56 protein-coding genes and 1 riboswitch (1 of these 57 only partly in view) are annotated in these 55077 nt (G+C 70.0%); of the genes, 26 read left to right on the top strand and 30 right to left on the bottom strand.

What is annotated here, in order from left to right; genetic code table 11:
- The 9 genes from ABZ848_RS39125 to ABZ848_RS39085 form a co-directional block, all read right to left on the bottom strand.
- Positions 1-524: the 5' portion of a putative Ig domain-containing protein gene (locus ABZ848_RS39125; protein WP_360839757.1), read on the bottom strand. 1525 nt of this gene lie to the left of the window's left edge; the window shows 524 of its 2049 coding nt (coding positions 1-524); its start codon is at positions 522-524; the stop codon falls past the left edge of the window.
- A 279-nt stretch (positions 525-803) separates the two neighbouring features.
- Positions 804-1814: a ribonucleotide-diphosphate reductase subunit beta gene (locus ABZ848_RS39120; RefSeq protein ID WP_360839756.1), complete on the bottom strand. Its 1011-nt coding sequence runs from the start codon at positions 1812-1814 to the stop codon at positions 804-806.
- Positions 1814-4165 (bottom strand): ribonucleoside-diphosphate reductase subunit alpha, encoded by a 2352-nt coding sequence (locus tag ABZ848_RS39115; RefSeq protein ID WP_360839754.1) that lies wholly within the window; start codon positions 4163-4165, stop codon positions 1814-1816. Before ABZ848_RS39115 ends, ABZ848_RS39120 begins: the two co-directional genes overlap by 1 nt.
- 146 nt (positions 4166-4311) lie before the next feature.
- A riboswitch (cobalamin riboswitch) is annotated at positions 4312-4395 on the bottom strand.
- Between the two features lie 78 nt (positions 4396-4473).
- Positions 4474-4977: a GNAT family N-acetyltransferase gene (locus tag ABZ848_RS39110; RefSeq protein ID WP_360839752.1), complete on the bottom strand. Its 504-nt coding sequence runs from the start codon at positions 4975-4977 to the stop codon at positions 4474-4476.
- A gap of 107 nt (positions 4978-5084) precedes the next feature.
- Positions 5085-6713: a monocarboxylate uptake permease MctP gene (mctP, locus tag ABZ848_RS39105; RefSeq protein ID WP_360839750.1), complete on the bottom strand. Its 1629-nt coding sequence runs from the start codon at positions 6711-6713 to the stop codon at positions 5085-5087.
- Positions 6710-6973 carry a DUF3311 domain-containing protein gene (locus ABZ848_RS39100; protein WP_360839749.1) on the bottom strand — a complete coding sequence of 88 codons (264 nt, stop codon included), beginning with the start codon at positions 6971-6973 and terminating at the stop codon, positions 6710-6712. The genes mctP and ABZ848_RS39100 overlap by 4 nt, the downstream gene beginning before the upstream one ends.
- A 116-nt stretch (positions 6974-7089) precedes the next feature.
- Positions 7090-7290: a YbdD/YjiX family protein gene (locus ABZ848_RS39095; RefSeq protein ID WP_360839747.1), complete on the bottom strand. Its 201-nt coding sequence runs from the start codon at positions 7288-7290 to the stop codon at positions 7090-7092.
- The gene (locus tag ABZ848_RS39090) at positions 7262-9400 is read right to left on the bottom strand and encodes a carbon starvation CstA family protein (protein ID WP_360839745.1); all 2139 of its coding nucleotides are present in this window, start codon (positions 9398-9400) and stop codon (positions 7262-7264) included. The genes ABZ848_RS39095 and ABZ848_RS39090 overlap by 29 nt, the downstream gene beginning before the upstream one ends.
- A 74-nt stretch (positions 9401-9474) precedes the next feature.
- Positions 9475-10239 carry a GntR family transcriptional regulator gene (locus ABZ848_RS39085; RefSeq protein WP_360839744.1) on the bottom strand — a complete coding sequence of 255 codons (765 nt, stop codon included), beginning with the start codon at positions 10237-10239 and terminating at the stop codon, positions 9475-9477.
- Positions 10240-10545: 306 nt separating this feature from the next.
- Here ABZ848_RS39085 and ABZ848_RS39080 point away from each other — a divergent pair, with 306 nt between their 5' ends.
- The 4 genes from ABZ848_RS39080 to ABZ848_RS39065 all read left to right on the top strand — a co-directional run bounded on the left by ABZ848_RS39080 (position 10546) and on the right by ABZ848_RS39065 (position 15385).
- Entirely contained in the window at positions 10546-11826 is a 1281-nt protein-coding gene (locus ABZ848_RS39080) for an extracellular solute-binding protein (RefSeq protein ID WP_360839743.1), read from the top strand.
- Between the two features lie 87 nt (positions 11827-11913).
- A complete protein-coding gene (locus ABZ848_RS39075) occupies positions 11914-12903 on the top strand; it encodes a sugar ABC transporter permease (RefSeq protein WP_360839741.1) in 990 nt (329 codons plus the stop codon).
- Positions 12900-13763: a carbohydrate ABC transporter permease gene (locus tag ABZ848_RS39070; protein ID WP_360839740.1), complete on the top strand. Its 864-nt coding sequence runs from the start codon at positions 12900-12902 to the stop codon at positions 13761-13763. Before ABZ848_RS39075 ends, ABZ848_RS39070 begins: the two co-directional genes overlap by 4 nt.
- An 8-nt stretch (positions 13764-13771) precedes the next feature.
- Positions 13772-15385, top strand: a complete 1614-nt coding sequence (locus tag ABZ848_RS39065; protein ID WP_360839738.1) for a glycoside hydrolase family 3 protein — start codon at positions 13772-13774, stop codon at positions 15383-15385.
- A gap of 98 nt (positions 15386-15483) precedes the next feature.
- Here ABZ848_RS39065 and nagB read toward each other — a convergent pair whose 3' ends face one another.
- Positions 15484-16269, bottom strand: coding sequence for a glucosamine-6-phosphate deaminase (nagB, locus tag ABZ848_RS39060; RefSeq protein ID WP_360839736.1), 786 nt, complete (start codon positions 16267-16269; stop codon positions 15484-15486).
- Between the two features lie 247 nt (positions 16270-16516).
- Here nagB and ABZ848_RS39055 point away from each other — a divergent pair, with 247 nt between their 5' ends.
- A complete protein-coding gene (locus ABZ848_RS39055; protein WP_360839734.1) occupies positions 16517-17587 on the top strand; it encodes an SIS domain-containing protein in 1071 nt (356 codons plus the stop codon).
- 238 nt (positions 17588-17825) lie between these two features.
- Here the strand turns inward: ABZ848_RS39055 and ABZ848_RS39050 are convergent, their stop codons facing one another.
- Positions 17826-18578 (bottom strand): SDR family oxidoreductase, encoded by a 753-nt coding sequence (locus tag ABZ848_RS39050; protein WP_360839732.1) that lies wholly within the window; start codon positions 18576-18578, stop codon positions 17826-17828.
- Between the two features lie 95 nt (positions 18579-18673).
- On the opposite strand from ABZ848_RS39050, the gene ABZ848_RS39045 reads away from it, so the two are divergent.
- Both ABZ848_RS39045 and ABZ848_RS39040 read left to right on the top strand, forming a co-directional pair.
- Entirely contained in the window at positions 18674-19294 is a 621-nt protein-coding gene (locus ABZ848_RS39045) for a TetR/AcrR family transcriptional regulator (RefSeq protein WP_360839730.1), read from the top strand.
- Positions 19295-19705: 411 nt separating this feature from the next.
- Positions 19706-21172 (top strand): PAS domain-containing sensor histidine kinase, encoded by a 1467-nt coding sequence (locus ABZ848_RS39040; protein ID WP_360839854.1) that lies wholly within the window; start codon positions 19706-19708, stop codon positions 21170-21172.
- 228 nt (positions 21173-21400) lie between these two features.
- Here ABZ848_RS39040 and ABZ848_RS39035 read toward each other — a convergent pair whose 3' ends face one another.
- Together ABZ848_RS39035 and ABZ848_RS39030 are read right to left on the bottom strand one after the other, a co-directional pair.
- Positions 21401-21658, bottom strand: a complete 258-nt coding sequence (locus ABZ848_RS39035; RefSeq protein WP_006142322.1) for a WhiB family transcriptional regulator — start codon at positions 21656-21658, stop codon at positions 21401-21403.
- A gap of 319 nt (positions 21659-21977) precedes the next feature.
- Complete coding sequence (locus ABZ848_RS39030) at positions 21978-22946, bottom strand: diacylglycerol kinase family protein (protein WP_242766221.1); 969 nt, start codon at positions 22944-22946, stop codon at positions 21978-21980.
- 171 nt (positions 22947-23117) lie between these two features.
- On the opposite strand from ABZ848_RS39030, the gene ABZ848_RS39025 reads away from it, so the two are divergent.
- On the top strand, positions 23118-23567 hold the full coding sequence (locus ABZ848_RS39025; RefSeq protein WP_360839728.1) for a hypothetical protein: 450 nt from the start codon (positions 23118-23120) through the stop codon (positions 23565-23567).
- A gap of 37 nt (positions 23568-23604) precedes the next feature.
- Here ABZ848_RS39025 and ABZ848_RS39020 read toward each other — a convergent pair whose 3' ends face one another.
- From ABZ848_RS39020 to ABZ848_RS39010, 3 genes are all read right to left on the bottom strand, one after another.
- On the bottom strand, positions 23605-24714 hold the full coding sequence (locus tag ABZ848_RS39020) for an RNA polymerase sigma factor SigF (RefSeq protein ID WP_360839726.1): 1110 nt from the start codon (positions 24712-24714) through the stop codon (positions 23605-23607).
- Positions 24711-25124: an anti-sigma regulatory factor gene (locus tag ABZ848_RS39015; protein ID WP_004925829.1), complete on the bottom strand. Its 414-nt coding sequence runs from the start codon at positions 25122-25124 to the stop codon at positions 24711-24713. Before ABZ848_RS39015 ends, ABZ848_RS39020 begins: the two co-directional genes overlap by 4 nt.
- A gap of 269 nt (positions 25125-25393) precedes the next feature.
- Positions 25394-25654, bottom strand: coding sequence for a UBP-type zinc finger domain-containing protein (locus tag ABZ848_RS39010; protein ID WP_360839723.1), 261 nt, complete (start codon positions 25652-25654; stop codon positions 25394-25396).
- Positions 25655-25741: 87 nt separating this feature from the next.
- On the opposite strand from ABZ848_RS39010, the gene ABZ848_RS39005 reads away from it, so the two are divergent.
- Positions 25742-27337 carry a Na+/H+ antiporter gene (locus ABZ848_RS39005; protein ID WP_360839721.1) on the top strand — a complete coding sequence of 532 codons (1596 nt, stop codon included), beginning with the start codon at positions 25742-25744 and terminating at the stop codon, positions 27335-27337.
- A gap of 3 nt (positions 27338-27340) precedes the next feature.
- On the opposite strand, the gene ABZ848_RS39000 is transcribed toward ABZ848_RS39005, so the two are convergent.
- Together ABZ848_RS39000 and ABZ848_RS38995 are read right to left on the bottom strand one after the other, a co-directional pair.
- Complete coding sequence (locus ABZ848_RS39000; protein ID WP_360839719.1) at positions 27341-28234, bottom strand: pyridoxal-phosphate dependent enzyme; 894 nt, start codon at positions 28232-28234, stop codon at positions 27341-27343.
- A gap of 22 nt (positions 28235-28256) precedes the next feature.
- Positions 28257-28847: an N-acetylmuramoyl-L-alanine amidase gene (locus ABZ848_RS38995; RefSeq protein ID WP_360839717.1), complete on the bottom strand. Its 591-nt coding sequence runs from the start codon at positions 28845-28847 to the stop codon at positions 28257-28259.
- A 306-nt stretch (positions 28848-29153) separates the two neighbouring features.
- Between ABZ848_RS38995 and ABZ848_RS38990 the strand changes: the two genes are divergently transcribed.
- The 7 genes from ABZ848_RS38990 to ABZ848_RS38960 all read left to right on the top strand — a co-directional run bounded on the left by ABZ848_RS38990 (position 29154) and on the right by ABZ848_RS38960 (position 34905).
- On the top strand, positions 29154-30560 hold the full coding sequence (locus ABZ848_RS38990; RefSeq protein WP_360839716.1) for a family 2B encapsulin nanocompartment shell protein: 1407 nt from the start codon (positions 29154-29156) through the stop codon (positions 30558-30560).
- Positions 30561-30673: 113 nt separating this feature from the next.
- Positions 30674-31750 carry a family 2 encapsulin nanocompartment cargo protein polyprenyl transferase gene (locus tag ABZ848_RS38985; RefSeq protein ID WP_360839714.1) on the top strand — a complete coding sequence of 359 codons (1077 nt, stop codon included), beginning with the start codon at positions 30674-30676 and terminating at the stop codon, positions 31748-31750.
- Positions 31751-31962: 212 nt separating this feature from the next.
- Positions 31963-32553 carry a GNAT family N-acetyltransferase gene (locus tag ABZ848_RS38980; RefSeq protein ID WP_360839712.1) on the top strand — a complete coding sequence of 197 codons (591 nt, stop codon included), beginning with the start codon at positions 31963-31965 and terminating at the stop codon, positions 32551-32553.
- A 119-nt stretch (positions 32554-32672) separates the two neighbouring features.
- On the top strand, positions 32673-32855 hold the full coding sequence (locus ABZ848_RS38975) for a hypothetical protein (protein ID WP_360839711.1): 183 nt from the start codon (positions 32673-32675) through the stop codon (positions 32853-32855).
- A gap of 85 nt (positions 32856-32940) precedes the next feature.
- Positions 32941-33354, top strand: coding sequence for a YciI family protein (locus ABZ848_RS38970; RefSeq protein ID WP_360839709.1), 414 nt, complete (start codon positions 32941-32943; stop codon positions 33352-33354).
- Between the two features lie 6 nt (positions 33355-33360).
- Positions 33361-34569 carry a sigma-70 family RNA polymerase sigma factor gene (locus ABZ848_RS38965; protein WP_360839708.1) on the top strand — a complete coding sequence of 403 codons (1209 nt, stop codon included), beginning with the start codon at positions 33361-33363 and terminating at the stop codon, positions 34567-34569.
- 9 nt (positions 34570-34578) lie between these two features.
- Entirely contained in the window at positions 34579-34905 is a 327-nt protein-coding gene (locus tag ABZ848_RS38960; RefSeq protein WP_360839707.1) for a DUF952 domain-containing protein, read from the top strand.
- On the opposite strand, the gene ABZ848_RS38955 is transcribed toward ABZ848_RS38960, so the two are convergent.
- Genes ABZ848_RS38955 through ABZ848_RS38945 form a run of 3 tightly spaced genes read right to left on the bottom strand, consistent with a single transcriptional unit; the run spans position 34902 to position 36489 of the window.
- Positions 34902-35651 (bottom strand): VOC family protein, encoded by a 750-nt coding sequence (locus tag ABZ848_RS38955; RefSeq protein WP_360839705.1) that lies wholly within the window; start codon positions 35649-35651, stop codon positions 34902-34904. The genes ABZ848_RS38960 and ABZ848_RS38955 overlap by 4 nt on opposite strands.
- Entirely contained in the window at positions 35648-36061 is a 414-nt protein-coding gene (locus ABZ848_RS38950; protein WP_360839704.1) for a VOC family protein, read from the bottom strand. Before ABZ848_RS38950 ends, ABZ848_RS38955 begins: the two co-directional genes overlap by 4 nt.
- Positions 36062-36087: 26 nt before the next feature.
- A complete protein-coding gene (locus ABZ848_RS38945) occupies positions 36088-36489 on the bottom strand; it encodes a helix-turn-helix transcriptional regulator (protein WP_360839702.1) in 402 nt (133 codons plus the stop codon).
- Between the two features lie 102 nt (positions 36490-36591).
- On the opposite strand from ABZ848_RS38945, the gene ABZ848_RS38940 reads away from it, so the two are divergent.
- Genes ABZ848_RS38940 through ppk2 form a run of 3 tightly spaced genes read left to right on the top strand, consistent with a single transcriptional unit; the run spans position 36592 to position 38919 of the window.
- Complete coding sequence (locus tag ABZ848_RS38940; RefSeq protein WP_360839701.1) at positions 36592-37746, top strand: inorganic phosphate transporter; 1155 nt, start codon at positions 36592-36594, stop codon at positions 37744-37746.
- A 16-nt stretch (positions 37747-37762) separates the two neighbouring features.
- Positions 37763-37996: a hypothetical protein gene (locus ABZ848_RS38935; protein ID WP_360839699.1), complete on the top strand. Its 234-nt coding sequence runs from the start codon at positions 37763-37765 to the stop codon at positions 37994-37996.
- 20 nt (positions 37997-38016) lie between these two features.
- Positions 38017-38919 (top strand): polyphosphate kinase 2, encoded by a 903-nt coding sequence (ppk2, locus tag ABZ848_RS38930; RefSeq protein WP_360839697.1) that lies wholly within the window; start codon positions 38017-38019, stop codon positions 38917-38919.
- A 103-nt stretch (positions 38920-39022) separates the two neighbouring features.
- Here ppk2 and sodN read toward each other — a convergent pair whose 3' ends face one another.
- Positions 39023-39418 carry a superoxide dismutase, Ni gene (gene sodN, locus ABZ848_RS38925; protein ID WP_023546844.1) on the bottom strand — a complete coding sequence of 132 codons (396 nt, stop codon included), beginning with the start codon at positions 39416-39418 and terminating at the stop codon, positions 39023-39025.
- A gap of 145 nt (positions 39419-39563) precedes the next feature.
- Here sodN and sodX point away from each other — a divergent pair, with 145 nt between their 5' ends.
- Positions 39564-39998, top strand: a complete 435-nt coding sequence (sodX, locus tag ABZ848_RS38920; RefSeq protein WP_360839852.1) for a nickel-type superoxide dismutase maturation protease — start codon at positions 39564-39566, stop codon at positions 39996-39998.
- Here the strand turns inward: sodX and ABZ848_RS38915 are convergent.
- Positions 39902-40531 (bottom strand): CGNR zinc finger domain-containing protein, encoded by a 630-nt coding sequence (locus tag ABZ848_RS38915; protein WP_360839695.1) that lies wholly within the window; start codon positions 40529-40531, stop codon positions 39902-39904. The genes sodX and ABZ848_RS38915 overlap by 97 nt on opposite strands.
- 100 nt (positions 40532-40631) lie before the next feature.
- Between ABZ848_RS38915 and ABZ848_RS38910 the strand changes: the two genes are divergently transcribed.
- Positions 40632-41399, top strand: a complete 768-nt coding sequence (locus ABZ848_RS38910) for a class I SAM-dependent methyltransferase (RefSeq protein ID WP_360839693.1) — start codon at positions 40632-40634, stop codon at positions 41397-41399.
- A 63-nt stretch (positions 41400-41462) separates the two neighbouring features.
- On the opposite strand, the gene ABZ848_RS38905 is transcribed toward ABZ848_RS38910, so the two are convergent.
- The 3 genes from ABZ848_RS38905 to ABZ848_RS38895 are packed head-to-tail and all read right to left on the bottom strand — an operon-like array spanning position 41463 to position 44175.
- The gene (locus ABZ848_RS38905) at positions 41463-42236 is read right to left on the bottom strand and encodes an amino acid ABC transporter ATP-binding protein (RefSeq protein ID WP_360839691.1); all 774 of its coding nucleotides are present in this window, start codon (positions 42234-42236) and stop codon (positions 41463-41465) included.
- The gene (locus ABZ848_RS38900) at positions 42233-43171 is read right to left on the bottom strand and encodes an amino acid ABC transporter permease (RefSeq protein WP_360839689.1); all 939 of its coding nucleotides are present in this window, start codon (positions 43169-43171) and stop codon (positions 42233-42235) included. The genes ABZ848_RS38905 and ABZ848_RS38900 overlap by 4 nt, the downstream gene beginning before the upstream one ends.
- Before the next feature lie 44 nt (positions 43172-43215).
- Positions 43216-44175: an ABC transporter substrate-binding protein gene (locus ABZ848_RS38895; RefSeq protein WP_360839687.1), complete on the bottom strand. Its 960-nt coding sequence runs from the start codon at positions 44173-44175 to the stop codon at positions 43216-43218.
- 483 nt (positions 44176-44658) lie between these two features.
- Between ABZ848_RS38895 and ABZ848_RS38890 the strand changes: the two genes are divergently transcribed.
- The 4 genes from ABZ848_RS38890 to ABZ848_RS38875 all read left to right on the top strand — a co-directional run bounded on the left by ABZ848_RS38890 (position 44659) and on the right by ABZ848_RS38875 (position 47952).
- A complete protein-coding gene (locus ABZ848_RS38890) occupies positions 44659-45879 on the top strand; it encodes an NADP-dependent malic enzyme (RefSeq protein WP_360839685.1) in 1221 nt (406 codons plus the stop codon).
- Between the two features lie 227 nt (positions 45880-46106).
- Complete coding sequence (locus tag ABZ848_RS38885; protein ID WP_360839683.1) at positions 46107-47072, top strand: zinc-binding dehydrogenase; 966 nt, start codon at positions 46107-46109, stop codon at positions 47070-47072.
- A 104-nt stretch (positions 47073-47176) separates the two neighbouring features.
- A complete protein-coding gene (locus ABZ848_RS38880) occupies positions 47177-47386 on the top strand; it encodes an HTH domain-containing protein (protein ID WP_016437953.1) in 210 nt (69 codons plus the stop codon).
- Entirely contained in the window at positions 47386-47952 is a 567-nt protein-coding gene (locus tag ABZ848_RS38875) for a Clp protease N-terminal domain-containing protein (RefSeq protein WP_360839681.1), read from the top strand. Before ABZ848_RS38880 ends, ABZ848_RS38875 begins: the two co-directional genes overlap by 1 nt.
- An 89-nt stretch (positions 47953-48041) precedes the next feature.
- On the opposite strand, the gene ABZ848_RS38870 is transcribed toward ABZ848_RS38875, so the two are convergent.
- Positions 48042-49142 (bottom strand): helix-turn-helix transcriptional regulator, encoded by a 1101-nt coding sequence (locus ABZ848_RS38870; RefSeq protein ID WP_360839679.1) that lies wholly within the window; start codon positions 49140-49142, stop codon positions 48042-48044.
- A 1-nt stretch (position 49143) separates the two neighbouring features.
- Complete coding sequence (locus ABZ848_RS38865; protein WP_360839850.1) at positions 49144-50211, bottom strand: DUF4097 family beta strand repeat-containing protein; 1068 nt, start codon at positions 50209-50211, stop codon at positions 49144-49146.
- Positions 50212-50375: 164 nt separating this feature from the next.
- On the opposite strand from ABZ848_RS38865, the gene ABZ848_RS38860 reads away from it, so the two are divergent.
- Positions 50376-51236 carry a hypothetical protein gene (locus ABZ848_RS38860; protein WP_360839677.1) on the top strand — a complete coding sequence of 287 codons (861 nt, stop codon included), beginning with the start codon at positions 50376-50378 and terminating at the stop codon, positions 51234-51236.
- Positions 51237-51324: 88 nt separating this feature from the next.
- On the opposite strand, the gene ABZ848_RS38855 is transcribed toward ABZ848_RS38860, so the two are convergent.
- Both ABZ848_RS38855 and ABZ848_RS38850 read right to left on the bottom strand, forming a co-directional pair.
- Entirely contained in the window at positions 51325-51507 is a 183-nt protein-coding gene (locus ABZ848_RS38855) for a DUF6104 family protein (RefSeq protein WP_164434833.1), read from the bottom strand.
- 85 nt (positions 51508-51592) lie between these two features.
- Entirely contained in the window at positions 51593-55012 is a 3420-nt protein-coding gene (locus ABZ848_RS38850; RefSeq protein WP_360839675.1) for a multifunctional oxoglutarate decarboxylase/oxoglutarate dehydrogenase thiamine pyrophosphate-binding subunit/dihydrolipoyllysine-residue succinyltransferase subunit, read from the bottom strand.
- Positions 55013-55077 lie beyond the last annotated feature (65 nt).

Raw genomic sequence — 55077 nt, 5'->3', positions numbered from 1 at the left:
GAGGTCGTGGAACCGGTCTGACTGACCTGCTTGAAGCAGCCGTTGGCCTTGGTGCAGGAGGACAGGCCGTACTGCGAGCGGTAAGTCGCCAGGTCCGACTCGGCGTTGGGGTCGTTGTAGGCGTCGACGACGGCAACCGTCAGGCCGGAACCGCCTGTTGAGGGCAGGTTGTAGGCGCTGTGCAGGTTGGCCGGGCTGAGGCCGGAGGGCGCGGCGGCGGCGACCGCGGAGGCCAGCCGCTGCTTGATGTCGGTACGGCGCTGCGCGAAGCAGGCCGCCTGGCCGGGGGCGGCCGTGGCGCACAGGTGCTTGGTCGGCACCTTCTGCCCGGCCTTGCCGGTGGAGTGGAAGGCCTGCCGGTCGGGGGAGGTGAGGGCCTTGGCGTTCTGGGTGACGCGGGTGGTGTGGGTCGCCGCCGGTGCCGCGTGCGCGGGCGCCGCGACGAGTCCGGCGAGGCCCAGGGCGAGGGCGGGTATGGCGGTGGTCAGGAGTCTTCGCAGACTCCGTCCGGTCTTCTCACGCATGGCGGTACTGCCTCCGTCGTTGGAGTGGGGTTCTCGACGCAGGTGGCAGGCCTGTGACGCGCGTAGCGGCGGCGGTGCGCAATGCCGTCATGGGCATGACACATCTGAGTGTCCTGTGCATGTGTTGTGGACATGGTGGGACGGCCAGAACGTAGCCGGGGCCGAGGATCCGGAGCCAGATGCCCCGGAAGAACTTTGCCGCTCCATAGCAGGTCCATGGGCGGCCCATGGAAGCTCCATGGGCCGCCCCAGGGTCTGGCGGGTTCAGGGACCCGGCGGCTAGAAGTCCTCGTCGAGGTCGACCGTGCCCTCCACGGCGACCTGGTACGCGGACGGGCGGCGCTCGAAGAAGTTGGTCAGCTCCTGGACGCCCTGCAACTCCATGAAGGAGAAGGGGTTCTCCGAGCCGTACACCGGGGCGAAGCCGAGGCGGGTGAGGCGCTGGTCGGCGACGCACTCCAGGTACTGGCGCATCGACTCGGTGTTCATGCCCGGCAGCCCGTCGCCGCACAGGTCGCGCCCGAACTGCAGCTCGGCCTCGACGGCTTCGCGCAGCATGTCCGTGACCTGCTGCTGGAGCTGGTCGTCGAAGAGCTCCGGCTCCTCCTTGCGGACGGTGTCGACCACGTCGAACGCGAAGGACATGTGCATGGTCTCGTCGCGGAACACCCAGTTGGTGCCGGTCGCGAGACCGTGCAGCAGACCCCGGCTGCGGAACCAGTAGACGTAGGCGAAGGCGCCGTAGAAGAAGAGCCCCTCGATGCACGCGGCGAAGCAGATGAGGTTGAGGAGGAACCGGCGGCGGTCGGCCTTGGACTCCAGGCGGTCCAGCTTCTCCACCGAGTCCATCCACTTGAAGCAGAACTGCGCCTTCTCGCGGATGGAGGGGATGTTCTCCACCGCCGCGAAGGCGGCGGCGCGGTCCTCCGGGTCGGGGAGATAGGTGTCCAGGAGGGTCAGATAGAACTGGACGTGCACCGCCTCCTCGAAGAGCTGCCTGCTCAGGTACAGGCGAGCCTCGGGGGAGTTGATGTGCTTGTACAGCGTCAGCACCAGGTTGTTCGCGACGATCGAGTCGCCCGTCGCGAAGAAGGCCACCAGGCGGCCGATCAGGTGCTGTTCGGCGGGCGTGAGCTTCGCGAGGTCGGCCACGTCCGAGTGGAGGTCGACCTCCTCCACGGTCCAGGTGTTCTTGATGGCGTCCCGGTAGCGCTCGTAGAAGTCGGGGTAGCGCATGGGGCGCAGCGTCAGCTCGAAGCCGGGGTCGAGCAGGTTCTGGTTGCTGGGCATTACTGGCAGGCCTCGCAGGACTCGGGGTTTTCCAGGGAGCAGGCGACGGCGTCCACGGTCTGTACCGGGACGGTCGCCTGGGCGGCGCGGGCGATGCGGGTCGCCGGGCGCGAGCGCAGGTAGTACGTGGTCTTCAGGCCCCGCTTCCAGGCGTACGCGTACATCGACGAGAGCTTGCCGATGGTCGGTGTCTCCAGGAACAGGTTCAGGGACTGGGACTGGTCGAGGTAGGGCGTGCGGGCCGCGGCCATGTCGATCAGGCCGCGCTGCGGGATCTCCCACGCCGTGCGGTACAGCGCCTTCACCTCGGCCGGGATCCAGGCGAAGTCCTGCACCGAGCCGTTGGCGTCGCGCAGCGCCTCACGGGTGCGGGCGTCCCAGACGCCGAGCTCCTTGAGGTCGTTCACCAGGTACGAGTTGACCTGGAGGAACTCGCCGGAGAGGGTCTCGCGCTTGAAGAGGTTGGAGACCTGCGGCTCGATGCACTCGTAGACGCCGGCGATCGAGGCGATGGTGGCGGTGGGAGCGATCGCGAGGAGCAGGCTGTTGCGCATGCCGACCGCCGCGATCCGCTCGCGCAGGGCCGCCCAGCGCTCCGGCCAGTTCGGCTCGACGCCGTAGTGGTCGGGGTGCAGGACTCCGCGGGCGGTACGGGTCTTGTCCCAGGCCGGCAGCGGGCCGTTGCGCTCGGCCAGGTCGGCGGAGGCCTCGTACGCGGCGAGCATGATCCGCTCGGCGATCCGCGTGGAGAGGGCCTTGGCCTCGGGGGAGTCGAAGGGCAGCCGCAGTTTGAAGAAGACGTCCTGGAGGCCCATCGCGCCGAGGCCGACGGGACGCCACTTGGCGTTGGACCGGCCCGCCTGCTCGGTCGGGTAGAAGTTGATGTCGACCACGCGGTCGAGGAAGGTGACGGCCGTACGGACCGTCCCGTCCAGGCGCTCCCAGTCGATGTCCCCGGTCGTCGTGTCGACAAAGGCACCCAGGTTCACCGAACCGAGGTTGCAGACCGCCGTTTCCCCGTCGTCGGTGACCTCCAGGATCTCCGTGCAGAGGTTGGAGGAGTGGACGACATGGCCCGGCTCGGCCGTCTGGTTCGCCGTGCGGTTGGCGGCGTCCTTGAAGGTCATCCAGCCGTTGCCGGTCTGGGCGAGGGTGCGCATCATGCGGCCGTACAGGTCACGGGCGGGGATGGTCCTGCGCGCGAGCCCCTGCTCTTCGGCCTTCCTGTACGCGGCGTCGAACTCCTCGCCCCACAGGTCCACCAGCTCGGGCACGTCCGCGGGGGAGAACAGCGACCACTGGGCGTCCGCGTTCACCCGGCGCATGAACTCGTCCGGGATCCAGTGCGCGAGGTTCAGGTTGTGCGTACGGCGGGCGTCCTCGCCGGTGTTGTCGCGCAGCTCCAGGAACTCCTCGATGTCGGAGTGCCAGGTCTCCAGGTAGACGGCGGCGGCACCCTTGCGCCGGCCGCCCTGGTTCACGGCGGCGACGCTCGCGTCCAGCGTCTTCAGGAACGGGACGATGCCGTTGGAGTGCCCGTTGGTGCCGCGGATCAGCGAACCCCGGCTGCGGACACGGGAGTAGGCGATGCCGATGCCGCCGGCGTGCTTGGAGAGCCGGGCGACCTGGTGGTAGCGGTCGTAGATGGAGTCCAGCTCGTCGACCGGGGAGTCGAGGAGGTAGCAGGACGACATCTGGGGGTGCCGGGTGCCGGAGTTGAAGAGGGTGGGGGAGGAGGGGAGGTAGTCGAGGCGGCTCATCAGGCCGTAGAGCGCGGCGACTTCGTCGAGGGCCCTGACCGTGTCGTCCTCGGCGAGCCCGGAGGCCACCCGGAGCATGAAGTGCTGGGGTGTCTCGATGACCTTGCGGGTGATCGGGTGCCGGAGCAGGTAGCGGCTGTGCAGGGTACGCAGGCCGAAGTAGCCGAAGCGGTCGTCGCCCTGAGGGTCGATCAGCGCGTCGAGGCGGTCGGCGTGGACCCGCACGAACTCCGCCGTGCGGTCCGCGATGAGGCCCTCGCGATGGCCGACGGCCACCGAGCAGGTGAAGCTGGTGACGCCCTGGGACGCGGCCTCGGCGGCGACGGAGATGGTGAGGAGCCTGGCCGCCAGCCTGCTGTACGCCGGGTCCTCGGAGATGAGCCCGGCCGCGGCCTCCGTGGCCAGCTCACGCAGCTCCGACTCGTCGGCCCGCGCCGAGCGGCCGCGGAGAGCGGCGGCGGCGACCCGGCCGGGGTCGGCGTCGGGGAGGTCGGCGGTCAGCTCGGTCAGGGTCCGCAGCAACGCGGTTCCGGGACCGTCCACTTCCACAGGGGTGATCGCTGAGGCCGGGTCGGCTGGCGCGATGGTCACGTGGGGCTCTCCCTCGCTGGGCACGGGGGCCTTGCGGAGGGCAGGGGGCAGCTCACGAGCGCGCACGGCGTCGCGTCCACCGGCCCATTCCACGAGGCCCGGACGTCATGGCACCCGGGCCACGGCGGCCGGGCGCACTGTCGGCAGGTCCTCGGACTGACTCCTGTACACGCCCAAGGCATGCACAAGTACACCGTTGCGGGACAGTTCCGGATTCGCACCGGATTCCCCTGCGGCGACAGCGAGCATGAGCATACATCTTGTGCCGGGGGAGAACGGCAACCCCATATGTTGTGTCGCGTGTCGTCTCAGAGCGTCAACTCGTAGGTGAGGAGAGTGAACTCGTCCCCGGGGATCGGGTTCCAGTCGCGGCCGGGTACGCGGCGGAAGCCGAGGCGTTCGTAGATGCGGTGGGCGGCGTGCATCGTGTGCTGGGTCGACAGGACGACTCCGGTGCACCCGGCGGCTCGCGCGCGGTCGACGCAGGCACGGACGAGGGCCTCGCCGGCGCCTCGGCCGCGGGCGGCGTGGGCGACGGCGAGCATGCGGATCTCCGCCTCTCCGGGGCGGGCGAGGTCGGCCATGGGGCCGGGGGCGGGGACGAAGGTGACGCCGCCGAGCAGTTCCGTGTGGGACACGGCGACCAGGACTTCGGCGTGGGCGGCGCGCTTCGCCACGTCGTTGAGCTCGCGGAGGTACCAGTCGTCCTCGTCTCCGAAGGCGAGGAGGCCGTCCTGGAGGTAGGCCTGGGCGGTGATCTCGCCGAGCGGTTCGTATTCGGTGGGATTCGCTGTCCGGATGAGGATGTCCATGTGGGCGAGTGTGCACGAAAGCGGGCCGCCGATGGTCTTGCTTTTCGGCGGCCCGCTGCGGGTTCGTCGTGGCTGGTCGCGCAGTTCCCCGCGCCCCTTTGGGGCGCCTAGTGTGAGGCCCCTGCCGTGGCCGGCGGGAGCTCCACCTCCACGCCCGGGTCGCCCGCGTCCGCCGTGTAGTCCCGCGGGTTGGTCTCGTCGATGCCCTCCGGGGCCTTCAGCGCCTTCAGGGCGAAGGTCAGAACCACCGTCACCAGCACGTTCAGGACGAACGACGTCAGGCCGATGTAGCCGATCTCGCCGATGCCGGGGATCTCCGCGTTGGAGCCGCCGAAGTGCTTCTGGTCGGGGTTGGTCGGCGAGGCCACGTCGTACGCGGCGATCGTGCCGTAGATCATGCCCGTCGCCCAGCCCGCCAGCAGCGCCCAGCGGTGGAACCAGCGCGTGAACAGGCCGCCGACCAGCGCCGGGAAGGTCTGCAGGATCCAGATGCCGCCCAGGAGCTGGAAGTTGATGGCCACGGTCTTGTCCATGGTCAGGACGAAGACCAGCGCGCCGACCTTCACCAGCAGCGAGACCAGCTTGGAGACCTTGGTCTCCTGCTCCGGTGTCGCGTCCGGCTTGATGAAGTCCTTGTAGATGTTGCGGGTGAAGAGGTTCGCGGCCGCGATCGACATGATGGCCGCCGGCACCAGCGCACCGATGCCGATCGCCGCGAAGGCGACGCCCGCGAACCAGCTCGGGAACATGTCCTCGAAGAGCTGGGGGATGGCCAGTTGGGGGTTGGTGACGTCGACCCCGCTCTTGATCGCCATGAAGCCCAGCAGCGCGAGCAGGCCCAGCATCAGCGAGTACAGCGGCAGGATCGTGGTGTTGCGGCGGATCACCTCACGGCTCTTGGAGGAGAGCGTCGCGGTGATCGAGTGCGGGTACATGAACAGCGCGAGCGCGGAGCCCAACGCCAGCGTGGCGTACGTCCATTGGGCCGCCGGGGGTGAGACGAGGGCGCCCGCACCGGCCTTCGTGAACTTGTCGTTCGCCGAGGCGAAGATGTCGTCGAAGCCGCCCAGCTTGATCGGGATGTAGATGATCGCCACCGCGATGACGATGTAGATCAGCGCGTCCTTGACGAACGCGATCAGCGCGGGCGCCCGCAGGCCCGACGAGTAGGTGTACGCGGCCAGCACGCCGAAGGCGATCAGCAGCGGCAGGTCCTTCACGAACCAGTTGGAGTCCGTACCGCCGCCGATGCCCATGACGTCCAGCACGGCCTGGATGCCGACCAGTTGGAGCGCGATGTACGGCATCGTCGCCAGGATGCCGGTGACCGCCACCGCCAGCGACAGCCCCTTCGAGCCGAAGCGCCCGCGCACGAAGTCGGAGGTGGTGACGTACCCGTGGCGGTGCGAGACCGACCACAGCCGGGGCAGGAAGGTGAAGATCAGCGGGTACACCAGGATCGTGTACGGCACCGCGAAGAAGCCGGCCGCGCCCGCCGCGTAGATCGCCGCCGGTACGGCGACGAAGGTGTACGCCGTGTACAGGTCGCCGCCGAGCAGGAACCAGGTGATCCAGGTGCCGAACGACCGTCCGCCCAGCCCCCATTCGTCGAGGCTCGCAGCACTTGCTTCGTGCTCGGCCTTGCGCCAGCGCGCCGCCAGGAAGCCCATGACCGTCACGGCCAGGAAGAAGAAGATGAAGACGCCGAGCGCGACGCCGTTCACGCCGTCCTTCACTGCGACGCACCGCCCTTCTCGGAAGCGCGGGCGCGCTGGTCACGCTGCCACAGCTGGTACGCGGTCATGGTCAGCGCCGTGGAGATCAGCACCCACAGCATCTGGTACCAGTAGAAGAACGGGATGCCGATGAACGCCGGGTCCGTCTTGGCGTACGAGCCGACCCAGAGCATCGCCACGAAGGGCGCGATCAGGCAGACGGCGATGACCACCCGGACCGGTGTCACCAACGGTGGTCTCACTTCAGGCACTTCAGACATACCGCGGCTCCGTCCCCTCACTGATCACCTGTGTAACGCGCAGGCAATCTAGGTCACGGTGTCGCGTGAGCGGAAGACCTCATCCGCATATCGGTATGTCGATTCTGTGAAGGTGCTCAACAGCAGCGGAACCCCTGCCGCGGATCCTCCTCCTGCCGGTCGGTCCGCATCCGCTCGAACTCGCGCCGGGACGGAACTTCGGCCTGTGGATGGTCCTTTCGTACGTGCGCCACGTACCGGTCGTACGCCGACTCGTCGGTCAGCTCACGCACGTACCAGCGCACACTCCTAGCCGCCCGAACCAGCGCCGACCGCATGGTGGGCCTCCTCCTTCTCCTCCCGGGTCGGGATCAGCCCGGCCGGTGCGGTGATCCGGGACTCGACGTACGGTGCCTCGCTCAGCGTGGACAGGGCGGGGCGGCGGACATGGCGGACGCAGACGCGCAGCGCGTCCGCGATGACGACGACGATCAGGACCGCGAGAACGGCCGAAAGTACGCCGTCCACCGTGGAGTTGGTGACCACGGTGTGCATGTCGTCCATGTTCTTGGCCGGTGGCAGCACCTTCCCGGCGTCGATCGCGTCCTGGAAGACCGAACGCTGCTTGAAGAAGCCGACCTTGGGGTCGCTGGAGAACACCTTCTGGTAGCTGGCGGTCAGCGTGACCGTGGCGTCCCAGGCGAGCGGAATCCCCGTGATCCAGGCCCACTTGAGGCGTCCGGACTTCACCAGCAGGGTCGTGCAGACGGCCAGGGCGACGGCTGCGAGGAGCTGGTTGGAGATGCCGAAGATCGGGAAGAGCTGGTTGATCCCACCGAGCGGCTCGTGCACGCCGACCCAGAGGAAGTAGCCCCACAGGGCGCAGACGATCCCGCTGGTGATGACCAGGCCGGGCTTCCAACTCACGTTCTTGAACGGCCGGATGATGTTGCCCAGCGTGTCCTGGAGCATGAACCGGCCCACCCGGGTGCCCGCGTCGATCGCGGTGAGGATGAACAGTGCCTCGAACATGATCGCGAAGTGGTACCAGAAGGCGCGCAGGCTCCCGCCGGTGACCTTGGAGAAGATCTCCGAGACGCCGATCGCGAGGGTGGGCGCGCCGCCGGTGCGGGACAGCAGGGTCGACTCCTCGACGTTCTTGGCGGCCTGCGCGAGGTCGGCGGGGGAGATGTGGTAGCCCCAACCGGTCACCACCTGCGAGGCGTTGTCCACGGTGGTGCCGATCACGCCGGCCGGCGCGTTCATCGCGAAGTACAGGCCCGGGTCGATGATGCTCGCCGCGACCAGCGCCATGATCGCGACCGACGACTCCATCAGCATGGAGCCGTAGCCGATCATGCGGACCTGCGTCTCCTTCTGGATCATCTTCGGCGTCGTACCGCTCGATATGAGCGAGTGGAAGCCGGACAGCGCCCCGCAGGCGATGGTGATGAACACGAAGGGGAAGAGGGAGCCGGCGAAGACCGGGCCGTCGCCGCGCGAGGCGAAGTCCGTGACCGCGTCCATCTTCAGCGTCGGCAGCGCGATCACAACGCCCAGTGCCAGCAGGGCGATCGTGCCGATCTTCATGAAGGTGGAGAGGTAGTCGCGGGGTGCGAGGAGCATCCACACCGGCAGGATCGAGGCGATGAAGCCGTACGCCACCAGCCAGACGACCAGTGTCGAGGGCGCCAGCGTGAACGCGTCCGCCCAGGACGACTCGGCGACCCAGCGGCCGGCGACGAGGGCGAGCAGCAGGAGCGCCACGCCGATCAGCGAGACCTCGGCGACCCGGCCGGGGCGGAGTACCCGTAGGTAGAAGCCCATCAGCAGGGCGATCGGGATGGTCATCGCGATGGAGAAGGTGCCCCAGGGGGAGGCGGCGAGGGCGTTGACGACGACCAGTGCCAGCACGCCGAGCAGGATGATCATGATGGCGAAGGCGGCGATCAGCGCCGCCGCGCCGCCGAAGGGGCCGATCTCCTCGCGGGCCATCTGGCCCAGGGAGCGGCCGTCGCGCCGGGTCGAGAAGAACAGCACGACCATGTCCTGCACGGCCCCGGCGAAGATCACCCCCGCGATGATCCAGATGGTGCCGGGCAGGTATCCCATCTGCGCGGCGAGCACGGGGCCGACGAGCGGGCCGGCGCCGGCGATCGCCGCGAAGTGGTGGCCGAGCAGTACACGGCGGTCGGTGGGGTGGAAGTCGATGCCGTTGTCGAGGCGTTCGGCCGGGGTGGCCCGGGTGCCGTCGACCTTCAGCACCCTGTTCGCGATGAACTTCGCGTAGAAGCGGTAGCCGATCGCGTACGAGCCGAGGGCGGCCGCCACCATCCAGGCGGCCGAGACGTCCTCGCCCCGGGCCAGTGCCAGGACGGCCCAGCCGGTGGCGCCGATCAGCGCGACGAGGGTCCAGATGACGATGGTGCGGACGTTCGCGGTACGCACAGCGAGGTCCTCCCGTCCATACGGAGACGGGAGGACCGTAGAGCAGGAAGCGTGGTTGCGCTACACCGGCTGCACTACTCGGCAGGCCGCTTCAGCCGTGCCACGAACTTGTAGCGGTCCCCCCGGTACACCGAGCGCACCCACTCCACCGGTTCGCCCGTCCTGTCGTACGAGTGCCGGGAGAGCATCAGCATCGGCAGGCCCACGTCCGTGCCGAGGAGGCCCGCCTCGCGCGGGGTGGCCAGGGAGGTCTCGATGGTCTCCTCGGCCTCGGCGAGGTGGACGTCGTAGACCTCGGCCAACGCCGTGTAGAGGGACGTGTACTTGACCAGCGAGCGGCGCAGGGCCGGGAAGCGCTTGGCGCTGAGGTGGGTGGTCTCGATGGCCATCGGTTCCGCGTTGGCCATGCGGAGGCGCTCGATGCGCAGGACCCGGCCGCCGGCCGTGATGTCGAGGAGTTCGGCGAGGCGATCGTCGGCGGTGATGTAGCCGATGTCCAGGAGCTGTGAGGTGGGTTCGAGGCCCTGGGCCCGCATGTCCTCGGTGTAAGAGGTGAGTTGCAGCGCCTGCGACACCTTCGGCTTGGCGACGAACGTGCCCTTGCCCTGGATGCGTTCGAGGCGTCCCTCGACGACCAGCTCCTGGAGCGCCTGGCGCACGGTCGTGCGGGAGGTGTCGAACTCGGCGGCGAGGGTGCGCTCGGGCGGTACCGGGGTGCCGGGCGACTGGGTCTCCGTCATGTCGAGCAGGTGTTTCTTCAGGCGGTAGTACTTGGGCACGCGCGCGGTACGGACGCCTGCGCCGCCCTCGTTGTCCGCACTGCTGACGTCGCTGCTCATGCTCTGCCTTCCCGGCTCCGGATGCGGGTCACATCGTGATCCTTCTGTATACCGTCGCCGCTTCTGTTGGTCTAGTCCACGGGGCCAAGTGGTCTAGCGGACGAGATTACTCCGGCGGTGCTGTTTTCGCTGGCTTCTTACTTAAAGGTTCCTGCATATGTAGGTCGCATAACGGCTGGTCAGGGCCGTTTCGAGGACTCTTGACAGGCTTCGTGGTCTGGTCCAAGCTCCCCGTACTGGTCTACACCATTGGTTCAGGTCCCGGCGCATGAGCGGGGAGGTGTGGGCATCCCTGAGGAGGGTGGCGTGAAGCGCAAGCTCATAGCCGCGATCGGTATCGCGGGCATGATGGTCTCCATCGCGGCGTGCGGGGGCAAGGACAACGGTTCGTCGGGCGGGGGCGCCGACGCCAAGGAACTGACGGTCTGGCTGACCGTGGACGCTCAGAACAACTGGCCGAACCTGGTGAAGGCGGCCGACGCGGCCGTCCAGAAGGCCCACCCCGGCATCAAGATCAAGCACGAGTACTACGGCTGGCCGGACAAGAACACCAAGCTCGACGCGGTCCTCGCCACCGACAAGGCGCCGGACGTGGTCGAGATGGGCAACACCGAGATGCTCAGCTACATGGTCAAGGGCGCCTTCGCCCCCGTGGACGCCTCGAAGTTCACCAACTCCTCCGCCTGGCTCGACGGCCTCAAGGCCTCCGTGACCTACCAGGGCAAGACCTACGGCGTCCCGTACTACGCCGGTGGTCGCGTCGCCAACTGGCGCAAGGACCTCTTCGCCTCGGTCGGCGTCAAGACCGCGCCGACGACGTACGCCGAGCTCACCGCGGCCCTGGACAAGGTGCAGAAGAAGGAGGGGAACAAGTTCTCCGCCTGGTACCAGCCCACCCGTGACTGGTACGCGGCCATGTCCTTCGTCTACGACGCCGGCGGCTCCATCGCCACCGAGTCGGGCGGTCAGTGGAAGGGCAACCTGTCCTCGCCGGAGTCCATCAAGGGCCTGACCGAGTTCAAGAACGTCATCGACAAGTACATGCACGGTGACAAGACCAAGGACGAGTCCGACCGTTACATCGTCTACGGCCAGGGCAAGTCCGGCATGATCTTCGGCGCCGCGTGGGAGGGCGCGACCGCGGCCGACCCGAAGAACGACAAGACCGGCAAGCTCAAGGACAACCTCGAGAACTTCGTGATGCCGGGTCCGTCCGGCAAGAACATGCCCGTCTTCCTGGGCGGTTCGGACCTCGCGATCCCGGTCAAGTCCAAGGCGCAGGGCGTCGCCGCCGAGTGGATCAACGCCTTCACCGGCCCCTCCGGCCAGAAGGGCCTGATGGCCAAGGGCAACCTGCCCAACAACAAGACCGACCTCGCGACCCTGAAGAACGACCCCGCGACGGCGGTCCCGGCCACCGCGGCCGAGTCCAACTGGTTCGTCCCGATGGCGCCCGGCTGGGGCCAGGTCGAGAAGGCCCAGGTCCTGCAGACGATGCTGCAGAACATCGGCACCGGCAAGGAGACGGTCGAGGCCGCCGCGAAGGAAGCGGACGCCGCGATCGACAAGGTCATCAACACCAAGTGACCTACGAGCAGGGCCCCGTACGGCCTCCTTCGCGGAGGACGGGGCCCTGCTCCTCGTACGACCAGAGGGACCGCTGAGGAGCGCGCGATGAGTGCCGCAGACACGACCACACCCGCCAAGGTGCCGCCCCCGCGTCAGGCGCCGCCACCACCGGCCGCCCCGATCAGGCCACGCAGAGGCCGGACTTCGGGCGGCGCGGCCACGCCGTGGCTGCTGCTCGCACCCTGTCTGGCGATCCTCGCCCTGGTCATGGGCTATCCGCTGGTCCGCCTTGTCACGCTGTCCTTCCAGAAGTTCGGGCAGTCCCAGCTGTGGGGCTTCCAGCCGGCCGAGTCGGTGGGCTTCGACAACTTCAGCAACGTGCTCAGCGACAGCGAGTTCTGGCAGGTCGTCGTCCGTACGATCGTCTTCGCGGCCAGCTGCGTGATCTTCACGATGGTCGCCGGCATGCTGATCGCGCTGCTGCTGCAGCGGGTCTCCGGCTGGGTGAAGACCCTCGTCAACATCGCGCTCGTGGCCAGCTGGGGCATGCCGATCATCGTCGCCACCACGGTCTTCAAGTGGCTGTTCGACGCGGACTACGGCATCCTCAACGCGCTGCTCAGCAAGCTGCCGGGCGTGGACCTGATCGGCCACAACTGGTTCGCGAGCGGCCCACAGGGTCTCGCCGTCATCATGCTGCTGGTGGTCTGGGGCGCCGTGCCCTTCGTCGTGATCACCCTCAGCGCCGGACTCACCCAGGTCCCCGCCGAGCTGGAGGAGGCGGCCCGCCTCGACGGCGCGGGCGCCTGGGGCGTCTTCCGGTACGTCACCCTGCCCATCCTCAAGCCGATCGTCGTGATGCTCACGACCCTGTCGGTCATCTGGGACATGGGCGTCTTCCCGCAGGTCTTCGTGATGCGCAACGGCCATCCCGAGCAGGAGTTCCAGCTCCTGACCACCTACTCCTACGACCGCGCCTTCGTCGTCAACGACTACGCGCAGGGCTCGGCGATCGCCCTGATCACCGTCGTACTGCTGCTGGGTGTGGTCGCGGTGTACATGCGGCAGATGCTGAAGATCGGAGAGGTCGAATGACCATCATGAACGCGGTGGCGACCACCGGGAGCAGCTCGCGGCGCCGCAAGTCCAAGCTCGGCTGGAACCTGCTCGGTCTCCTGGTCTTCCTGGCCGCCGGCTTCCCGGTCTACTGGATGCTCAACACGGCCTTCAAGCCGGCCAAGGACGCCATCGACCCGGACCCGAGTCTGCTGCCCACGGGCTTCACCCTCTCCAACTTCCGCCGGGCGCTGGACATCGCCGACTTCTGGGGCCCGGTCGGCCGCAGCCTCATCGTGTCGCTGACGGTCGTCGCGATCGGCATCGTCGTCGGCATGCTGGCCGCGCTCGCCATCTCCCGGTTCGCCTTCCGCGGCCGCAAGATCGTGATCGTCGGCATCCTCGCGGTGCAGATGGTCCCGCTGGTCGCGATGATCATCCCGGTCTTCCTGCTCCTGAACGACCTGGGCCAGTACGACAAGCTCTCGGGCCTGATCATCACGTACCTGACCTTCATTCTCCCGTTCACGGTGTGGACCCTGCGCGGCTTCATCGTCAACATCCCGAAGGAGCTGGAGGAGGCGGCGATGGTCGACGGCTGCTCCCGCACCGGCGCCTTCATCCGCGTGGTCTTCCCGCTGCTCGCTCCCGGCATGGTCGCCACCTCGGTCTACGCCTTCATCCAGGCGTGGAACGAGTACCTCTACGCCCTGATGCTGCTGAGCCAGGAGAACCAGACGGCGACCGTCTGGCTCGGCAACTTCACCACCAAGCACGGCACGGAATACGCGCCGATGATGGCCGGTGCCACGATGATGGCGGTGCCGATCGTCGTCCTGTTCCTGCTCGTCCAGCGCAAGATGGCCGCGGGTCTCACCGCCGGCGCCGTGAAGGGATAACGCGACCGATGACGACATTCGCCAGCGGCACCGACACCCTCACCCGCGACGCCCTGACGGTCCTGCAGCCTGGCTTCACCGGCACCACGGCCCCCGACTGGCTGCTGCGCCGCCTCGGCGAGGGCCTCGCCTCGGTCGGCCTGTTCGGCCGCAACATCGCCACGCCCGAGCAAGTGGCGGCGCTGACCGCCCAGTTGCGCGCCGAGCGGGACGACGTCCTGGTCGCCATCGACGAGGAGGGCGGCGATGTCACCCGCCTGGAGGTGCGCACCGGCTCGTCCTTCCCCGGCAACAACGCGCTGGGCGCGGTGGACGACGCCGAGCTGACGCGCGAGGTCGCCGCGGAACTCGGCCGCCGCCTGGCGGCCTGCGGTGTGAACTTCAACTGGGCCCCCTCGGCCGACGTGAACTCCAACCCCGCCAACCCGGTCATCGGCGTGCGCTCCTTCGGCGCCACCCCGGACCTGGTCGCCCGCCACACCGCGGCCTACGTCACCGGCCTCCAGTCCGCCGGCGTGGCCGCCTGCACCAAGCACTTCCCCGGCCACGGCGACACGGCGGTCGACTCCCACCACGCGATGCCGCGCATCGACGCGACGCCCGAGATCCTCGCCGACCGCGAACTGCCGCCGTTCCGCGCGGCGATCGCCGCCGGCAGCCGGGCGATCATGACCGCGCACATCCTGGTCCCGGCCCTGGACCCGGACCACCCGGCGACCCTGTCCCACCGCATCCTCACCGAACTGCTGCGCGGCGAACTCGGCTACGACGGCCTGATCGTCACCGACGGCATGGAGATGCAGGCCATCGCAGCGACCTACGGCATCGAACGCGGCAGCGTCCTCGCGATCGCCGCCGGCGCGGACGCGATCTGCGTGGGCGGCGGCCTCTCGGACGAGGAGACGGTACGCCGCCTGCGCGACGCCCTGGTCGCGGCGGTCCGCACGGGCGAACTCCCGGAGGAACGCCTCGCGGAGGCGGCGGAACGGGTACGGGCGTTGGCTCGCTGGACGGCCGAGGCGGCGGGCGCGGCGAGGCTGGCCGGGGGAGCGGAGGCTTCGGCTGGGGCTGCGGCGGCTTCGGCTGGAGCCGGGGCTGCCGGGGCTGCTGCGGCTGAGGGCGGTGGGAAGCGCGGCGCCGGTGTGCCCGTCGATGACGAGGTCGGTCTGCGTGCGGCGCGGCGGGCCTTGCGGATCACCGGCCCGGACGGCGGCCCGGGCGGCGGCCTGGACGGCTTCACCCCGCTCACCGAACCGCCCTACGTCGCCGCCTTCACCCCCATGGCCAACATCGCGGTGGGCGACGAGACCCCCTGGGGCGTGGCCGCGGAACTCTCCCGCCTGCTCCCCGGCACGGAGACCGGCACCTTCACGGGCGACGACGCGGGCATGGCCGCCCTGGCCGCGGCGGGCCCCCGCCGCATCGTGGCCGTGGTCCGCGACGAACACCGCCACGCCTGGATGACCAAGGCCCTGGACACCCTCCTCCGCACCCGCCCCGACACCATCATCATCGAAATGGGCCTGCCCCAGTCGCCGACCCGAGGCGCCCTCCACATCGCCACCCACGGCGCGGCGAGGGTGTGCGGAAGGGCGGCGGCGGAGGTCATCGCGGGGGAGTAGCTGTTACGACGACGCAGGCGCCGGTCCCATCCAGGGGCCGGCGCCTGCGGTGCACCAAGGGGTGTGGGGCTGTGTACCGATCCCGGCAGACAAGCCCGCTAAATCCCCTGCCACTCCGGCTTGTTGACGAACGTGTGCCGGAAGTAGTCCGCCAGCTTCAACTTCGAAGCAGCCCCCTCATCGACAACCACCGTCGCATGCGGATGCAACTGCAACGCCGACGCCGGACACACCGCGGCCACCGGCCCCTCGACCGTCGCCGCGACCGCGTCGGCCTTCCCCTCACCCGTCGCCAGCAGCACCAGATGCCGAGCCTCGAGAATCGTCCCGATCCCCTGAGTGATCACGTGATGCGGCACCTGGTCGATGTCGCCCTCGAAGAACCGCGCGTTGTCCACCCGGGTCTGCTCGGTCAGCGTCTTGATCCGCGTCCGCGAGGCCAGCGAGGAACACGGCTCGTTGAACCCGATGTGCCCGTCCGTCCCGATCCCGAGCAGCTGCAGATCCACCCCGCCCGCTTCCCCGAGCGCCGCGTCATACGCCTCGCACGCCCCCTGCACGTCCGCCGCCGTCCCGTCCGGCCCCATGAACGCGTCCATCCCGATCCCGAGCGGCTCCAGCACCTCCCGCCGCAGCACCGACCGGTACGACTCCGGATGCTCGGCCGGCAGCCCCACGTACTCGTCGAGCTGAGCGATCCGCGCCCGCGAGGCGTCCACGGCCCCGGACCGCACCTTCGCCGCCAGCGCCTCGTAAATGGGCAGCGGGGTCGACCCGGTGGCCACTCCGAGCAACGCGTCCGGCTTGCGCCGCAGGAGCCGTGCCATTGCCTCGGCGATGAGCTCGCCGCCCGACTTGGCGTCCGGAACGATCACAACTTCCACGCTGGGCCTGCCGATCTGAAGGGCTATGTGGTTTAGACCAATCTAACAGAGGCGCCCCCTGACGCCCAGGTGGAATTGACGCAGGAAGGAGAGGCGCAGGCGCAGGAAGAGGAATCGAAGGTGCAGGAAGGATGGGCGAAGGTGAGCGAGCGGCACCGTGAATCCACGCAGAGGACAGGCGTCATTCGCCCGGGGGGAGTGAAATAGGGCCAGCCCGTCGCACATCGCCCCACCCGGAGGACCCACCATGACCGCCACGACCCCGGCCCCCACGAACGACGTCCCCGGCCGGATCATGGCCCGCGAGATGGGCGAGCAGCCCGCAGTGCTGCGCCGGCTGCTTGAGGAGGGCGCCCCCGGCATCCGGCAGGTGGCCCAGGAGATCGCCGCCCGCAACCCCCGCTTCGTCCTGCTCACCGCCCGCGGCACCTCCGACAACGCCGCCCTCTACGCCAAGTACCTCCTGGAGATCCGCCTCGGCCTGCCCTGCGGTCTCACCTCGATGTCCACCACCACGGCCTACGGTGCCCGCCCCGACCTCACCGACGTCCTGGTGATCACCGTCAGCCAGTCCGGCGGCTCCCCGGACCTGGTCGCCTCGACCCGCGCCGCCCGCGAGGCCGGCGCGATCACCCTGGCCGTCACCAACAACCCCGACTCACCGCTGGCCGGCGTCTCCGAGTACCACGTCGACATCATGGCCGGCCCGGAGAAGGCCCTCCCGGCCACCAAGACGTACACGGCCTCCCTCCTCGCGCTCTACCTCTTCGTCGAGGGTCTGCGCGGCGGCGACGGCGGTGCCGCCAAGCCGCTCCCCGACCTCGCCGAGCAACTGCTCGCCCGCCAGGACGAGATCCGCGCCCTCGCCGCCCGCTACCGTTTCGCCGAGCGCATGGTCATCACCTCCCGCGGCTACGGCTACCCCACCGCCAAGGAAGCCGCGCTCAAGCTCATGGAGACCAGCTACATCCCCGCCCTCTCCTACTCCGGCGCCGACCTCCTGCACGGCCCCCTCGCCATGGTCGACAACGTCTCCCCGGTCATCGCGGTCGTCACCGACGGCAAGGGCGGCGAAGCACTCCAGCCCGTGCTCGACCGGCTGCGCGGCCGCGGCGCCGACCTGTTCGTCGTCGGTCCCCGGCACCAGGTCGAGCAGGCCTCCGCCGGCTTCGTGCTGCCCACGGAGGGCGTGGCCGAGGAGGTCCAGCCGATCCTGGAGATCATCCCCCTCCAACTGCTGGCGTACGAGGTCACCATCGCCCGCGGCCAGGACCCGGACGCACCCCGCGCCTTGGCGAAGGTCACCGAGACCCACTGAGCCGGGGTCCGCTGGGTTGGGGCCTGCCGAGCCTGGCATCCGCCGAGCCGAGGCCCAGTGAGCCCGGTCCCCTGAGCCGGGGCCCGCCGAGCCGGCCATCCCCCGAGCCTGGCATCCGCCGAGCCGGCCATCCCCCGAGCCAGACATCAGTCAAGCCGCGCATCCGCCAGGCCCGCCCACCCCAAGCCGCGCATCCGCCAAGCCCGCCCGCCCCCCAAGCCCGTCCACACAAGAGCATCTACACCAGCGAACCCCCGGTCACATCCACCCAACCCCCCGTCACCCACCGCCCCCCGTCCGACGCCAGGAACGCCACCACCTCCGCGACGTCGGCCGTCTCGCCCACCCGGCCCAGTGCGGAGTACGCCGCCGCCTGTGCCCAGCCGTCCGGGCTGCCGTACAGCAGTTCCGCCGTGTTGTCCGTGTCGATGATCCCGGGCGCCACCGAGTTCACCGTGATGCCCCGGGGGCCCAGCACCTTGGACAGGTCCCGTGTGAAGACGTCCAGCGCGCCCTTGGTCATCGCGTACGCCATGTTGTGCGGCATCGCGGCGTTGCGGGCGAGCCCCGACGAGATGTTGATGATCCGGCCGCCGTCCCGCAGTCGCGTCGCGCCCTGCTTGACGAGGAAGAACGGCGCCTTCACGTTCACCGCGAAGAGGCCGTCGTACTCGTCCTCGGCTATTTCGTCGATCGGCCGGGAGCTCCCGATCGCCGCGTTGCTCACCAGGATGTCCAGCCCGTCCGCGTGCCGGTCGAACTCCTCCCACAGGGCCGCCGCGTCCCCCGGCCGCCCCAGCTCGACCCCGATCGCGAAGGCCGAGCCGCCCGCCGCCTCGATCGCGGCCACCGTCTCCTTCGCCGCCTGCTCGTTCCTCCCGTAATGCACCGCCACCCGTGCCCCGTCGCGCCCCAGCCGCTCGGCGATCCCCCGCCCGATGCCCCTGCTCGCCCCGGTGACCAGAGCCGTCTTCCCCGCGAGCACACCCATGCCGACACCCCTCCAGAATTCTCTAGCGGTCGCTACAGAAAGACCGTACAACACCCCGCCGACATTTCTCTAGCACCCGCTATACAATTCACTCCATGGTGGACGGCGACGACACGAAGACCAAGGTCAGGCCGCGCGGCCGGCCCCGGTCCTTCGACCGCGAGACCGCGCTGGAGAAGGCGGTCATGGCGTTCTGGGAGCACGGATACGAGGGGACGTCCGTCTCGGACCTCACCCGGGTGATGGGCATCGGCGCCCCCAGCCTGTACGCGGCCTTCGGAGACAAGCGGGCCCTGTTCGAAGAGGTCGTCGGCGTCTACGGCGCCCGGTACGGCTCCTTCGGCGACCGGGCCCTCGCCGAGGAACCCACCGCCCGCGCGGCCGTCGCACGCATGCTGCACGAGGCCGCCGCCGAGTACACGGCCCCGGGCCGCCCGCACGGCTGCCTCGTCATCCACGCGGCCACGCACTGCGCGAGCCCCGAGGTCGAGGAGTCCCTGCGCGAGCGGCGCAACGGCAACATCGCCGCGGTCGAGCGCCGTATCGCCGCCGACGTCGCGGCGGGCGAGCTCCCGGCCGGTACCGACGCCGCCGCCCTCGCCCGGCACACCGGCGCGATCATCCAGGGCATGTCCCAACAGGCGCGGGACGGGGCGAGCCGGGAGGAACTGGAAGCGCTCGCGGAAATTGCCATGGCCATCTGGCCCCGCACATGAACCCACACGGGTTAGGCTGCGTGGTGGTTGCTAGGGCGTCCGAGCAGTTGGAGACCGTCCGAGAAATAACAACAACGAACAGCCTCCAACGCATGGACACGTCTAGTGGTCTAGTCCACAATTGAAACAGTGCGACGCAGGACCAACTGCAGGACCAACCGCAGAACCACCAAAGCTTCCGCCCTCCCCGCACAGGAGGACGGACGGAGGAACCGGAGCTCTCTGCCCTGACTGCCCCGGCTCCTCAACCTTCGGCCGGTACCGGGACCGCACACCCCGCGGCCGATATTGCTCCGGGCTGCGGTGCCGGGAGGGTTGAGGGTCCCTCTCAGGCGCCGCGGCCCGCGGGTGTTTTCAAGCCGCTTTTCGGCCACGTACATACCGCCAGGTACGCTCGCACACGTGCCCTCCATGAACGAACTGGTCCGCCAGCACACCGCCCTCGACGACTCCGACCTCGAGTGGCTCCATCTGCTGGTGTCGGAGTGGCAGCTGCTCTCCGACCTCTCCTTCGCCGACCTGGTGCTCTGGGTGCCCACCCGTGACGGCACGCGCTATGTGTCGGTGGCCCAGATGCGGCCCAACACCGGCCCCACCTCCTACCAGGACGACATGGTCGGCCACCTCGTCCCGCGCGGTCGCCGCCCCATGCTGGACGCGGCGCACGACGAGGGCCGGATCGTGCGCGAGGGCGACCCCGAGTGGCGCGAGGAGGTCCCGGTCCGGGTCGAGTCGATTCCGGTACGACGGGAAGGGCGCGTCCTCGGTGTCATCGCCCGCAACACCAACCTGCTCACCGTGCGCACCCCGAGCCGCCTGGAGCTGACGTACCTTCAGAGCGCCTCGGATCTCGCGCAGATGATCGCGGCCGGCTCCTTCCCGTTCGCGAACCAGCAGATGGACATGGACGCCGCCCCGCGCGTAGGCGACGGCCTGATCCGCCTCGACGCGGACGGCATCGTCCAGTACGCCTCCCCGAACGCGCTGTCCGCGTACCACCGCATGGGCCTCGCCTCCGACCTGGTCGGCCACCACCTCGGCAGGACCACCGCCGAACTCGCCCCCACCCGCGGCCCGGTGGACGAGGCGCTCGCCAAGGTGGCCAGCGGCTGGGCACCCCGCGAGTTCGAGATCGAGGCGCACGACGGGGTCATCCAGTTCCGCGCGATCCCGCTCAAGCCCAAGGGCACGCGCATCGGTTCGCTGGTCCTGCTCCGGGACGTCACCGAACTGCGCCGCCGCGAGCGTGAGTTGATCACCAAGGACGCGACCATCCGGGAGATCCACCACCGGGTGAAGAACAACCTCCAGACGGTCGCTGCGCTGCTGCGCCTCCAGGCCCGGCGCATCGAGTCCGACCGGGGGCGGGAAGCGCTCGAAGAGGCGGTACGACGGGTCGGCTCGATCGCGATCGTGCACGAGACGCTCTCCCAGAACCTGGACGAGCGCGTCGAGTTCGACGAGATCGCCGACCGGGTGCTGGCGATGGTGGCCGAGATCTCGCCGGGCAAGGTCACCGGCCGCCGCACCGGACGCTTCGGCATTCTCGACGCCGAGGTCGCCACCCCGCTGTCGATGGTCCTCACGGAGATCCTCCAGAACGCCCTCGAACACGGCTTCCGCGAGGGCGACACCGGCACGGTCGAGGTGTCGGCCGTCCGCGGCGGCACCACCAAGGAGGCCCGCCTCCTGGTCACCGTCCAGGACGACGGCGTCGGCCTGCCCGAGGGCTTCGACCCGCACACCGACGGCAACCTGGGGCTGCAGATCGTACGGACCCTGGTGGAAGGCGAGTTGGGCGGTACGTTCGACATGGTGCCGGCGCCGGGGCGGGGGACCCGGGTGATCCTGGACGTACCGGTGCGGGCGAACAAGTAGCGCCAACCGCCCCTGCCCGCACGGCAGAAGAGCCCGCGCAGCAAAAGAGCCCGGACAGCAAAAGAGCCCGGACAGCAAAGAGCCCCGGATCCGAAGATCCGGGGCCGATCGCTCGTTGCTGCTCTATTGCTAGGCGCACCGGGGGTTACTGCGCGCTGCGGCTCGGGGGCGGGAGATGCGTACTCGCTGTACGCGCCGCCAAGCTCAGGCTGTGCGGGGCGGGTGTTGTCAGGCGGAGGCCTGACGGGCCCGGTTGCGGGCGGCGCGGCGCTTCATGGCGCGGCGCTCGTCCTCGCTGAGACCACCCCAGACGCCGGAGTCCTGGCCGGACTCGAGCGCCCACTGCAGACACTGATCCATAACGGGGCAGCGACGGCAGACGGCCTTGGCTTCCTCGATCTGCAGCAGCGCAGGACCGGTGTTGCCGATGGGGAAGAAGAGCTCGGGGTCTTCCTCGCGGCAAACGGCGTTGTGACGCCAGTCCATGGCTGCTACCTCTCCTTGGTATTACGTGCAGGTTGCTTGTGAATGTGAACGCTTTCACGAATCCCTCAACAAGTGAAGGGCCGAACGCCAGGTTCCCTGGCGAGGTCCTGTGGTTTGAAGAGGGGTTCCGGTGGTCTGTGGACGCTGGTGTTGCGGGCTGTCCCGACCGCCACGTAGAGACTCGCAAACCTCAGCGGCGGATACAACCCCTTCCGGAAAGTTTTTTTTGATTCCTCGGTGTCGACTAGGTCACAGCCGTACTTCCATGGGGTGGATCCTGGCCTAAACGTTCGAGTGAAAGGACTTTAGCCCCTTCTGCTCACACAATCACACGCAGTGCACGGCGTACGCCTGTGAACGTCACGCTCGTACGCAGCCCGAGGTGGTCGCCGTCCATCTGAAGGGGCAGAGGCACCTTCGAATGCAAGGTGAACTGGTCCAGGTCGTGCAGGGTCACAGCGTGCTTGCCATGGACCCCGCGCTCGGGGGACGAAGTGAGCAATTGCGTGGAATACCGGGCGGCCGTGAGGGTCGACATGCGGCTGAGACCGACTACGTCGAGCCCGGTATCGAACGAAGCCTTAGGCGCCGCGTACACCGGACGATTGCCCAGATACGTCCACGGCGAGGTGTTGCAGATTATGGACAGCACCAGATCCGTGAGCGGTTCCTCGCCGGGCCGCTCCAGGGTGATCGTGCCGTGCCGGCGGTTGGGCTCCTGCAGGAACTGCCGGGCCACCTGGCGCAGGTAAAGGGCGTGCGTGGACTTCTTGCCCTGCTCGCGCTGCTGCTCGACCCGCCCGACCACGCCCGCGTCGAAGCCGAGCCCCGCGCAGAAGGTGAACCAACGGGCCGGCACCGCCTCGTCCTCGGTGCCCGGCGTGCCCGCCGCGATACCCATGCCGACGGTACGTTCACTGCCCTCGCGCAGGGCGTCCAGCAGGGCGCCGGTCGCCTCCACGGAGTCGTTGGGCAGGCCAAGGGCGCGGGCGAAGACGTTGGTGGAGCCGCCGGGGACCACCGCGAGGCGGGGCAGGCCGTCCGGGTTGGGGCCGGCGTGCAGCAGGCCGTTGACCACCTCGTTGACCGTGCCGTCGCCGCCGAGGGCGACCACCAGGTCGATGTCGTCGCTCTCCGCCGCCTGCCGGCCCAGGTCGCGCGCGTGGCCGCGGTACTCGGTGGTGACCGCCTCGAGTTTCATCTCGCTCGCGAGCGCGTGGATGAGCACATCGCGCCTACGTGCGCTTGTGGTGGTTGCCGCCGGGTTGACCACGAGAAGTGCACGCATGAGTTGCAGCGTACCTACTGGGGGGTACCGGGCACAGGTCGAGGTAGGGATCAGGTAAGAGGAGGGCGCGTGAGTCTCGCCACGGGCGGCCGGCTCAACCTCGCCGCACGGGTGCGCGTCCCCCTGGGACACCCGGGCGGTGGCCGGTGCCCCCAGGGCTACCCTTCAGGGGTGACCAGTGAGAAGACCCACGCCGCCGAGGAAACCGCCGGACCCCGCCCGCGCCGCCTTACGTACGCGGCCGCGCTCGCCGCGCTGGAGGGGCTCGCGCTGGTCGCCGGCGGTGTCTGGATGCTCGTGGAGGGCCTCGCGGGTGACCCGGACGACCGTGGGTCCGCGGTGACCGGCGGGATCACGCTGATCGTCCTCGCCCTGCTGCCGCTGCTGGCGGCGCGTGGACTGCTCGGGCGCAGGAGCTGGAGCCGGGGCCCGGCGGTCATCACGCAGATCATGGCGCTGCCCGTGGCCTACAACCTGCTGCAGGCCGACAGCGTGGCGATCCCGGCGGGCATCGCGCTGGCGGTCGTCGCCGTCGCTTCCCTGGTGCTGCTGGTCAACCCGGCCACGACCCAGGCCCTCGGCATCAGGGGCCCGGGCCGCGCACAGGACGGCAAGCAGTAGGGATACGGCGCTTTCGCGGCTGTAGACCTCGAAGGTTCTACTCCTCCACCAGGAGCTTCTCCCGGAGCTGGGCCAAGGTGCGGGCCAGCAGGCGGGAGACGTGCATCTGGGAGATGCCGACCTCCTGCGCGATCTGCGACTGGGTCATGTTGCCGAAGAAGCGGAGGAGAAGGATCCGCTTCTCTCTCGGTGGGAGATCCTCCAGCAACGGCTTGAGCGACTCGCGGTACTCGACGCCCTCAAGGGCCTCGTCCTCCGCGCCCAGCGTGTCCGCGACCGCCGGGGACTCGTCGTCCGTGTCGGGGACGTCCAGGGACAGCGTGGAGTAGGCGTTGGCCGACTCCAGGCCCTCCAGGACCTCCTCCTCCGAGATGCCCAGCTTCTCGGCCAGCTCGTGGACCGTGGGGGAGCGGCCGTGCAGCTGCGAGAGCTCCGCGGTCGCCGTGGTGAGCGCGAGACGCAGCTCCTGGAGCCTGCGCGGGACGCGGACCGCCCAGCCCTTGTCGCGGAAGTGGCGCTTGATCTCGCCGACGACCGTCGGGGTCGCGTAGGTCGAGAACTCGACGCCGCGGTCCGGGTCGAAGCGGTCGACCGACTTGATCAGGCCGATGGTGGCGACCTGGGTGAGGTCGTCCAGCGGCTCGCCGCGGTTGCGGAAGCGGCGCGCGAGGTGCTCGACGAGCGGCAGGTGCATACGGACCAGCTTGTTGCGCAGCTCGGCGTACTCCGCGCTGCCGTCCTTCAGTCCGCGCAGCTCGACGAACATCGCCCGCGCTCCGCTGCGGTCCTGTGCGTCGTGCTGGGTGGCCTGCTGCACGGTCTGCGTGCCCTGCTGGTCGTCTCGCTCGTGCTCGCTCATCGTCCCGCCCGTTGTCCTTCGCCGAGCCTTCGCCTCCGGGCGGAGCGGGGCGAACCCGTTCCGTCCGTCCAGGGGCGTGCTCGGCGCGGCACCTTCCCGATCCCGCCGTCCGTCCTCCGGGAAGCCGGCCGCCGCACTGGCGTCGGCGTCGTCCTCCGGATGCGGCCGGGCCTGCTCGGGGATGCCGTCGATGCCGTCCCCTGTGCGTCGGGACCCGCCTGTGCCCTCGGCCGGCAGCTCCCGTGTGCCGCGCTCTTCGTCACGCACCGGCCCGTCCCCTGTCCTCACGCCGGCCCGGGTCCCGCGCCGCGCTGTTTGTAGAGGCTGATCGAAACGGTTTTGTCCTCGTCCACGGCGGAGGAGACCTTGCCCGCGAGAGCGGACAGGACGGTCCAGGCGAAGGTGTCCCGCGAGGGGGCGTGACCGTCCGTGGTCGGGGCCGAGACGGTGACCTCAAGAGAGTCGTCGACGAGCCGGAAGACGCAGCTGAGCACCGAGCCGGGCACGGCCTGCTGCAGCAGGATCGCGCAGGCCTCGTCCACCGCGATGCGCAGGTCCTCGATCTCGTCGAGGGTGAAGTCCAAACGGGCCGCGAGGCCGGCCGTGGCCGTACGCAGCACCGACAGGTAGGCACCCGCGGCCGGCAGCCGGACTTCCACGAAGTCCTGGGTCGCGGGCTCGCCTGCGATCTGGGACACCCTCACCTCCAAGGTGGTACAAGCTTTTCGGGGCCGAGGGTCGCCCCCCGGGGTAACGCGAAGTGTGGTTCAGCGGTGACGCTATCGCGCTCTCAACTTTCCTGTCCCCAGGACCCCGACCCCTTGCCGTCACTCACAGTAAACCTGTGGACACGCTCCGTGTCTAGGGGTCTGCGGCTCCAATTGGGAAGAACGCGCGCCGGGTTGACGTACCCAGACGTCAGACGGTCGAACCGTCCTGATCGTGGGCCGTCCCCGGTCCTCCAGGGTCACACAAGTACGTGGTCGACAAAGCACCAACGCCAGTTCTCGCCGGGCTCGTACGTGCGCATGATCGGGTGGCCCGAGTCCTTGTGGTGCTCCGTCGCGTGCCGGCCCGGTGAGGAGTCGCAGCAGCCGACGTGGCCGCAGGTGAGGCACAGCCGGAGCTGGACCGGGTGTGTGCCGTCCCGCAGACACTCGGGGCAGGTCTCGCTCCGCGGCTCGGGATCCGGGAGCGGCAGCGCGTCGGCGTGCGTGCACTGTTTCATGATTGCCAGGTTACGACGGGCGCGCGGATGGCCGCGCGGAAAAACAGAGGGCGGGCGGACGACGATGAGCGAGGGCGGGCGAGGTTCATGGACGTGATGCCACTCCTGTTGCTGGTGGCGGGCAGCGCGGCGATCGCCGCGGCCGCCCGGCGCACCCCGGTGCCGGCCCCGCTGTGGCTGGTCGCGGCCGGCCTCGTGGTGTCGTACGTCCCGGGGGTGCCCGACTACACGCTCGACCCGGACATCGTGCTGCCGCTGGTCCTGCCGCCGCTGCTGCACAAGGAGGCCGTCGAGAGCTCGTACCTCGACCTGCGGGCCACCATGCGGCCGGTGGCGCTGCTGTCCGTCGGATACGTGCTCTTCGCGACCTTCGCGGTGGGCTGGGCGGCCTATCTGATCGTCCCGGAGCTGCCGTTGCCCGCCGCTCTGGTGCTGGGCGCGGTGGTGGCGCCGACGGACGCGGTGGCGGCCGCGGCGGTCGCCCGCCGGGTCGGCCTGCCCTCCCGGATCACCACGATCCTCCAGGGCGAGTCCCTCCTGAACGACGCGACCGCCATCACCGCCTACCGGGTCGCCGTCGCGGCCGCGGTCGGCGAGGGTGCCTCCTGGATCGGCGGGATCGGCGAGTTCCTGCTGGCGGCGGTCGGCGGCGTGGTCGTCGGCCTGGTGCTGATGCTGCCGATCCACTGGCTGCGCACGCACGTGAAGGAGGCGCTCTTCCAGAACACGATGTCCCTGCTGATCCCGTTCGTCGCCTACGCGGTCGCCGAGCAGGTGCACGCCTCCGGTGTCCTCGCGGTCGTGGTCGTCGCCCTCTACATCGGACACCGCAACTGGGAGGTCGACTTCGCCACCCGCCTCCAGGAGGAGGCGGTCTGGAAGATGGTCGCCTTCGTCCTGGAGTCCGCGGTCTTCGCGCTGATCGGCCTCCAACTGCCGATCGTGCTCAGAGGCCTTGGGGAGTACGAGGGTGTCGACGCCGCCTGGTACGCGTTCGCGATCTTCGTGGTGGTCGTCGCGGCCAGGTTCCTGTGGGTCTACCCGGGGACGTTCGTTCCCCGTCTCCTCTCCCCGCGCATCAGGGAGCGCGAGGAGAACCCCACCTGGAGAGGCCCGATCGTCACCTCCTGGGCCGCGATGCGGGGCGTGGTCTCCCTGGCGATCGCCTTCTCGATCCCGCTCACGGTGGACGGCGGCGACGACTTCCCGCAGCGCAACCTCATCCTCTTCCTGACCTTCACGACGGTCATCGGCACCCTGGTGGTGCAGGGCCTCACGCTGGCCCCGCTGATCCGCCTGGTGAAGTTCCCCGCCCGGGACGCCCAGGCCGAGACCCTCGCGGAGGCCAACGCCCAGGCCCAGGCCTCCCGGGTCGCCGAACAACGCCTGGACGAACTCCTCACCGACGAACGCAACACCCTCCCCCCACCCCTCGCCGACCGCCTCCGTGACGTCCTGGAACGCCGCCGCAACGCCGTCTGGGAACGCCTGGGCCAGACGAACCCGATCACCGGCGAATCCGTCGACGACACCTACCGCCGCCTGTCCCGCGAGATGATCGGCGCGGAACGCGCGATGTTCGTACGCCTCCGGGACGGCCGCTACATCGACGACGAGATGCTGCGAACGCTGCTGAGACGACTGGACCTCGAGGAGGCGGCGGCCTACCGGGAGACCTCCTAGCTCCTAGGGGAAGGGCCGCCCGGTGATCACAGCGGCGATCGTCGTCCCGCGCGGGAACACGCCCTCCTCCGCGAGGGCGACAAGTCCATAGAGCAACTTGGCGACATACAGACGCTCCACCTCCACCCCGTGACGGTCCTCGAAGCCCTCGGCGAAGCTGTCGAGTTCGGCGGGTACGCGCGCGTAGCCGCCGAAATGGAAGCGGTCGTCGAGGATCCAGTTGCCGCTCGTGCCGCCGAAGGCCTGGTCCTGCAGGGCCTCTATGTCGGTGGTCAGGAAGCCGCCCTTGAGGACCGGTATACCCAGGGCTCGTTGTGCGGGTGCCAGGCCCGCGGCCAGGCCCGCCAGGGTGCCGCCGGTGCCGCAGGCCAGGGCGACGACGTCCGCCTGCCCGCGCAGCTCCTCGCCCAGGGCCCGGCAGCCGCGTACCGCCGCCGCGTTGCTGCCGCCCTCCGGGACGACGTACGCGTCCTCCGCCCCGGTCTCGCGCAGCACGCGCGCGAGGACGTCGGGTTCGGTCTTGCGGCGGTACGTCGACCTGTCGACGAAGTGCAGTCGCATGCCGTCGGCGGCGCACCGGGCGAGGGAGGGGTTGAGGGGGCGGTCGGCGAGTTCCTGGCCGCGCACCACGCCGACCGTGGGCAGGCCGAGCAGACGGCCCGCGGCGGCGGTGGCGCGCAGGTGGTTGGAGTAGGCACCGCCGAAGGTGAGGACCGTGCGGCCGTCCGCGGCGGCCAGGTTCGGCGCGAGCTTGCGCCACTTGTTGCCGATCAGATCCGGGTGGATGAGGTCGTCGCGCTTGAGGAGGAGACGGAGGCCGTGGCGGGTGAAGCGGTCGTCCGACACTTCCTGCACGGGGGAGGGGAGCCGGGGGCGCAGGGTGTCGAGGACGGTCACGGGTCCATTCTCGCCTCGCACGTCACTTCAGGCGGTCCCGGATCCGCTCGCGCAGCCACGCCATCGTGAAGCCGCGCGGGTCCACCTTGCCCGGCTGCCACTCCAGGTGGCCGATCACCGAGCGCTCCGTCCAGCCGTGATGCCGGCACACCGCGGCCGCCGCCTTCTCGATGGCCTCCAGCTGTGCCTCGGGCCACGGGTCCTCGCCGTCGCCGAGGTTCTCGCACTCGAAGCCGTAGAAGTGGCGGTTGCCGTCGGTGTTCGCCTCGTTGTCCGGCGGGAGCGCCTTCTCCGCGATCACCGCGCGCAGTACGTCGTCGTCGCCGAGGCCCGCGTGGTTGGCGCGGCCGTAGCCGACCAGGTGGACCGTGCCGTCCTTGGTGATCACGCCGTGGCAGAGCGGGCCGGGCAGGCCCGAGTAGCCGTCGCGGCAGATGTCGACGGTGCGTTCGGCGCCGCTGGTCACCGTGTGGTGGATCATCACCCCGTGCACCGGGCCCCAGGGCCCCTTGTGGTTGCGGTTGTGATGCTCCCAGTCGCCGACCTCGACGACGGTGACTCCCTCCGCCCTGAGGCCGTCCAGGAAACTGCCCGCGGGCATGGGTGAGGCCATGACCGGCTCCTTCGCACCGTGCCGACGGCCGCCCGACGCGACCGTCCGTGCCGGGAGTTGTACCGAAAGTGAGCATGCGGTCACACATTGTCGTCAGTGGGAGCGAGCGGTTCCGGCCACTCGGAATCCGGCTCCCGCGCCGGTCGTTCGACGGAAATCGCTCATCTGCCCAGTCCCACGGTGATCCATTCCCGCTCTTTCGGGTAATAGCACCGGCACGCTCCGTGATGGAAGGCTTGCTCGTGCAGATCGCGATGCTCCTGCGCACCCAGCGCGCCGGAGCATGACCGGGAGGGCAATTCTCATATGTCGGTAGGCGAAGAGGTCCGTTCGGAGCAGGGCAAGCCGCAGCAGAGTCTCGGCACGGCCGCCGCGCGGAACCTGGCCACCACGACCAAGTCCGCACCCCAGATGCAGGAGATCAGCTCCCGCTGGCTGCTGCGCACACTGCCCTGGGTGAACGTCCAGGGTGGTACGTACCGGGTGAACCGGCGACTGACGTACGCCGTGGGGGACGGCCGTATCACCTTCGTGAAGACCGGCGACCGGGTCGAGGTCATCCCGGCGGAGCTCGGTGAACTGCCCGCGTTGCGCGACTTCGAGGACGAGGAGGTGCTCGCCGAGCTCGCCCAGCGCTGCCGCCAGCAGGAGTTCGGGGCGGGCTCCGTGATCGCCTCCTTCGGCAGCCGGACCGACGAGGTTCATCTGCTGGCGCACGGCAGGGTGGAGAAGGTCGGCACCGGCCCCTACGGCGACGACGCGGTGCTCGGCGTGCTCGCCGACGGCGCCTACTTCGGCGACGCGGCCCTGCTGAGCCCTGACGCCATCTGGGAGTGCACGGTCCGCGCGGCCACCACCTGCACCGTGCTGGTCCTGTCCCGCCAGGACGTCGAGCAGGTCGCGGAGCGCTCCGACTCCCTGCGCGAGCACCTCCAGCAGCTGCGCGCGATTCCCGAGCAGCACACCAACAAGTACGGCGAGAAGGAGGTCGACCTCGCCGCCGGCCACAGCGGCGAGCCCGACATCCCGCACACCTTCGTCGACTACGACGCCCGGCCCCGCGAGTACGAACTGAGCATCGCCCAGACCGTGCTGCGCATCCACTCGCGCGTGGCCGACCTCTACAACCAGCCCATGAACCAGACCGAGCAGCAACTCCGGCTCACCGTCGAGGCGTTGAAGGAGCGCCAGGAGCACGAGCTGGTCAACAACCGCGAGTTCGGACTGCTGCACAACTGCGAGTACGACCAGCGGCTCCAGCCGCACGACGGCGTGCCCAGCCCCGACGACCTGGACGAGCTGCTCAGCCGGCGGCGCGGCACCAAGCTGCTGCTCGCCCACCCGCGCGCGATCTCCGCCATCGGCCGCGAGCTGAACAAGCGCGGCCTGGTCCCCGAGACCATCGAGGTGGCCGGCAACCGCATCCCGACCTGGCGCGGTGTGCCGATCTACCCGTGCAACAAGATCCCGGTCACCGAGGCCCGTACCAGCTCGATCATCGCCATGCGCACCGGCGAGGCCGAACAGGGCGTCATCGGACTCCAGCAGGCCGGCATCCCGGACGAGATCGAGCCGAGCCTGTCCGTGCGCTTCATGGGCATCAACGAACAGGCCATCATCAAGTACCTCGTGACGGCGTACTACTCGGCCGCGGTCCTCGTCCCGGACGCGCTCGGGGTCCTGGAGAACGTCGAGATCGGCCGCTGGAGGTGACGTTTCTGCACCTCGGAGCCGTGTCCCCGCCCGCGGGGACGGGTAGACCTCGGTCGTATGCGACCGGCCGCAGCGGAAGCGCCACCGTCCGCGGACTGACCGAGGGGGATCCCATGGCCGAGTTCACGACGGAGGCGAAAGCGGTTCCCCCGCAGGCACCGGCGCTCGACGGGCAGGAGGCGACGGCGATCCTGGAGCGCACCCGGGCCGCCGTCGACCCCGAACTGCGCGCCGCGCTCGACTCGTTGCCGGGCTCCATGCGCCGGATCGCGCTCTACCACTTCGGCTGGGAGCACGCCGACGGGACACCGGCGGCGGGCAACGCGGGCAAGGCGATACGGCCCGCGCTCGTCCTCACCGCGGCCGCCGCGCTCGGCGGACCGGGGGCGCGCGAGGCGGCCGTACGGGCCGCGGCGGCGGTGGAGCTCGTGCACAACTTCACGCTGCTGCACGACGACGTGATGGACCGCGACACCACCCGGCGTCACCGGCCCACCGCCTGGACCGTGTTCGGCGACGCCGACGCGATCCTCGCCGGGGACGCGATGCAGGCGCTGGCCCTGCGACTGCTCGCCGAGGACCCGCATCCGGCGTCCGGGGCGGCCGCCGCCCGCCTCGCGGCCTGCGTCGTCGAACTGTGCGCCGGACAGCACACGGACACCGCGATGGAGCGGCGCGGACCCGCCGAGGTCACCCTCGACGAGGTGCTGACCATGGCCGAGGCCAAGACGGGCGCGCTGCTCGGGTGCGCCTGTGCGCTGGGCGCGCTGTACGCGGGGGCGGGCGGGGACGAGGTCCGGGCGATGGACGCGTTCGGGCGGCAGGCCGGGCTCGCCTTCCAGCTCATCGACGACGTCATCGGCATATGGGGCGACCCGCTGCGCACCGGCAAGCCGGCCGGGGCGGACCTCGCGGCCCGCAAGAAGTCCCTGCCGGTGGTCGCCGCGCTCACCTCGGGCACCCCGGCGGCGACCGAACTGGCCGTGCTCTACGAAGCGCCCTACGCCAAGGAGGACCTGGAGCGGACCGCCCTCGCCGTCGAGCGGGCCGGCGGGCGGGACTGGGCGCAGGTCCAGGCCGCCGACCGGATGGCCGGCGCGATGCAGGAGCTGGCGCGGGCGGTACCGGATCCGGAGGCGGCGGGCGGACTGCTGGCGCTGGCGGAGTTCGTGACGCGGCGCAGCAGTTGAGCAAGGCGCCCGCTGAGCCACGCAGCGGGCGCGTCACCCAGTACCCCGGAGCCCACAGGCGGCCGTACGGCTCCTGACCCCGCATGCCCGCCGAGGCTCCGGCAGGCGGGTCCCGCACATCCCCACGGTGTGCGGGGCCCGCCGTTGTCCGCGCTCCGGGTTAGGCTCAACCCCCGTACGGACAGGGTCGGTTGAGAGCGAGGAGTCGGCAGATGGGTGTGACTGTCCGGGCGGCGGGCGAAGGCGACAGAGAGCTGGTCGTGCGGCTGCTGGACGAGGCCTTCCAGGACGATCCGGTCAGCAACTGGGTCTTCCCGACCGAGGAGCACCGCCGTACGACCCACCCCGGACTGATGGCCGCCTTCACCGACGTCGTGCTCGCCGCGGGCCGTGTCGACGTCACCGAGGACGGCGGCGCGTGCGCGCTCTGGCTCTCCGTACCGGCCGACGCTGCACACGACGACGAGGAGGGGCCCGCCCAGCTCCGTGCCGCCGTCGACCCCGACAACGAGCGCGTCGAGCTGATCGGCCGGCTCACCCAGGACATCCACCCCGCCGGCCGAGCCCACGAGTACCTGTGGATGATCGGCACGGCACCCGGCCGGCAGGGCGAGGGCCTCGGCACCGCGCTCATCACCCACGTCCTGGACCGCTGCGACCAGGACGGCCTGCCCGCCTACCTGGAGGCCAGCAGCGCCCGCAGCCGCGCCCTGTACGAGCGTCTCGGCTTCCAGCTCATCGGCAGTCCCCTCCGGCTTCCCGACGGCCCGCTCATGTGGCCGATGTGGCGGGAACCCCGCTGAAGGCGGAGGACGGCGGGCTCGGCGTCCGGCTGTGCGGCGCCGGAGCCGGTGCGGACGTTCGGCAACGAGTACTCGTCCGTCCGTACGCGCGCAGGCGCCGACCGGCCTACGCTGAGGGCATGGACAGCTCAGAACACGTCTGTCCGGCCTGCGGACAGCCCGTGGCGACCGTCATCAGGCGCTACAAGACGCTGGGCGCGTGGGTCCCGCGATGGGTGGCCGGCCCGTGCCGCAACCCCGACTGCGAGGCATACGTCCCGGAGAGCGCCGACCCCGACGAGACGACCGCGAAGAATTCCTGAAACCCGTGTCGAGAATCAGAACCCGGCTCCGACGTCCCCTGTGAGCGCCGCCCGTCACGGGCGGCCCGAGCCGAAGGAGCGAGTCATGAAGTACCTGGTCATGGTGCAGTGCACGCAGGCGGACTACGAGGGCATGCAGGGCAGGGCCAACGCGATCGCCCCGGCCTGGACCCAGGAGGACGTCCAGGCCATGTACGCCTTCATGGGCGCCCTGAACGACGACCTCGCCGAGACCGGCGAGATGATCGACGGACAGGGTCTGGTCGAGCCGGCGAAGACCCGGCTGGTCGGCCTGGGCGACGACGGCAAGCCGGTGATCACCGACGGCCCGTACAGCGAGACCAAGGAGTTGCTGGCCGGCTACTGGGTGCTGGACTGCGCGAGCCTGGAGCGGGTCACGGAGATCGCCGAGCGCGTCACCCGGTGCCCGCTGCCCGCCGGGGCCACCAACTACCCCGTGGTGATCCGGCCCATCGACAGCGGTTCCGCGGACGTCTGACCGTCCATGGGTACGACCACCGAGGTCGAGGACCTGCTGCGTCTGCACACGCCGCAGGTCCTCGGCGCGCTGGTCAGACGGTACGGCCACTTCGACGCCGCCGAGGACGCCGTACAGGAGGCGCTCCTCGCCGCGGCCGGGCAGTGGCCGTCGGCGGGCGTTCCGGACAATCCGCGCGGCTGGCTGATCAGGGTGGCGGCGCGGCGGCTGACGGACGCGCTGCGGGCGGAGGAGGCGCGGCGGGCGCGGGAGGAGCGGGTGGCTGCGCTCGAACCCCGGGTGCCGTACACCCTCGACGACCGGGCCCCACGCGAGGACGACACCCTCACGCTCCTCTTCCTGTGCTGCCACCCGGACCTGACCAAGCCCGCCCGGATCGCGCTCACCCTGCGCGCGGTCGGCGGCCTCACGACGGCGGAGATCGCCCGCGCGTACCTGGTCCCCGAGGCGACCATGGCCCAGCGCATCAGCCGGGCCAAGCAGAAGGTTCGGGGCGTGCGGTTCGGGCGTCCGGACCAGTGGGAGCAGCGCCTGCCCGCGGTCCTGCACACCCTCTACCTGATCTTCAACGAGGGCTACACGGCGACCTCGGGCGCCAGTCTGCAACGCCGTGACCTGGCCGGCGAGGCGATCCGGCTGACCCGCGCGGTTTACCGCCTCCTCCCGGACGACGGCGAGGTGGCCGGTCTGCTCGCCCTGATGCTGCTCACCGACGCCCGCCGCGACGCCCGCACCGGGCCGCACGGCGAGCTCGTGCCGCTCGACGAGCAGGACCGGGGGCGCTGGGACAAGGCGGCGATCGAGGAGGGCGTCGCGCTGGTCACCCGCGCGCTGTCCCGCGGCCGTGCGGGCCCGTACCAGCTGCGGGCCGCCATCGCCGCCGTCCACGACGAGGCACCGTCCGCGGCGGAGACCGACTGGCAGGAGATCCTCGGCCTGTACGAGGTGCTCGTCCGGCTCGTCCCGGGTCCCGTCGAGCGCCTCAACCGTGCCGTGGCCCTCGCCATGGTCGACGGCCCGGCGGCGGGCCTCGCGGAACTGGCCCTGCTGGAGCCGGAGTTGGGCCACCGCCTGGACGCCGTACGCGCGCATCTGCTGGAGCGGGCGGGCGCGTACGAGGAGGCCCGGACCGCCTACGAGACGGCTGCCGCGAAGACCCTGAGCCTGCCCGAGCAGCGCTATCTGCGGGAGCGGGCGGCGCGCCTGAAGCCGTAGCGTGATCCCATGAGCGACCCCATCCTGCACCTCACCGAGCGCGCCCTCTGGGAAGCCGCCCGCGCGCACGGCACGTACGAGATCTCCACCCGTGGCAGGACCCTCCAGGAGGAGGGCTTCATCCACCTCTCCACCCGCGCGCAGCTCCCGCGCACGGCCCGCTTCTACGAGGGCCTCGACGATCTGGTGGTCCTGGTCGTCGACCCCGGACGGCTCGACGTGCCCGTGAAGTACGAGTCCGGTGAGCCCGGCGGGGAGGAGTTCCCGCACGTGTACGGGCCGATCCCGGTGGACGCCGTGGTGGCCGTCGAGCCGTGGGTGTGGCCGGGCGACTAGTCCGGGTGCTTCGGCAGTCCGCCCGTCTCCGGGTCGCGGCCGGTCAGGCAGTACGGGGCGCCCGTCGGGTCACGCATCACCGTCCAGTGCGGGCCGGCGAACACGAACTCGGCACCCAGCGCCTCGTGTTGGGCCCGGGTCGCCTCGATGTCGGCGCAGGCGAGGTCCAGGTGGGCGGCCGTCTCCCGTTCCTCGCCCAGGCGTTGGAGGAGGATGCGGACCGGGAGGCCGGGCGGGGGCTTGAGGACGTGGAACTCGGGGCGGGAGCCGGACAGGGACTCCCAGCCGTCCAACAGGGCGGTCCAGAAGGCGACTTCGGCGTCGTACCGCGAAGGCGCGAGGTCGATGCAGACCTGGTCGAGGCGGGTGCCGTGGACGACCGGCGGGCGGACCGACTCGCCGTGCGCCTCGACCGCGCAGAACAACTGGCCGCCGGGGGAGCGCAGGACGATCAGCGTCCCCTCGTCGAAGACGACCGCCGACCCGAGGCGCACCGCCGTATCCGCGAAGTCCCTCACGTCGTCCACCGAGAAGTCGAGATGGGCGCCGCCCGGGCCCGCCTCGACCCCCTGCACCTTGACGCAGGCGTCGGCGCCGTCGTGCAGGAGGGTCGTGAACTGCTTGCGCTCACCGCGGAGTTCGGACAGGCGGGTGCCTGTGACGGCGGTCCAGAAGTCGCAGGCGCGGGCGAAGTCCCCGGCCGGGCGGTCGATGAAGGCGTACGTCCAGCGGACCGGTCCGCTCACGCCTTGCGCTCCATGAACCGCAGCATGTTCCCGGCCGGGTCGCGGAAGGCGCAGTCGCGGACCCCGTACGGCATGTCCATCGGCTCCTGGAGGACGTCGGCGCCGGCGTCCCGGACCCGGGCGAACAGGGCGTCGCAGTTCTCGGTGGTGAAGTTGACCCCGCGCAGCAGGCCCTTGGCCAGCAGCTGCTCCATTGCCTCCCGGTCGGCGGGGGAGAGGTCGGGGTTGGCCGCGGGCGGCTCCAGGACGATCGACACGTCCGGCTGCAGCGGCGACCCCACGGTCGTCCACCGCATCCCCTCGTACTTGACGTCGTTGCGGACCTCCAGGCCCAGGACGTCGCAGTAGAAGGCGATCGCCTTGTCGTGGTCGTCGACGGCGATGAAACAGGTGTGGAGTTTCAGGTCCATGGCCCCAATCTAGGGCCGGAACCGGCCTAGGGCCGGTACTCCCGCCTCGGGCGCGTGTACGCCCGCACCACGCAGGGCGGGATCTCCGCGCTCTCCTCGTGCGAGCGGGCGCGGTAGGAGCTCGGGGTCTCGCCGACCAGCTCGGTGAAGCGGGCGCTGAAGGAGCCGAGGGAGGTGCAGCCGACGGCCATGCAGACCTCGGTCACCGTGAGGTCGCCGCGGCGCAGCAGGGTCTTGGCGCGCTCGACGCGGCGGGTCATGAGATAGGCGTACGGGGTCTCGCCGTACGCCGTGCGGAACGCGCGCTGGAAGTGGCCCGGGGACATCAGCGCGGTGCCGGCGAGGGCGGAGACGTCGAGGGGTTCGGCGTACTCGCGGTCCATCCGGTCGCGGGCCTTGCGCAGACGTACCAGATCCTCTCGGTTCACCACGTCAGGATCGCACGATCCTCACCCGGCGGGCGCGTGGTCCTGGAGTGTCCTTTGCCCTCAGTTCGCCTTCCGTACGAAAGCCCTTGCTCCCATAGGGGAATGGACCACATCACGTTCCTCGTGGCGGTCGTCATCGTCACGGCACTGGCCTTCGACTTCACCAACGGATTCCACGACACCGCGAACGCGATGGCCACCTCCATCGCGACCGGCGCGCTCAAACCCAAGGTGGCGGTGCTGATCAGCGGGGTGCTCAACATCGTCGGGGCCTTCCTGTCGACGGAAGTGGCCAAGACGGTCTCCGGCGGGATCGTGGACGACACCCTCGTCACACCGGGGATGATCTTCGCGGGACTGATCGGCGCGATCCTGTGGAACCTGGTGACCTGGCTGGTCGGGCTCCCGTCCAGCTCCTCGCACGCCCTGTTCGGCGGGCTGATCGGGGCCGTGTGGGTCGGCGCCGGGGCCGACGGCGTGCACTTCGACAAGGTTGTCGAGAAGATCCTGATCCCCGCGGTGGCCTCCCCGGTCGTGGCCGGTGTCGCGGCCCTGATCGCCACCTACCTCGCCTACAAGCTCACCACCCGGGCCCGCAAGGGGTCCGTGACCAAGGGCTTCCGGATCGGCCAGATCGCCTCGGCCTCGCTGGTCTCCCTCGCGCACGGCACGAACGACGCCCAGAAGACCATGGGCATCATCACCCTCACCCTGATCTCCGCCGGAGCCCTCGGCCACGACGCCGGCCCGCCGGTCTGGGTCATCGCCTCCGCCGGTCTCGCCATCGGTCTCGGCACCTACCTGGGCGGCTGGCGGATCATCCGCACCATGGGCAAGGGCCTCACCGAGATCGAGTCCCCGCAGGGCTTCGCCGCCGAGACGGCCTCCACGGCCGTCATCCTCACCTCCGCCCACCTGGGCTTCGCCCTGTCGACCACGCAGGTCGCCTCCGGCTCGATCCTCGGCGCGGGCCTCGGCCGGCGCCTCGCGGAGGTCCGCTGGGGCGTCGCCGGCAGGATGGCGGCCGCCTGGCTGATCACGCTGCCCTCGGCGGCGCTGGTCGGCGGCCTCGCCGCGTACGCGGTCAAGCACGGCGGCAACTTCGGCACGGTCGTCGTCGCGCTGATCGGCGCCGCGGTGGCCACGGGCATCGTCCTCCAGTCGCGCCGCAACCCGGTCCACGCCGGCAACGTCAACGACCACCACGAGGTCCCCGTCCGCACCGCCGCGCCGGCCGGCGTCGGCACGGCCGCCTGAGGCAAGGAGAGTTCCGATGGATCTGGACTGGAGCGCACTCGGTCAGGTGACCGCGGTGAGCATCGGAGTCACGGTCGCCGTGGTCGTCGTCTTCGCCCTCGGAGTCCTCGGCCTCGCCCGCCACGAGGGCGCCCAGGAGGAGGGCGGCGGCACCTCGGCCCTGGGCATGGCGCAGGCCGGCCTGTGCTTCCTGGCCTGCGCGGCCGTGGTGGCGTACGGCATCTATCTGATCGTGCCGCAGTTCCACTGAGACGGGAGTCAGGAGCAGGAATGACGACGCCGCCCTTGCTGTCCGAACTGGCCGACCTCAAGGTCGACTACAGCGACCCCGACGACCCCGTACTCATCCGCCCGGACGGTTCGCCGATCGACACCTGGCGGGAGAACTACCCGTACGCGCACCGCATGGAGCGCAAGGAGTACGACTGGCACAAGCGGCTGCAGCAGATCGAGCTGCTGAAGCTGCAGAGCTGGATCAAGGAGACCGGGCGCCGTCTCGTCATCGTCTTCGAGGGACGGGACGCGGCCGGCAAGGGCGGCACCATCAAACGCTTCACCGAGCACCTCAACCCGCGCGGCGCCCGGGTGGTGGCCCTGGAGAAGCCCACGGAGCGCGAGAGCGGCCAGTGGTACTTCCAGCGGTACGTCCAACACCTCCCGACCGCCGGGGAGATCGTGCTGTTCGACCGCTCCTGGTACAACCGGGCCGGCGTCGAGCGGGTGATGGGCTTCTGCTCGGACGACCAGTACCGGCGCTTCATGCGCCAGGCCCCGCTGTTCGAGCGGATGCTCGCGGACGACGGCGTGGACCTGATCAAGTTCTGGTTCTCGGTCTCCCAGGGCGAGCAGCGCACCCGCTTCACGATCCGTCAGGTCGACCCCGTACGGCAGTGGAAGCTCAGCCCGATGGACCTGGCGTCCCTCGACCGCTGGGACGACTACACCGCCGCCAAGGTCGCCATGTTCCGCGAGACGGACACCGAACACGCGCCGTGGACCGTGGTGAAGAGCAACGACAAGAAGCGCGCCCGCGTCGAGGCCATGCGCAGCGTGCTGGCCCGCTTCGACTACGCCGACAAGGACGAGGAGGTCGTCGGCCGCCCCGACCCGCGGATCGTGGGCGCGGCGGCGGGCCTCCTGGAAGCCGGCGAGGACGATCACGGCGACCGTTAGGAACGCCGAAGGGGCCCGGTCGATGCACCGACCGGGCCCCTTCGGTATGCCCGCGGACCCGCGATGGTGCACCGATCGCCGGTCCCCGCGAACGAGTCGTTCGTCAGGCCTTCTTGGTCTCCCAGAAGATCTTGTCGATCTGGGCGATGTAGTCGAGGGCCTTCTGGCCGGTGGCCGGGTCGGTCGAGGCCTTGGCGGCCGACAGGGCCTTCAGGGCGTCGTTGACCAGCTGGTGCAGCTCCGGGTACTTCTCGAAGTGCGGGGGCTTGAAGTAGTCGCTCCAGAGCACCGAGACGTGGTGCTTCGCGAGCTCGGCACGCTGCTCCTTGATGACGGTGGCGCGCGCCTGGAAGTGCGGGTCGTCGTTGCCGGCCATCTTTTCCTGGACGGCCTTCACCGACTCCGCCTCGATGCGGGCCTGGGCCGGGTCGTACACACCGCAGGGCAGGTCGCAGTGTGCGCTGACCTTCACCTTGGGGGCAAACAGGCGGGAAAGCATGGAGCATTCCTTCCTCGTGATCGTCTTCTCAGGTGGGACATTACTCCCTGGGAGAGGGGATTTCGCGAGTGCCCCCATGGGCTTAGGACAAAAGTCCGGGGTCAGACTGAGACTGGTGGATGAACGTACCGGGGAGGTGCCGGGAATGCCGGAGCTGTCGCAGGAGATCGAGCGCGGGCGGGCGTTGCTGCCCTTCGGGGTGGCCGAGGTGACCGGGCCGTCCATGGTGCCCACGCTCCACCACGGGGACCGTCTCGTGGTGCAGTACGGCGCCCGGATCCGGCCCGGGGACGTCGTCGTCCTGCGGCATCCCTTCCAGCAGGACCTGCTGGTCGTCAAGCGGGCCGCCGAGCGGCGCGAGGGCGGCTGGTGGGTGCTCGGCGACAACGCCTACGCGGGCGGCGACAGCACCGACTACGGCACCGTCCCGGAGGACCTGGTGCTCGGCAAGGTCCGCTTCCGCTACCGGCCGCTCAAGGACGGTCAGCGCTCGCCCTTCGCGGCCGTGCGCTGGGCGCTGTCGGCCGCCCGGCCCGTGCTGTCCGACCGGTCGGCCTCCAGGCGCTTGCGGGCCCGGTAGGCGGCCACGTTGGCCCGGGTGGCGCAGCGGTCCGAGCAGTAGCGGCGGGAGCGGTTGGTGGACGTGTCCAGGTAGGCGTTGCGGCACGGCGCCGCCTCGCACAGGCCCAGGCGGTCCACGCCGTACTCGGTGAGGTGGAAGGCCAGGCCCATCGCCGCGATGGCCGCGTAGCCCGCCGTCGCGTTCGACGGGTGGTCGGCCAGGTGCATGTGCCACAGCGGGCGGCCGTCCTCGTCGCGGTGGTCGTGGCCGGAGATCTGGGGGCTGACCGGGAACTCCAGCAGGAGCGAGTTCAGCAGGTTCACGGCGAGGGTCTCGTCGCCGCCGTCCGCGGCCTCGAAGACCGCCCGCAGCCGCGCCCGGACCGAACGGAAGCGCGTGACGTCGGCCTCGGTGGTGCGGCGGGCCGCCTCCTGGCTGCTGCCGAACAGCTCGCGGACGGCCTCCACCGAGGTGAGCACGTCCTTGCCCCGCAGCGGCTCCTCGGTGTTGACGAGACGGACGGCATGGTCCGAGTAATAGGCCAGTTCCACTTGTAGTCCTTACGGAGGGGCTCTATCGTCGTGGGTGCGGTCGGGTAATGACTGCTTGTACTTCCAGGGTATTACGACTGTGTCTGCGGAGGGGGCTTCCATGGCCACGAGCACCGGAACGACCGGAACCGACTGGCAGGCCTGGCAGGAGAGCTGGGACCGGCAGCAGGAGTGGTACATGCCGGACCGCGAGGAGCGGTTCCGCATCATGCTGGACATGGTCGAGGCCCTCGCCGGTTCCGCGCCGCGCGTCCTCGACCTGGCCTGCGGCACGGGCAGCATCACGGCCCGGCTGCTGGCCCGCTTCCCCGACGCCACCAGCACGGGCGTCGACCTCGACCCGGCGCTGCTGGCCATCGCCCGCGGCACCTTCGAGGGCGACGAGCGGGTCTCCTTCGTCACCGCCGACCTCAAGGACCCGGAGTGGACGGCGAGGCTGCCGTACGACTCGTACGACGCCGTCCTGACCGCCACGGCCCTGCACTGGCTGCACAGCGAACCCCTCGCGGCCCTCTACGGTCAGGTCGCGGAACTCGTCCGCGACGGCGGTGTCTTCATGAACGCGGACCACATGATCGACGAGACGACGCCCCGGATCAACGCGGCCGAGCGGGCGCGGCGGCACGCCGGAATGGATCAGGCCAAGCGCGACGGGGCGCTGGACTGGGCCGAGTGGTGGCAGCTCGCCGCGCAGGACCCGGTGCTGGCCGAACCCACCGCCCGCCGCTACGAGATCTACGGCGAGCACGCCGACGGCGACATGCCCTCGCCGGCCTGGCACGCGCGGACGCTGCGCGCGGCGGGCTTCGGGGAGGCCCGGCCGGTGTGGTGCTCGCCCTCGGACACCCTGCTGCTCGCGCTCAAGTAGCCCACCGGGCAAGCGAGAAGGGGCGGTACGGAGTGCCCGTACCGCCCCTTTCCCGTCGTACCGCTAGAGCACCTTGGACAGGAACGCCTGTGTCCGTTCGTGCTGCGGGTTGGTCAGGACCTCGCGCGGGTCGCCGGACTCGACCACCACTCCGCCGTCCATGAAGACCAGGCTGTCGCCGACCTCGCGGGCGAAGCCCATCTCGTGGGTGACGACGACCATCGTCATGCCGGACTCGGCGAGGTCGCGCATGACGTCGAGGACGTCGCCGACCAGCTCCGGGTCGAGGGCCGAGGTCGGCTCGTCGAAGAGCATCAGCTTCGGGTCCATGGCCAAAGCCCGGGCGATGGCGACGCGCTGCTGCTGGCCGCCGGAGAGCTGCGAGGGGTAGTTGCCGGCCTTGTCGGCCAGGCCCACGCGCTCCAGGAGCTGTTGGGCGCGCTCCCTGGCCTCCGCCTTGTTCTGGCCCTTGACCTGGACCGGCGCCTCGATGACGTTCTCCAGCGCGGTCATGTGCGGGAACAGGTTGAAGCGCTGGAAGACCATGCCGATGTCCCGGCGCTTGAGCGCGACCTCGCTGTCCTTGAGCTCGTACAGCTTGTCGCCCTTCTGGCGGTAGCCGACGAGCTCCCCGTCGACGTACAGCCGCCCGGCGTTGACCTTCTCCAGGTGGTTGATGCACCGCAGGAAGGTGGACTTGCCGGAGCCGGAGGGGCCGATCAGGCAGAAGACCTCGCCGGACTTCACCTCCAGGTCGATGCCCTTGAGGACCTCGACCGGGCCGAATGACTTGTGCACGCCCTCGGACTTGACCATGGCGACCGTCGAGTCGGTCATGCCGTGCCTCCCTTCGGGCGGCCGATGGAGAACAGGTTCGCCCGGATCTTCTGCAGGGGCGTCGGCGGCAGGGCGCGGCTGGAGCCGCGCGCGTAGTACCGCTCGATGTAGTACTGGCCCACGCTCAGGACCGAGGTCATGATCAGGTACCAGGCCGCGGCGAGGAAGTACATCTCCACCGGGGCACCGGAGTTCTGGCCGATGTCCTGGGCGTAGCGGAAGAGCTCCGGATACTGGACGGCCGCCACGAGCGAGGTCGTCTTCAGCATGTTGATGACCTCGTTGCCCGTCGGCGGCACGATCACACGCATCGCCTGCGGGATCACGATCCGGCGCAGCGTCTTGCCGTGGCTCATGCCCAGCGCGTGGGCGGCCTCGGTCTGGCCCTCGTCGACGGCGAGCAGGCCGGCGCGGCAGATCTCGGCCATGTACGCCGCCTCGTTGAGGCCGAGGCCGAGCAGCGCCGTCAGCAGCGGCGTCATGAAGTCGGACCAGTAGTTCTTGTAGATCGGCCCGAGGTTGATGTACTCGAAGACCAGGCCCAGGTTGAACCAGAGGAACAGCTGGACCAGGACCGGGGTGCCGCGGAAGAACCAGATGTAGAACCAGGCGATCGACGAGGTCACCGGGTTCTTCGACAGCCGCATGACCGCCAGGCCGATGCCGCCGGCGATGCCGATCAGCATCGACAGGACCGTGAGCAGGAGCGTCTTGTAGACGCCCTTCAGGATCCGGTCGTCGAAGAAGTAGTCGGGGACCGCGTGCCAGTTGATCTTGCCCTGGCCGAACGCGTAGATGATCGCGACCAGGATGCCGATCGCGATCACGGCGGTGACGTACCGCCCGTAGTGCCGGACCGGAATGGCCTTGATGGCCTCCGGTCCGGCCGGGGGCGTGTCCTTCGGCCCCGCCGTCTTGTCGATGTCAGAAGTCACGGGTGTTGCCTCTCAGTGCCCGTCTCGGTGGCCGTGGGCAGGCGTCACTTGCCGCCGTTGATCACGGACTCCTTGACGGCGCCGTCCTCCGCACCCCACTTGTCGAGGATCTTCTGGTACTCGCCGCTCTTGATGACGGCGTTCATCGCGGCCTGGAGCGCGTCGCGCAGCTGGGTGTCGTCCTTGGAGACCGCGATGCCGTACGGGGCCGCCTCGACCTGGTCGCCGACGATCTCGAAGTCCTTGCCGCCGCCCGAGGTCTTCACCGCGTACGCCGCCACCGGGAAGTCGGAGGAGGCCGCGTCGGCGCCGCCGGAGCGCAGCCGGGTCTGGGACTGCTGGTCGTCGTCGAAGGCCTCGATGGTGATCTTCTTGCCGCCGGTGCACTTCTTGGTCTCGGCCTTGGCCAGGTCCTCCGAGACGGTGCCGCGCTCGACCGCGAGCTTCTTGCCGCACAGGTCCGACCACGAGGCGATGTTCTCGGTGTCGCCCTTGCGGGTGTAGATCGAGACACCGGCGGTCAGGTAGTCGACGAAGTCGACGCCCTCGCCGACCTTCTTGCCCGTGTCGGGGTCGACGCCCTCCTGGCGGTTCTTGTTGTCGGTCATCGCGGACATGGCGATGTCGTACCGGTTGGAACGCAGACCGGTGAGCAGCGCGTCGAAGGTGCCGTTCTCGAACTGGAAGGTCACGCCGAGCTGCTTGCCCATCGCGGCGGCCAGGTCCGGGTCGATGCCGACGACCTTGCCGGAGTTGTCCTTGAACTCGACCGGCGCGTACGCGATGTCGGAGCCGACCTTGATGACGCCCTTGTCCTTGATGGCCTGGGGCAGCTTGTCGGCCAGCGGGGCCGAGCTGGTGGAGGCGCTGCTGCTGCCGTTGTCCTTGTCCTTGGTCTGGTCACCGCAGCCGGTGAGGACCAGGGCGCCTGCGACCGCGATCGCACCGACCGCGGCCAGACGGTGGTGCGCGGCGGTGGTACGACGGGTGGAGCTTGCGGTCATTTTGGGTTCCTCCGGCGGATGGGTGGAGTTGCCGATGGGTCGACGAGAACACACACCTTCGGGTGTCGCGACCTCGTGGGTTTACCGCATCTTGCCATTCGGACGGAGCCGTTCAGGGTGCCCACGATGTCAAAATCGGATAACGGGTGACCCTCGAAACGCACCATGTTCGGACATGATGCCCCCGCCATCTGCGGACCTTCTGCGGGAATCCGGCGTTCCGGCCGCAGGATCTTCGCCGCGTCCACGATGCGGACCGGTCCCCGAGGTGTTGATCACTGTTCCCGCAATTGGACTCGTCTTCGGTGCGGTCCGTCCGGTAAGAAGGTTCTTTACACCCCTCATCCGGGGCTCGAGGCGCGTGTGCGGCGCGCCCGTCGCGTATGACCCGTACGCATCAATAGATCGGGGCATATGCGGTCCCGCCCACTTCTCACCAGGAGTGGCCACCCTCAACCAATGAAGACTTAAGGGGTAAACAAAGTGGCAGCGGAGATCGTCAATCCTCGCAGCGACAGCAGTACGGATCAGGAGGGGGCCGAGCCTCTCGATTCCTTCGATCCGGCGTTCGCGCTGCACCGCGGCGGCAAGATGGCCGTGCAGGCCACCGTGCCGGTCCGCGACAAGGACGACCTGTCCCTCGCGTACACGCCCGGCGTCGCGCGGGTGTGCACCGCGATCGCCGAGCAGCCGGAGCTGGTCCACGACTACACGTGGAAGTCGTCCGTGGTGGCCGTCGTCACCGACGGCACGGCGGTGCTCGGGCTCGGCGACATCGGCCCGGAGGCCTCCCTCCCCGTGATGGAGGGCAAGGCCATCCTGTTCAAGCAGTTCGGCGGCGTCGACGCGGTGCCGATCGCGCTCGACTGCACCGGCGTGGACGAGATCGTCGAGACCGTGGTCCGGCTGGCCCCGTCCTTCGGTGGCGTCAACCTGGAGGACATCTCGGCGCCGCGGTGCTTCGAGATCGAGCGCAAGCTCCAGGAGCGGCTGGACATCCCGGTCTTCCACGACGACCAGCACGGTACGGCGGTCGTGACGCTGGCGGCGCTCCGGAACGCCGCGCGGCTGAGCGGCCGGTCCATCGCGGACCTGCGCGCGGTCATCTCGGGCGCCGGCGCGGCCGGTGTCGCCATCGCCAAGATGCTGGTCGAGGCCGGCATCGGGGACGTGGCCGTCGCCGACCGCAAGGGCATCGTGTCGGCCGACCGGGACGACCTGACGGACGTCAAGCGGGAGGTCGCCGGCTTCACCAACAAGGCGGGCCTCAGCGGGTCCCTTGAGGACGCGCTGTCAGGCGCGGACGTCTTCATCGGCGTCTCCGGCGGTACGGTGCCGGAGTCGGCGGTGGCCTCGATGGCGGAGGGCGCGTTCGTCTTCGCCATGGCCAACCCGAACCCGGAGGTGCACCCGGACGTCGCGCACAAGTACGCGGCGGTCGTGGCGACGGGTCGTTCCGACTTCCCGAACCAGATCAACAACGTGCTGGCGTTCCCGGGCATCTTCGCGGGCGCGCTGCAGGTCCGGGCGTCCCGGATCACGGAGGGCATGAAGATCGCGGCGGCGGAGGCGCTGGCCGGGGTCGTCGGTGACGATCTCGCCGCGGACTATGTCATTCCCTCGCCGTTCGACGAGCGGGTGGCGCCGGCGGTTACGGCGGCGGTGGCCGCGGCGGCGAGGGCGGAGGGCGTGGCTCGCCGCTGACGTTGCGTGAAATGGCCCCGTCCGTCCGGGCGGGGCCATTTCTTTACTCACCCGCCCGCCCGTTCGGATGATTGAGGGGCGGGCGTTTGCCGTGGGTGGCGCTCGCCACTGGCGGCCGACGGCCGTGTCATCCACGGCCACGCCGACGCCCGGCCACCTTGCAAGAGGGCGTGTGTCACAGCCCCCTGCCGTACCGCCGGAGGCGAGCGACACCTATCGTCGTTGTCATGTTCGCCGTCTACGCAGCCCGAATCGACCGCGACCAGCCACTCAACGGCCTTGAACTCGGGGACCGTCCCGCTCCCGAGGCCCGTTCCGGCTGGAGTGTCGTCAACGTCAAGGCCGCCTCCCTCAACCACCACGACCTCTGGTCGCTGCGAGGCGTGGGCCTGCCCGAGGAACGACTGCCGATGATCCTCGGCTGCGACGCCGCCGGCGTCGACGAGGACGGCAACGAGGTCGTCCTGCACTCCGTCATCGGCCAGTCCGGTCACGGCGTCGGCCCCAGGGAACCCCGTTCCATCCTCACCGAGCGCTACCAGGGCACCTTCGCCGAGCAGGTCGCCGTACCGACCTGGAACGTCCTGCCCAAGCCCAAGGAACTCTCCTTCGCCGAGGCGGCCTGTCTGCCGACGGCCTGGCTGACGGCGTACCGCATGCTCTTCACCAACGCCGGTGTACGGCCCGGCGACTCGGTCCTCGTCCAGGGCGCGGGCGGCGGTGTCGCCACGGCCGCGATCGTGCTCGGCAAGGCGGCGGGCCTGCGGGTCTTCGCCACCAGCCGGGACGAGGCCAAGCGGAAGCGGGCGGTGGAACTGGGCGCCGTGGAGGCGGTGGAGTCCGGCGCGCGGCTGCCGCAGCGTGTCGACGCCGTCATCGAGACCGTCGGCGCGGCCACCTGGTCGCATTCGATCAAGTCGCTGCGACCCGGCGGCACGCTGGTCATCTCCGGCGCGACGAGTGGCGACCGCCCCTCGCACGCCGAGCTGACCCGCATCTTCTTCCTCGAACTCAAGGTCGTCGGCTCCACCATGGGCACCAAGGACGAGCTGGAGGACCTGCTCTCCTTCTGCGCCGCGACGGGCGTACGCCCCGTCATCGACGAGATCCTCCCGATGGACCGGGCGCGCGAGGGCTTCGAGCGGATGGAGTCCGGCGAACTGTTCGGGAAGGTAGTGCTGACCAACGACTGACGGATTCCGCCCGGACACCGACGGCCGCCCTGTCTCTTCGGGGCGGCCGTCGGCGTTTGTCAACTACGGTTGACGCGGCGCCTTTGTCAACGTAAGTTGACACCATGACCGAAGCAACGGATCTCGCCGAGCGCGCGGGCGACCGCGATCCACGCGTCGGACTGCGCGCCGTCGCCGCACTGCGCAGGCTGCTGGAACAGCTGGAGGCGGTGCAGGTGCGCAGTGCGCGCAATCAGGGCTGGTCGTGGCAGGAGATCGCCGCGGAACTCGGTGTGAGCAGGCAGGCCGTCCACAAGAAGTACGGGAGGCATTGATGTTCGAACGGTTCACGAAGGACGCCCGCGCGGTGGTGCAGGGCGCCGTCGAGCAGGCGGAACGGTCGGGGTCCCGATCCGTCGAGGCCGACCACGTCCTGCTCGCCCTCCTCGACCGCCGTGCGAGCCGCGCCTCCTTCGCGCTCACCTCGCTGGGGGCGGCCGGTGAACGCGCGGAAGCGGTACGGCAGTCCGTCGCCGAGGCGCGCCGCCGCGCGGGCCTCACCCGGGCCGACACCGACGCCCTCGCCGGCCTCGGCATCGACGTGTCGGAGATCGTCGCCCGGGTCGAGGCGGTGCACGGAGCGGGGGCTATGTCCGGCGACCGCCGGGACAAGGGCTGGTGGTCGGGCCGCCGCACCTTCGGCCGCGACGCCAAGACGGTCCTGGAAACCTCCTTGCGTACGGCCGTCGCCCGCGGCGACCGCCACATCGGCGACGAACACATCCTCCTGGCCCTCACGACCCGCCCCGGCGTACCGGCCGAGATCCTGGCCGAACACGGCGTGACGTACGAGGCGTTGATCCGGGTGCTGTACGGGGGAGGGGAGGCCAAGGCGGGCTGAGCGGCCGGCCCTGAACGCAGGCCGCGCCGCCGGGCGGCGACGGGAGCCTCCGGACCGCCCGGCCGGGAAGCCCCTCCCGTCCCCTCCCGTTACGCCTTCGGCGTCCGCAGTATCGCCCCGATGTGCGCCGCCGCCGTCGACAAGTGGCGGCGGGCGTCGCGGAGTTGGTCGTCCGTCACCCCGTGGTCGCGGGCCGCGTCGCGGATGTCGTCGCGGAAGCGGTCGAGCAGGCGGTCCAGGTCGCGGGCCGCGTCCCCGCTGGAGTCCTCGTGCGCCCACGCCGGTTCGTACTCGGCGGGGAAGTCCTCCGGGGTGTACGAGTACTCGGCCCCCGGCTCCGACGCCCCCGGCTCCGACGCCGCCGCACCCGCGCCCTTCCCCGTCGTACCGCTTCCGCCCCTTCCGAAGCCGAAGTCCTTCCCGAGCCCCTTGCCGAAGTCCTTCCCGAAGTCGCCGAACTCCTTGGCCAGTTCGGTCAGGCCCTCCCGTACGCCCGTCGGCCAGTCGCCCCGCGCGAAGTGGTCCTGGACCTGATCCTGGACCCGCTTGGCGATGCGCTGCAGCTCCTCCTGCGCCTGCTCCCGGGCCCGCTCCTGCGCCTCCTTGGCCTGGCGCCGGGCCCGCTGGGCCTCCTCGCGGGCGCGGCGGCTCTCGTCCTTGGCACGCCGGGCCTGCTCCTTCCACTCCTGCTTGACCCGCCGCATCTCCTCCTTGGCGGCACGCCAGGCCTCCTTGTCGGCGTAGTCCGCGAAGTCGCCGAGAGGGCCGTCCTTCTCGCCGTGGCCCTTGCCGCCGGGGGCGCGCCTGGCCTCCGACGCGGCGGCCCGCATCTCGCGCCGCAGATCACCCGCCGCGCCCCGTACGTCGGCCCGGATCTCCGCCGCGAGCTCCGCGACCGACTCCCGGATCTCCAGCTCCAGGTCTGCCAACTCGCCGCTGCGGTCGGCCAGTTCGGCCCGCCCCGCGTCCGTGATGGCGTACACCTTGCGGCCGCCCTCGGTGGTGTGGGTGACCAGGCCCTCGGCCTCCAGCTTGGCCAGGCGGGGGTAGACGGTGCCCGCCGACGGTGCGTACAGCCCCTGGAACCGCTCCTCCAGGAGGCGGATCACCTCGTAACCATGGCGCGGGGCCTCGTCCAGCAGCTTCAGCAGGTAGAGGCGGAGGCGGCCATGGGCGAACACGGGGGGCATGTCAGAGCACCTTCTTGTCGGTCGTGCCGTCGGCCGGGGCGTCACGGGAACCGTCGTCGGCGCCGTCGCCCTGGCCGGAAGCGGAATTGTCCCCCGAGTCGCTGTGTCCCTCGTCGGGCGGGGTGTCCGCCGGGCCCGCGTCGGCGTTCGGTCCCGTGTTGGTCTCCGGGCCTGCTTCGGTCCTCGGTCCCGCGTCGGCCCCCGGTCCCGCGTCCTCCACCACCGGACCGATGTCCTCGGGGTCCACGTCCCATGGCTCGTCCTCCGCCGCGGGCCGCCGCAGCAGGGCGATCGAGCCCGAGACCGTCGTCGCCTTCAGGCTGCCGTTGCCCGAGCCGAGGCGGCCGGTGATCCGCTTGGCGCCCCACTGGCCGCTGACCCGCAGGTCCTCGAAGGCGTTCGACACCGTGCCGCTCGCGGTGTTCGCCTCCACCTCCGCGTCGGCCGGGTGGGGCAGCCGGATGGCGATCTCGCCGGAGACGCTGGTCAGGTTGATGTCGGTCGGACGGCTCGCCGGGTCCAGGTCGACGATCATCGAGCCGCTCACCGAGTCCGCCTTGACCGAGGAGCCCGCCTCGACGACGGTCAGATCCCCCGAGACGGAGTTGAAACGGAGGTCTCCACGCAGCGCCTGCGCCTCCACGTTCCCCGAGACGGTGTCCGCGCGGACCCTGCCGGTGAGCCCCACGAGTGTCGTGTCCCCGGTGACGCCCTTCACCTCCGCGTGCCCGTCGATCCCGGACACCACGGCCGCGGCACCGACGACGCCCACCTCGACGCGCGTCTCGGTCGGCACGGCGAGGGAGACGACGGCACTGCGCCGCCACCCCTTCCGGTCGAGCCACTTGAGGAAGCCCTTCCAGGGCAGGTCGTCGTACGCCACCGTGAGCGTGCCGCCCTGCTGGGTCACCACCAGGGGTGGCCCCTCGATCTGCGAGACCTCCAGGCGCGCGGAACCTTCTTCCGTGCCCACCACGTTCACCGTTCCGTTGACGATGCGTACGTGGAGCTCCCTCACGGGCTCTTCGAACGTGAGCTTCCTCGGCTCTGCGAGGGACCACTCGGACATGGTGCAGACCTCCCCGTCGTAACGCGCCATATCGCGTCTCCTGCAATTCACGATATATCGCGGACGTCGAAAGTCAAGACACTCTTTCCAGGGATGCTGTCGCCTTGAAGTTGACCGCGACGCCAAATGCAGCGAAGAGCCATGAATCGCCATACTTTGTGACCATGTCGACGGAAGATCCCCGCTCAGGCCCCGCCGGTCCTGCCGGCCCCGCCGGTCCCGCCGCCGGCGCCCTGCTGCTCTGCCGCGCCGAGCCCGAGACCGTCGCCCCCGCCGCCCACCTGCTGCGCGAACCCATGCTGCTGACCGGCGCCGGTGACACCTGGAGCGTCCTGGTCCCCGAGGGCAAGCCGTGGCTGCACGGCGGCGAGCCCGTGGACCGCGTCCTGACCGGCTGGGCCACCGCTCTGGCCGTCGGCGCCCCCTGGCCCGTACTCGCCCTGTGGTGGGACGCGGACCGCGCCGGCTACACCCTCGCCTCCGGCTTCCGCCGACCCGTCGGCTACGTCTGGCTCACCAACGGCACCCCGGCCGGCGAGGACGAGGCGATGCGCACCTTCGCGGCCCGCCTGGGCCTCGACCCGGTCCTGGACGTCCAGTCCCTGGACCACCTGACGAAACCGGACCCCACGGCCGACGCCCGAGCCCGCCTCCGCGGCCTCCTCGCCGTCCTCACCCACGCGGGCGTCACCCTCCCCACGGGTCTCACTCCCGGCGACCCCGCCGACCGCCTCCACGAGGTCGCCCGCGCCCGGCGAGATGTCCGCTCGGTGGAGTGGCCGGGCTGGCGGGAAGCGGTACGGGCGGAACTGGACGCGGTCGAGGGCACCCGCCTGGGCCCCTGGCTCCCCGGCTCCGGCACACCCCGCTCCCGCGCCCTGGCCCTGGCCCAGGTGACAGCGGGCCTCCCGTTGACGATCTGGGGCCTACGGCACCGCAGCGGCGGCTGGGCTGTGGCGGGGGCGCTGCTGCTGGCGCACGGGGCGCTGGGACTGACGTACGAACTGATGCGGCCGAGAGACTGAAACCCACGAAGCCGCCCCCGAAATCCCAGAAGGCGCCTCCGAAAACCCAAAAAGGCGCCCCCGAAGAGGCGCCCCGTGTCGAACCGGCCTACTCGTCGTCGTCCTCGTCGTCCAGCCGCGCCAGCCACGTCGCCAGCCGCTCCACCGGCACCTCGAAGTCCGGATTGAGGTCGACGAACGTACGCAGCTGCTCGGCCAGCCACTCGAAGCTGACCTCCTCCTCGCCGCGCCGCTTCTCCAGCTCTTCGATGCCTCGGTCGGTGAAGTACATGGCTCAAGGATAAGTGCGCGCAAACGGCCGGGCCGCACCCCCTGAAGAGGGGTGCGGCCCGGTCATGAACAGCCTTCGAGAGCGGTTACGCCTCGAACACCTCACGCACCAACTGCTCCTGCTCGGCTTGGTGCCGCTTCGCGGAACCGACGGCCGGGGACGAGCTGTGCGGGCGCGAGATGCGGCGCAGGCGCTCGCCGTGCGGGACGTCCGCGCCGACCGCCAGGTCCAGGTGGTCGATCAGGTTGAGGGCGATGAAGGGCCACGCGCCCTGGTTCGCCGGCTCCTCCTGGGCCCACAGGTACTTCTCGACGTTCGGGTACTTCGCGATCTCCGCCTGAAGCTCCGCACCCGGCAGCGGGTACAGCCGCTCGACGCGGACGATCGCGATGTCCGTGGCGCCGCGCTTCGTGCGCTCCGCCTCCAGGTCGTAGTACAGCTTGCCCGCGACGAAGACGACCTTGCGGACCGCGGACGGGTCCACGGTCGTGTCGCCGATGACGGGGCGGAACTGGCCCGACGTGAACTCCTCCGTCTTCGACGCGGCGGCCTTGAGGCGCAGCATCGACTTCGGGGTGAAGACCACCAGCGGCTTGTGGTGCGGGTTGTGCACCTGCCACCGCAGGAGGTGGAAGTAGTTCGACGGGAGGGTCGGCGCCGCGACCGTCATGTTGTTCTGGGCGCACAGCTGCAGGAAGCGCTCGATCCGGGCCGAGGAGTGGTCCGGGCCCTGGCCCTCGTAGCCGTGCGGGAGGAGCAGGGTGACGCCGGACGTCTGGCCCCACTTCTGCTCCGCCGCCGAGATGTACTCGTCGACGATTGTCTGCGCGCCGTTGACGAAGTCGCCGAACTGGGCCTCCCACAGCACGAGCGCGTCGGGGCGGGCCAGCGAGTAGCCGTACTCGAAGCCCATGACCGCGTACTCGGACAGGAGGGAGTTGTAGACGTTGTAGCGGGCCTGGTCCTCGGCGAGGTACTGGAGCGGGGTGTGCTCCTCGCCCGTCTCGCGGTCGATGAGGACCGCGTGCCGCTGGCCGAAGGTGCCGCGCTGGGAGTCCTGGCCCGACAGGCGGACCGGGGTGCCCTCCAGGAGCAGGGAGCCGACGGCGAGCGTCTCGCCCATGCCCCAGTCGATCGTGCCGTCCTCGACCATCGCCGCCCGGCGCTGCAGCTGCGGCAGCAGACGCGGGTGGACGTGGAACGAGTCCGGGATGTTGACCTGCGACTCGGCGATCCGCTTCACGGTCTCGGTGGAGATCGCGGTGTTCACGGCGACCGGGAACTCGGCCTGCGGGTCGGAGACCGGGCCGGCGGTGGGCTGGGCCGTGACGGCCTCGCGGACCTCCGTGAAGACCTTCTCCAGCTGGCCCTGGTAGTCCTGAAGGGCCTGCTCGGCCTCTTCCAGCGTGATGTCGCCCCGGCCGATCAGCGACTCGGTGTACAGCTTGCGCACCGAGCGCTTCTTGTCGATCAGGTCGTACATCAGCGGCTGCGTGAACGCCGGGTTGTCCGACTCGTTGTGACCGCGGCGGCGGTAGCAGATGAGGTCGATCACCACGTCCTTGTTGAACGCCTGGCGGAACTCGAAGGCCAGGCGAGCGACACGCACGACCGCCTCCGGGTCGTCGCCGTTCACGTGGAAGATCGGGGCCTCGATCATGCGGGCCACGTCGGTGGCGTACATGGAGGAGCGCGAGGACTCGGGCGCCGCCGTGAAGCCGACCTGGTTGTTGATGACGATGTGGACCGTGCCGCCGGTGCGGTAGCCGCGCAGCTGCGACATGTTCAGGGTCTCGGCCACCACGCCCTGGCCCGCGAAGGCCGCGTCACCGTGCAGCGCGACCGGCAGGACCGTGAAGTCCGTGCCGCCCTTGTTGATGATGTCCTGCTTGGCGCGGGCGATGCCCTCGATGACCGGGTCGACCGTCTCCAGGTGGGACGGGTTCGCGGCCAGCGAGACCTTGATCTGCTCGCCGTCCAGGCCCGTGAAGGTGCCCTCGGCGCCCAGGTGGTACTTCACGTCGCCGGAGCCGTGCATCGACTTCGGGTCGAGGTTGCCCTCGAACTCGCGGAAGATCTGCGCGTACGACTTGCCGACGATGTTCGCGAGAACGTTCAGGCGGCCCCGGTGGGCCATGCCGATGACGACCTCGTCGAGACGGGACTCGGCCGCGCTGTCCAGCACCGCGTCCAGCAGCGGGATGACGGACTCGCCGCCCTCCAGGCTGAAGCGCTTCTGGCCGACGTACTTCGTCTGCAGGAAGGTCTCGAAGGCCTCCGCCGCGTTCAGGCGGCGCAGGATGCGCAGCTGCTCCTCGCGCTCCGGCTTGGAGTGCGGGCGCTCCACGCGGTCCTGGATCCACTTGCGCTGCTTCGGGTCCTGGATGTGCATGAACTCGATGCCGGTGGTGCGGCAGTACGAGTCGCGCAGCACGCCGAGGATGTCGCGCAGCTTCATCATCGACTTGCCGGCGAAGCCGCCGACGGCGAACTCGCGCTCCAGGTCCCAGAGCGTGAGGCCGTGCTCGGTGATGTCCAGGTCGGGGTGCTTGCGCTGGCGGTACTCCAGCGGGTCGGTGTCGGCCATGACATGGCCGCGGACCCGGTAGGAGTGGATCAGCTCGAAGACGCGGGCGGCCTTGGTGACGTCGTCGTCGTGCGAGGCGTCGATGTCCTTGAGCCAGCGGACCGGCTCGTAGGGGATGCGCAGCGACTCGAAGATCTCGTCGTAGAAGCCGCCTTCGCCGAGCAGCAGGTTCGCGACGATCCGCAGGAACTCGCCGGAGGCGGCGCCCTGGATGACCCGGTGGTCGTAGGTCGACGTGAGCGTCATGACCTTCGAGATGCCGAGCTTGTTCAGGGTGTCCTGGCTCGTGCCCTGGAATTCGGCCGGGTAGTCCATGGAGCCGACGCCCATGATGACCGACTGGCCGGGCATCAGACGCGGGACCGAGTGGACGGTGCCGAGGCCGCCGGGGTTGGTCAGGGAGACCGTGACGCCCGTGAAGTCGTCCATCGTCAGCTTGCCGTCGCGGGCGCGGCGGACGATGTCCTCGTAGGCCTGCCAGAACTCGAAGAAGTTCAGCGTCTCGGCCTTCTTGATGCCCGCCACGACCAGCTGGCGGTCGCCGTTCGGCTTCACCAGGTCGATGGCGAGGCCGAAGTTGACGTGGGCCGGCTTGACCAGGGTCGGCTTGCCGTCCTTCTCCGCGAAGGAGTAGTTCATCGACGGCATCGCCTTGATGGCCTGCACCATCGCGTAGCCGATCAGGTGCGTGAAGGAGATCTTCCCGCCCCGGGCGCGCTTGAGGTGGTTGTTGATGACGATGCGGTTGTCGAACAGCAGCTTCACCGGGACCGCGCGGACCGAGGTGGCGGTCGGCAGCTCCAGCGAGGCGTTCATGTTCTTCGCGACGGCGGCGGCCGGGCCGCGCAGGGTCACCAGCTCGGGGCCGTCGGCGGCCTCGGTCGCGGGCGCGGCCTTGGCGGCCTCACTCCGGGGCACTCGGCTTGCGGTCCCACTTCACGGTGTAGGTGATGCTGCTCCCGGCAGGCGCCCGGAACAGCAGA

It is taken from the genome of Streptomyces sp. NPDC047081 (genome assembly GCF_040643775.1).
Lineage (GTDB): Bacteria > Actinomycetota > Actinomycetes > Streptomycetales > Streptomycetaceae > Streptomyces.
The sequence above is the reverse complement of the archived record's forward strand: the minus strand, read 5'-3'. Positions and strand labels throughout refer to the sequence as shown.

Excerpts from the sequence above, each read along its gene's own strand:
- ABZ848_RS38975 (WP_360839711.1), top strand. The coding sequence starts at position 32,673 with ATGGACAGCTCAGAACACGTCTGTCCGGCCTGCGGACAGCCCGTGGCG.
- ABZ848_RS39065 (WP_360839738.1), top strand. The coding sequence starts at position 13,772 with ATGACGACATTCGCCAGCGGCACCGACACCCTCACCCGCGACGCCCTG.
- ABZ848_RS38895 (WP_360839687.1), bottom strand. The coding sequence starts at position 44,175 with ATGACCGCAAGCTCCACCCGTCGTACCACCGCCGCGCACCACCGTCTG.
- ABZ848_RS39075 (WP_360839741.1), top strand. The coding sequence starts at position 11,914 with ATGAGTGCCGCAGACACGACCACACCCGCCAAGGTGCCGCCCCCGCGT.
- ABZ848_RS38865 (WP_360839850.1), bottom strand. The coding sequence starts at position 50,211 with ATGTCCGAGTGGTCCCTCGCAGAGCCGAGGAAGCTCACGTTCGAAGAG.
- ABZ848_RS38985 (WP_360839714.1), top strand. The coding sequence starts at position 30,674 with ATGGCCGAGTTCACGACGGAGGCGAAAGCGGTTCCCCCGCAGGCACCG.
- ABZ848_RS38855 (WP_164434833.1), bottom strand. The coding sequence starts at position 51,507 with ATGTACTTCACCGACCGAGGCATCGAAGAGCTGGAGAAGCGGCGCGGC.
- ABZ848_RS38980 (WP_360839712.1), top strand. The coding sequence starts at position 31,963 with ATGGGTGTGACTGTCCGGGCGGCGGGCGAAGGCGACAGAGAGCTGGTC.
- ABZ848_RS38935 (WP_360839699.1), top strand. The coding sequence starts at position 37,763 with ATGGATCTGGACTGGAGCGCACTCGGTCAGGTGACCGCGGTGAGCATC.
- ABZ848_RS39070 (WP_360839740.1), top strand. The coding sequence starts at position 12,900 with ATGACCATCATGAACGCGGTGGCGACCACCGGGAGCAGCTCGCGGCGC.
- ABZ848_RS38880 (WP_016437953.1), top strand. The coding sequence starts at position 47,177 with ATGACCGAAGCAACGGATCTCGCCGAGCGCGCGGGCGACCGCGATCCA.
- ABZ848_RS39100 (WP_360839749.1), bottom strand. The coding sequence starts at position 6,973 with ATGTCTGAAGTGCCTGAAGTGAGACCACCGTTGGTGACACCGGTCCGG.
- ABZ848_RS39040 (WP_360839854.1), top strand. The coding sequence starts at position 19,706 with ATGAACGAACTGGTCCGCCAGCACACCGCCCTCGACGACTCCGACCTC.
- ABZ848_RS38950 (WP_360839704.1), bottom strand. The coding sequence starts at position 36,061 with ATGGACCTGAAACTCCACACCTGTTTCATCGCCGTCGACGACCACGAC.
- ABZ848_RS38860 (WP_360839677.1), top strand. The coding sequence starts at position 50,376 with ATGTCGACGGAAGATCCCCGCTCAGGCCCCGCCGGTCCTGCCGGCCCC.
- ABZ848_RS38875 (WP_360839681.1), top strand. The coding sequence starts at position 47,386 with ATGTTCGAACGGTTCACGAAGGACGCCCGCGCGGTGGTGCAGGGCGCC.
- ABZ848_RS39110 (WP_360839752.1), bottom strand. The coding sequence starts at position 4,977 with ATGGACATCCTCATCCGGACAGCGAATCCCACCGAATACGAACCGCTC.
- ABZ848_RS39045 (WP_360839730.1), top strand. The coding sequence starts at position 18,674 with ATGGTGGACGGCGACGACACGAAGACCAAGGTCAGGCCGCGCGGCCGG.
- ABZ848_RS39030 (WP_242766221.1), bottom strand. The coding sequence starts at position 22,946 with ATGCGTGCACTTCTCGTGGTCAACCCGGCGGCAACCACCACAAGCGCA.
- ABZ848_RS38905 (WP_360839691.1), bottom strand. The coding sequence starts at position 42,236 with ATGACCGACTCGACGGTCGCCATGGTCAAGTCCGAGGGCGTGCACAAG.
- ppk2 (WP_360839697.1), top strand. The coding sequence starts at position 38,017 with ATGACGACGCCGCCCTTGCTGTCCGAACTGGCCGACCTCAAGGTCGAC.
- ABZ848_RS38910 (WP_360839693.1), top strand. The coding sequence starts at position 40,632 with ATGGCCACGAGCACCGGAACGACCGGAACCGACTGGCAGGCCTGGCAG.
- ABZ848_RS39095 (WP_360839747.1), bottom strand. The coding sequence starts at position 7,290 with ATGCGGTCGGCGCTGGTTCGGGCGGCTAGGAGTGTGCGCTGGTACGTG.
- ABZ848_RS38940 (WP_360839701.1), top strand. The coding sequence starts at position 36,592 with ATGGACCACATCACGTTCCTCGTGGCGGTCGTCATCGTCACGGCACTG.
- ABZ848_RS39085 (WP_360839744.1), bottom strand. The coding sequence starts at position 10,239 with ATGAGCAGCGACGTCAGCAGTGCGGACAACGAGGGCGGCGCAGGCGTC.
- ABZ848_RS39035 (WP_006142322.1), bottom strand. The coding sequence starts at position 21,658 with ATGGACTGGCGTCACAACGCCGTTTGCCGCGAGGAAGACCCCGAGCTC.
- ABZ848_RS38970 (WP_360839709.1), top strand. The coding sequence starts at position 32,941 with ATGAAGTACCTGGTCATGGTGCAGTGCACGCAGGCGGACTACGAGGGC.
- ABZ848_RS39050 (WP_360839732.1), bottom strand. The coding sequence starts at position 18,578 with ATGGGTGTGCTCGCGGGGAAGACGGCTCTGGTCACCGGGGCGAGCAGG.
- ABZ848_RS38995 (WP_360839717.1), bottom strand. The coding sequence starts at position 28,847 with ATGGCCTCACCCATGCCCGCGGGCAGTTTCCTGGACGGCCTCAGGGCG.
- ABZ848_RS38885 (WP_360839683.1), top strand. The coding sequence starts at position 46,107 with ATGTTCGCCGTCTACGCAGCCCGAATCGACCGCGACCAGCCACTCAAC.
- ABZ848_RS39010 (WP_360839723.1), bottom strand. The coding sequence starts at position 25,654 with ATGAAACAGTGCACGCACGCCGACGCGCTGCCGCTCCCGGATCCCGAG.
- ABZ848_RS39120 (WP_360839756.1), bottom strand. The coding sequence starts at position 1,814 with ATGCCCAGCAACCAGAACCTGCTCGACCCCGGCTTCGAGCTGACGCTG.
- ABZ848_RS39055 (WP_360839734.1), top strand. The coding sequence starts at position 16,517 with ATGACCGCCACGACCCCGGCCCCCACGAACGACGTCCCCGGCCGGATC.
- ABZ848_RS38965 (WP_360839708.1), top strand. The coding sequence starts at position 33,361 with ATGGGTACGACCACCGAGGTCGAGGACCTGCTGCGTCTGCACACGCCG.
- ABZ848_RS38960 (WP_360839707.1), top strand. The coding sequence starts at position 34,579 with ATGAGCGACCCCATCCTGCACCTCACCGAGCGCGCCCTCTGGGAAGCC.
- ABZ848_RS38990 (WP_360839716.1), top strand. The coding sequence starts at position 29,154 with ATGTCGGTAGGCGAAGAGGTCCGTTCGGAGCAGGGCAAGCCGCAGCAG.
- ABZ848_RS39005 (WP_360839721.1), top strand. The coding sequence starts at position 25,742 with ATGGACGTGATGCCACTCCTGTTGCTGGTGGCGGGCAGCGCGGCGATC.
- sodX (WP_360839852.1), top strand. The coding sequence starts at position 39,564 with ATGCCGGAGCTGTCGCAGGAGATCGAGCGCGGGCGGGCGTTGCTGCCC.
- ABZ848_RS38870 (WP_360839679.1), bottom strand. The coding sequence starts at position 49,142 with ATGCCCCCCGTGTTCGCCCATGGCCGCCTCCGCCTCTACCTGCTGAAG.
- sodN (WP_023546844.1), bottom strand. The coding sequence starts at position 39,418 with ATGCTTTCCCGCCTGTTTGCCCCCAAGGTGAAGGTCAGCGCACACTGC.